This is a genomic window from Falsiroseomonas sp. (assembly GCF_051860665.1).
Classification (GTDB): domain Bacteria; phylum Pseudomonadota; class Alphaproteobacteria; order Acetobacterales; family Acetobacteraceae; genus Falsiroseomonas.
The window spans coordinates 55041-110642 of record NZ_JBHYDM010000007.1 but is presented as its reverse complement, the minus strand read 5'-3'; the positions used below and the strand labels follow the sequence as shown (position 1 = coordinate 110642).

The window sequence follows — 55602 nt, the reverse complement described above, 5'->3', positions numbered from 1 at the left end:
GACCCGGACGGAGGCGACCGGGCCGGTCGAGCTGCAGCGCAAGCTGCCCTGCGGCGATGCGAACCTGGCGCAGCCCGCGCCGGGCCGCTGGGCCATCGGCCAGCTCATGCATGTCGCCGGGCGGATCCTGGACGAGGACGGCCGGCCCGTGCGCGGCGCGATCGTCGAGCTGTGGCAGGCCAATGCGGCCGGCCGCTACTTCCACCCGATCGACCAGCGCGAGGCGCCGCTCGACCCCAACTTCGTCGGCAATGGCCGCGTGCGGACCGATGAGGAAGGCCGCTACGCCTTCCTCACCATCAAGCCCGGCGCCTATCCGGTGCCGGTGAAGGAGACCTGGTGGCGGCCGCCGCACCTGCACTTCTCGGTCATCGGCCCCTCCTCCCTGTCGCGCCTGGTGACGCAGATGTATTTCGCCGGGGATCCGCTGAACGCGCTGGACCGCATCCTGAACTCGGTGCCGGACGCCGCGGCGCGGGAGCGGCTGATCGCGAAGGACCTGCCGCCGGCGGAGGTGGGCGACCAATGGCTCGGCTTCACGCATGACATCGTGCTGCGCGGCCGCCATGCCACGCCGGCGACGCCGTGAGGAGCGCCACCGCATGAGCCGCCCCAATGCCCCGCTGGCGCCGACCTCGCAGCACACGATCGGCCCCTTCTTCCCGCGCACCTTCTTCCAGCCCGGCGACAATGACCTGACCCTGGTCGCGCATGGCGCGGCGCCGACCCGGCGCGGCGAGACCATCCTGATTCGCGGCCGCGTGACGCGCGCGGAGGGGATGCCCTGCCTCAACCAGATACTGGAGGCCTGGCAGGCCGATGCGGAGGGCCGCTTCAACCATCCGCTGGACCCCGAGCGGCACCTGGCCGATCCCGATTTCCTCGGCTGGGGACGGGCCTGGACCGATGAGGAGGGCCGGTACGAATTCCGCACCGTGATCCCGGGCGGCTATGCCGAGGCCGGCGGCCGCCGCGCCCCGCATGTGAACCTGACCGTGATGGGCGCGGGGCTGATGCGCCGGGTGGAGACCACGCTGTTCTTCCCGGACTTCCCGGCCGAGAACGCCGCCGACCCGGTGCTGGCCCAGGTGCCGGAGGCCCGGCGCGCGCGCCTGGTCGCGGTGCCGGAGGGTCTGGCCGAGGGGTTGCGCGTCTTCCGCTTCGACATCCGCCTGCGCGGCGATGCGGAGGAGGAAACGCCCTTCTTCGAGGCGTGACGCGGCGCTTCAGGCGCCGGCCAGCGTCAGCCCCTCGATCCGGATGGTCGGCGCATCCATGCCGCGGCGGAAGACCAGGTCGTTCGCCGCCGTCATATTGAGGAAGATGTCGCGCAGATTGCCGGCGATGGTGATCTCGCTCACCGCCTCCGCCAGCGCGCCGTTGCGGATCATGAAGCCGGCGGCGCCGCGGCTGTAGTCGCCGGTCACGCCATTCACGCCCATGCCGATCAGGTCGGTGACGTAGAGCCCCTCCGTGATATCGGCGATCAGTTCCACCGGCGTCAGGCTGCCCGCCTCCAGCCAGAGGTTGCTCGCCGCCGGGCCGGGCGGGCCGCCGGTGCCGCGGCTGGCATGGCCGGTGCTGGCGAGGCCGAGCTGCCGGGCGCTGCGCCAGTCCAGGATCCAGCTCGTCAGCACCCCGTCCTCGACGATGGCGCGCGGCGCGCCGGCCATCCCCTCCCCGTCGAAGGGGCGGGAGCGCAGGCCGCGCGGCCGGGTCGGGTCATCGCGGACCGTGAGGCCCTTGGCCAGCACCGGCTTGCCCATGCTCTCCGCCAGGAAGGAGGTGCCGCGCGCCACGGCGGCACCGTTGATGGCGCCGAGCAGATGGCCGAGCAGGGAGGAGGAGACGCGCGGATCAAACACGACCGGGATCCGCGCCGTCTTCGCCCGTACCGGGTTCAGCCGGGCGATCGCCTTCTCGGCCGCGCGCCGGCCGATCGCCGCGGGGTCCTCCAGATCCGCCAGGTGGACGACCGAGGAATAGTCGTAGTCCCGCTCCATCGCCGTGCCCTGCCCGGCCAGCGCGGTGCAGGACAGGCTGTGGGAGGTGCGGGCATAATGCCCGGCAAAGCCCGCGGAGGTGGCGAGCGCGATGCGGATGCGGCCCCAGCTGGCATCCGCGCCTTCGCTGTTGGTCACGCCCTTCACGGCCAGCGCCGCGTCTTCTGCCGCCGCGGCGCGGGCGATCAGGTCTTCGGCCGTCGGCTCGGTGGCATCCTCGAGGTCGAGCGGCCCGGCCTCCCGCGGACCATCGAAGCGATCGGCCAGGCCGCCGAAGGGATCCTCCGGCACCACCTTCGCCATGGCCACCGCGCGTTCCGCCAGCGCGGCGAAGCCTGCCGGGTCCGCCACGGTGGTCGAGACGATGGCCTGGCGCTGCCCGACGAAAACCCGCAGGCCGATGTCGAACCCCTCGGACCGCTCCAGCTGCTCGATCCGCCCGAGGCGGCGGGAGACGGACAGGGAGGCGTTCTGGACATGCAGCGCATCGGCACTGTCCGCGCCCGCGCGCCGCGCGGCGGCGACGAGGTCCGAGAGCAGGTCCAGCTCGCTCACGCCGCCAGCCTCTCGACGATCGCGGGCAGCCCCGGCACCTTGCCCGCCGGGCCGAGGGCCGCCAGCGTCGGCGCCCCCCGGAAGGCCATGGCGGCCGCTTCCTGCACCTCGGCCACCGTCACCGCGGCGATCTTCGCCTTGGTCTCTTCGGTCGGGATGATGCGGCCATGCACCTGCAGCTGGCGGGCCAGCTGCTCGCAGCGGCTGCCGGTGGATTCCAGGCTCATCAGCAGGCTGGCGCGCAGCTGGGCCTTGGCGCGGGCGAGTTCGTCCTCGCTCACATCGGTCTGCACCCGACGCAGCTCCTCCAGCGTCACCGGCACCAGCTCCTCCGCCTGGTCCTCGCCGGTGCCGGCATAGATGCCGAACAGCCCGCCATCCTGGAACGGCGAGGCGAAGGAATAGATGGAATAGACCAGCCCCCGCTTCTCCCGGATCTCCTGGAAGAGGCGGGAGGACATGCCCCCGCCCAGCAGCGTGGACAGCAGCTGCGTCGCCATGTGCAGCCTGTGGTTCGTGGCGACGGAGGGGAAGCCGAAGCAGAGGTGCACCTGGTCCAGGTCCCGCTCCTCGCGGAACTCGCCGCCCGTGTAGCGCGCCGGCTCCGGCACCGCGGCCACCGAGGCCGGCAGGTCCGAAAAATGGCGCTGGGCGAGCTCCAGCAGATCCTCATGCTCCAGCGCGCCGGCGGCGGCCACCACCATGCGGCTCGGGCCGTAGTGCCGGCGCATATAGCCGGTCAGCGCCTCCCGACTCATGGCGGAGACCGTCTCCTCCGTGCCCAGCACCGGACGGCCCATGGCCTGGGCGCCGTAGGCGGTGGCCTGGAAGTGGTCGAAGACGATGTCGTCCGGCGTGTCGTTCGCCTGGCCGATCTCCTGCAGGATCACGCCCCGCTCGCGCTCCAGCTCCTCCGGCACGAAGGTGCTGTGGGACAGGATGTCGCCCAGGATGTCGGCGGCGAGGCCGACATCCTCCTTCAGGATCTTGGCGTAATAGGCGGTGTTCTCGCGGGAGGTATAGGCGTTCAGGTGGCCGCCCACATTCTCGATCTCGCGGGCGATGGCCGCCGCGTCCCGGCGCTCCGTGCCCTTGAAGGCCATGTGCTCCAGGAAGTGGGAGACGCCGTTCTCCGCCGCCGCCTCATGCCGCGTGCCGGCATCCACATAGGCGCCGATCGAGACGGTCTCGACCCGCGGCATCTTCTCGGACACCACGGTCAGGCCGCTGGGCAGCCGGGTCAGGCGGATGGCGTCGTTCATGGTCATCCTTCGCCGTCGGTCAGGCGGCGTTGCGCAGGGTGTGGCGTCGCACGAAGGCCTCGACCTGGCCGAGATCGGCCGGCAGGCGGGTGAAACGCTCGGGACGCTCATATAGGTCGGCCAGGCGCGAAGGCAGGGGGGCCTCGATGCCCGTGGCCTGGCGCACCGCATCCGGGAATTTGGCGGGATGCGCCGTGGCGGCGACCACCATGGGGATGGCGGGGTCGGAAGGCGGGCTGGCCATGGCGGCGGCGGTGCCGATGGCGGTATGCGGGTCCGCCAGATAGCCCTGCCCATGCAGCCGCCGGATTTCTGCCAGTGTCCCGGCATCGTCCAGCGCGAATCCCCGAAAAACCTGGGTGGCGCTGCGCCAGGCGGCGTCCGGCACCGGCATGCGGCCCTCGGCACGGAAGCGGCGCATGGTCTCGGCCGTGGCCGCCGCATCGCGCCCCAGCAGCTCGAACAGCAGGCGCTCGAAGTTGGAAGAGACCTGGATATCCATGGAGGGGGAGAAGGAGGGCTCGACCGTCCGCATGGTCATGTCGTTGCCCGACAGGAAGCGGGCCAGGATGTCGTTGCGGTTCGATCCGATCAGCAGCTGCGCGATCGGCAGCCCCATCCGCCGCGCCGCCCAGGCCGCCAGGACATTGCCGAAATTGCCGGTGGGGACGGAGAAGGCCACCTCCCGGTCCGGCGCGCCGAGCGCCAGGGCCGAGGCGACGTAGTAGGGAATCTGCAGCGCGATCCGCGCCCAGTTGATGGAATTCACCGCCGACAGGCGCAAATCCTGGCGGAAGGGCGCGTCCGCGAACATGGCCTTCACCAGGTCCTGGCAATCGTCGAAGGACCCCTCGATGGCCAGGTTGGCCACGTTCGGCGCCAGCACCGTAGTCATCTGCCGGCGCTGCACCAGGCTGGTGCGGCCCTCCGGATGCAGGATGACGATGTCGATCGCCGCCCGGTCGCGGCAGGCCTCGATGGCGGCGGAGCCGGTGTCGCCGGAGGTGGCGCCGACGATGGTCACCCGCTCCCCCCGCCGGGCCAGCACATGGTCGAAAAGCGGGCCAAGCGCCTGCATCGCCATGTCCTTGAAGGCCAGCGTCGGGCCGTGGAACAGCTCCAGCGCAAAAACCCGGCTGTCCAGCTGGACCAGCGGCGCGACGGCCGGGTGGCCGAAGCCGGCATAGGCCCGGCGCAGCATGGGCAGCAGCGCCGCATGATCCGGCTGGCCGCCGGTGAACAGCGAGAGAATGCGGGCCGCCAGGTCCGGATAGGGCAGGCCGCGCAATTCGCGCCATTCGGCGCTGGTCAGCACCGGCCAGCTCTCGGGCACGAAAAGCCCGCCATCCTCGGCGAGGCCCGCCAGCAGGACGCCTTCGAAGTCGCGCGACGGGGCTTCGCCGCGGGTGGAGATATAGCGCATCCAACCAGGATAGCCCGCCCGGGCCCCTGCCGCGAGGGGGTGGCCGCTATTGCGCCGGGATGGTCACCGTCAGCGGCGCATGGCCCGGCCCGCTCTCGGCCAGAACCTGCAGCGCCTGGACGAAGGCGAAGGTGACCTTGGAAGGGTAGTCGTCGAAGTCGATCCAGAAGGACCGGTCGCGATAGACCACGGCGGCATAGGCATCGGCCGGGGCGCGCGCGCCCTGCCGCACCCGCACCAGCCGGTCGCCGGCGGCCTGGTCCTGCCCCAGGGTCGCGCCGCGGCGGATATCCTCCTGCGCCACCTCGATCTGGCTGCCCATCTCATAGAGGATCTGCAGCAGGGACCGGGTCAGCACCGGCACCCGACCCGGCCCGGCGGCGGTGCGGCCATAGACCAGCTCGAATTCCCCCGCCGGGCCGCGCAGGCCCAGCAGCCGGCGCAGCTCCCGCAGCGCCGGCTCCGCCCGGCCATCGCCGCCGCCCGGCAGCAGGAAGACGCGGGCGCCCTGGGGTTGCGTCTCGAAGCGCAGGCTCAGCGCCCGCGCGCCATGCGCCGCCGCCAGGGCGCGCATCAGCGCCTCGAAATCATCCGAGGCCAGGCGGGGGGCGCCGCCGCTGGCGGATCGGTTGGGCAGGCCGTTCACCGATTGCACGCCGATGCGGAACAGCAGGTCCAGCGGCGCGCCGCTCTGCGCCAGGGAGAGCAGCTGCGCCGGCTCCAGCGGCCGCAGATAGGAACGGGCGAAGCGTTCTCCCGTCACCGGCGTGAAATTGTAGGTGGGGCGGGAGGCGAATTCGAAACTGCCCGACAGCGTGGCGTAATTGCCCGGATTGGCATTGGGATAGGCGTTCAGCCCCGCCTGGCCGCCGGTCTGCAGCGTATAGCCGGAGATCAGCTGGCTCACGGTCAAGAAGGTCGGCACATCGCCATAGCGCAGCCGCACCATGTTCAGCAGCATCTGCCGCTTCACCCCCTCCCCCAGCGCATCGGCGAAGCCGATCTGGTCCAGGTCCAGCTGCTGCGGGCCGAGCCGGTGGCAGCCCGCGAGCGAAAGCAGCGCGGCGGCAAGCAGGCGGCGGCGGCCGTGGGTTTGGCGGGCGGCGGGCATGGTGCTGCATCCCGTCCCGGCCGGCGCCGGTCAACCGCGCCGCGTTGACATCCCTGTGGGGCGGCCCGGACAATCCCGGCCGCGCCGCCGAGGAGAGTCCCCGATGAAGCTGCCCAGCCATGGCCGCTACGCCCCCAGCGCCATCCCGACCCGCCCCGATTATCGCTGGCCGAATGGCGCGCGCCTCGCCGTCCTCGTCTGCAACAACATCGAGCATTTCGCCTATCGCGCCGGGATGGGCAGCGACAGCGCCCAGCCCGGCGCGCCGCAATCCTTCCGCAACTATGCCTGGCGCGACTACGGCAACCGCGTCGGCCTGTGGAACATGCTGGAGATGCTGGACGAGCTGGAGATCCCCAGCGCCCACAACGTCAACAGCGCGGCGCTGGACTATATGCCGGAGATCGCGCCGGCGCTGCTGGCGCGTGGCGACGAGTTCATCGGCCACGGCCGCAGCAATGCGGAGCGCCAGGACACGCTGTGGGAGGAGGATGAGCGCCGCCTGATCGTGGAGACGCGCGACGCCATCACCCGCCATGCCGGCACCCCGCCGCGCGGATGGCTCGGCCCCTATCTCGCGCAAAGTCACGTCACGCTCGACCTGCTGCGCGAGGAAGGGTTTGGCTACATGATGGACCTGCCGGCGGATGACCAGCCCTTCTGGATGGCGACGCGGGCCGGGCCCATCCTGTCCGTGCCCTATTCGATCGAGCTGAACGACAGCCCGGCGATGGTCTTCCGCCAGCACAGCGGCCGCGAATTCGCCGAGATGATCATCGACCAGTTCGACGAGATGCTGGCGCAGTCGAAGCGCCGACCGCTGGTCTGCAGCATCGTGCTGCATACCTTCGTGGTCGGCCAGCCCTTCCGCCTGCGGCCGCTGCGGGACGCGCTGCGCCATATCCTGCGCCACCGCGACGAGATCTGGCTGACCCGGCCGGGCACCTTGGCGGAGCATGTCGCCGGCCTGCCGCGCGGCCTGGTGCCGGGTTCGGAGATGCTGCCCGAGCCGGGCTGAGCCGCCGAATGTCCTGATAAATCAGAGCTGCGCTTCGGTGCGGATCTCGGCCTCCGCGATGAACTGGAAGCGGTCGCCGTGGAAGCGCACGAAGCCGCAGAGCACCGGCACGCCGGAGGCGAGGCGATAGACATGCTCGCTCTCCAGCAGCGGCGTGCCGCGCTTGATCATGAGCAGCCGCGCGATGCGGCTATCCGCCGGCACGCTGCGGACGATCAGCCGCATGCGCCGCGGCGCCTCCCCCATCGCCGCGCGCAGCAGCGTGTTCACCGGCTGGCGTTCCAGCATGCGCGCGGTGACGTGGCGCGCGATATGGGTGGGCATGTAGCGCAGCTCATGGCCGAAGACCTCGCCATCCAGCAGGCGCAGGCGCTCCACCAGATCCACCTCCGCGCCCGGGGCAAGGGCCAGCGCGCTCAGTACCGTGGGGGGCGCGATGATGGTGCGGCGCTCCAGCACCTGGAAGGAGATTCGCTTGCGGGCGTTGCGCGCCTCGTCCTCGAAGGCCAGGCTCAGGTCGTGGTCCAGCCGGCGCGGCGCGACGAAGGTGCCGCGGCCACGGCCGCGGGTGATCAGGCCCTGCGCGGCCAGCTGTGCCATGGCCTGACGCACGGTGGGTCGGCTGATGCCGAAATGCGCCATGCATTCGCTCTCGGTCGGCAGGGACTGGCCGACCAGCGCATCCCGCCCCTGCCCGATCAGCGCCGCGAAGCGTTCCGCCAATTGCAGATAAAGCGGCGCGGCATGCGCGGTGTTCAGGGGTGCGACGCGGTTGAGCACGAAGGCGCGCGCCGTGCCGCGTGTTCCGGCAGGCGGCGGAAGCTGCGGCGACGATGGCGTCGGCACGGCACGCATGCCCCGGCGGGCGGGAAGGGTCACGGATGTGGGCTCCTGCAGCGTCGCAAATCCACAGTAGCGGCGGCCCCATGACCGGGGAAGATGGTTGGCGCCCCGCCGGAACGACATGAAAATGTCAGGATAATTGCCTTTCAGCTGCCGTGCCGCCGCCTTTTGCGGCCCGCCGGGGCGGGCTGCGTGGTCGCGTCGCCCCGCTCATGCGGACACGATTGCAGATGCCATCTTCGCCTTTCAGGACCACACATCTTGCATGGCAGGTAGAGCCGGGCGTCGCTTCGGGCCTGCGCCGCGCCGCGCCCGTGCGGTCGTCACTGCACCGGCTGCAGACGGCCTCCGGCAGGAATTGTGCAACGTGATCGCCGGGCTGGGGTGGCCGACCGGTTCGCACCGAAATGGTTTGCCTGTATGAGCCTGAATCCACCCCCTGCCGAGGGCTGGAGGAGAGAAGGAACGGAGATGGAACCGGATTTCGAGCTCTGCCAGGTCGTCGGCGAATCGGCCGACCGGCTGGTCTCCGCCCAGGTCTTCATGTCCGGTGGTGGCGCCGACATCACCAGCCGCAATATCACCAAGGAGCTGTATGAGGCCGCCCGCGCGCTGCAGGGCGCGCCGCTCTCCTCGCTGGCCGCACGCGAGCTGGTGGAGCGGGTGCAACCGCGCGACGTGGTGCTGATCTGCGCCGGCTTCTTCGACCCGCCGGCGATGATCTCGGAAGCCGATGGCCCGGTCGGCGCCGCGCTGCTGGGCCGCGCGCTGGCCGTCGCGCTGGATGCCACGCCGGTCTTCCTGACGGAGGTGACGAATCTCGCGCGGATGGAGGCGCTGGTGCGCGCCACCGGGCTCGATGTCATCGGACTCGACATGGCGGTGACCACGCCCTTCAAGGCCGCCATCCTGCCGCTGCCGATCGGACGTTCCCGCGCGGCGGTGGAAGCGCCGCGCTGCTTCGACCGCACCGGCGCCAAGGCCATGGTCTGCATCGAGAAGCCGGCGCCCAATTTCACCGGCACCACCCATACCGGCCCGGGCCTCGATGTCACCGACGTGGTCGGCAAGGTGGAGCTCTACATCGATGAGGCGAAGCGCCGCGGCGTGCTGACCATCGGCATCGGCGATGGCGGCAACGAGGTCGGCATGGGCCGCATCCCGGAGGCGGTGCGCGAGGTGGTGCCGACCGGCAAGCTGATCGGCACCTGCGTCGAGACCGACATTTTGGTTGTCGCGACCATCGCCAATTGGGGGTCCTACGCCATCGAGGCCTGCCTCGCCGCCGCGCTGCATCTGCCGGAGGCGCTGCATTCGCGCGACGTGGAACGCCGCGTGGCGGATGCGGCCGCCCGCGCCGGCTTCATCGACCCGACCAGCGGCATGGCGCATGGCTGGGTGGACGGCACGCCGCCGATCGCCGGCGAATCCATCCTGGAGCTGTTGCGCTGCATGGTGGAGCTGCGGCTGGACCGCAAGCGCCGGCCGCATGGCATGTCCGGCTTCGGCCGACGCTGGCAGGAAACCGGCCGCGCGGAGGCCACGGTCGCGCTCTGGGCCAGGCACCTGGCGGCGGAAGAAGCGGAGTTCTTCAGCCGGGCTGAACGCGGCGGGTGAAGGCCGCGAGGTCGGCGTCGAAGCGCGCCGGCTCCTCCAGGAAAGGCGCGTGGCCGCTGGCCTCATACAGAAGAAAATCGGCGCCGGGCAGCAGGCTGGCGATGTGGCGGCCGGCGAAAGGCAGCAGCACCTGGTCCTGCGCGCCATGGATCACCAGCGCCGGCACCTTGAGTGTCGGCAGCAGGTCGTCATGGTCCACCTGCCAGCCCATCATCGCGCCGCGCACCGCGGGCGGCGCCATACCGTTGGTGAGGTCCATCAGCCGCTGCAGATCGGCCGGCAGCGGCGCCGCCGTGCAGGCGCGAATGAAGCGCAGCGTGGCCTCGGCGGCGACCGCCATCTCGGTCGAGGCCATCGCCGCCTGGATCGGCCCGGTGGTACCGCGGAAGCGCGCGGCATCGGGCACGCCGCCCTTGCTGATGGCGCCGACGAAGACCAGGCCGCCGAACCCGGCCACGCCATGCCGCCGCGCCACCGCGCCCAGCACCCGCCCACCAAAGGACCAGCCGACCAGCACCGGCCGGTGCAGCTGCAGCGCCGCGATCACCGCCGCCACGTCATCGGCCCAGAGATCCCCGCTGCGATAGGCCTCCGCCGCCTCGGGTTTTTGGGAGTGGCCATGGCCGCGCAGGTCGAAGGCGACGAGGCGAAAATGCTGCGCCAGGACGCCGGTGAATTGCCGCGTCCAGCAGAGCGCGGCCTGGGAGAAGCCGTGGATGAACAGGATGGGCGGGCCATCCGCGCGGCCACCCTCCACCACGGCCAGGCCCACGCCGCCGGCGCCCTCGATAAAGCGCGTGGTGGCGCTGCCCATCCATTCGGTCGTCATCGCAGGACAGTCCTTCATTACGCCGGGCAAGCTGCGGCAAGCCGTGCCTCCCGGCAAGGTGGCACGGGCCTTGCTGCGCGGGTCGGGCTGGCGGGCTTCCGCCTGTCCCGGTCCGGAGAGATTCCCATGGAGCGCCGCGATTTCCTCAAGGCCCTGCCCGCCGCCGCGCTGAGCCTGCCGCTCACCGCGCCCGCCGTGAAGCAGGCCGCCGCGCAGCGCGCGCCGACGCGCAACGAGACGCTGCTGCTGGTGCAGGAATACGGCCCCAATAGCCTGGACATGCAGGGGCTCGGCGCCTCCCAGCCCGTCAATGGCGTGGCGCTGAACTGCTACGACCGCTTGGTCTCCTTCAAGCGGGAGAAGGTGGACGAGGTCACCAGCAGCTTCGACATCACGAAGCTGGAGCCGGAGCTGGCCGAGAGCTGGCAGGAGGCCAGCGACGGCACCAGTGTGACGTTCAAGATCAGGGCAGATGCCCGTTTTCATAGCGGAAGGACGGTCACCGCCAAGGACGTGAAGTGGTCGCTGGACCGCGCCGTCTCCATCGGCGGCTTCGCCACCACGCAGATGCGCGCCGGCAGCCTGGAGAACCGGGAGCAGTTCGTCGCGGTGGACGACAAAACCTTCCGCGTGGATTACCTGCGGCGCGACAAGCTGACCCTTCCGAACCTCGCCGTGACGATTCCCTTCGTCTTCGACAGTGAGACGGCCATCGCCAATTCCGGCGGCGACGAATGGGCCAAGGACTATCTGAAGAACAACATCTGCGGCGGCGGCGCCTTCAAGGTGGAGGCCTGGCGGCCGGGCACCGAGACCATCTACACCCGCAACGACGACTGGAAGTCCGGCCCACTGCCCAGCCTGCGCCGCATCATCGCGCGCGACATCGCCTCCCCCTCCACCCGCCGGGCGCTGATCGAACGCGGCGATGCCGATATCAGCTACCAGATCCCGCCGAAGGATTTTGCGGATCTCGTCGCCGCGGGGCGGCTGAAGGTCTCGGCCGTGCCGGTGCCGAATGCGGTGTGGTATCTCGCGCTGAATTCGGCGCTGCCGCCCTTCAACAATGTGAAACTGCGGCAGGCGGTGGCCTGGGCGATGCCCTATGAGCAGATCATGCAGGGCTCGCTCTTCGGCCGCGGCGTGCCGATGTTCGGCGGCCCCGCCACGCCGGCGCAGCTCACCTGGCCGGTGCCCTTTCCCTATACCGCCAATACCGAGCGCGCCCGCGCGCTGATGGCGGAATCCGGCGTCGCGCCCTTCAGCACCACGCTGCTCTACGATGCCGGCGTCGCCACCATCACCGAGCCCATGGCCGTGCTGATCAAGGAGGCGCTGGCCCCGCTCGGCATCACCGTGGAGCTGAGCAAGATCCCCGGCGCCAATTTCCGCGGCGAGCTGAACAAGAAGACCGCGCCGATGGTGATCAACCGCTTCGGCGGCTGGCTGGACTGGCCGGACTACTTCTTCTTCTGGAACTACCACGGCAACAATTCGATCTTCAACATCCCGTCCTACCAGAACCCGGCGATGGACCGGCTGATCGATGCCGCGCGCTTCACCGCCGACCCCGCCGTCTATGCGCAGAATGTGCGCGGCTTCCTGGAGCTCGGCATGCAGGACGTGCCCTTCATCCCGATCGCGCAGCCCTTCCACGACGTGGCGATGCAGCGGAATATCGGCGGCTACCAGTTCTGGCCCTGCCGCGAGCCGGATTTCCGCAGCCTGACGAAGGGCTGAGCGCCGGTGCGGGGCGTGCTGTGGCGGCTGGCCGGTTCGCTCCCCGCGCTGGTCGCCGTCATCGTCGTGACCTTCATCCTGACGCGCGTGCTGCCGGGCGATACCGCGACCTATTTCGCCGGGCCGACCGCGAGCGCGGAATCGATTGCCCAGATCCGCGCCTCCCTCGGCCTCGATCGCCCATTGCCGGAGCAGTTCTGGAACTACATCCAGGCACTGGTCCGCGGTGACCTCGGCATGTCGCTCACCACCGGCCAGCCGGTGCTGACCGACCTGCTGCAGCGGCTGCCGGCCTCCGCGGAGCTGACGCTGGCCGGGCTGCTGATCGCCATGTCCATCGCCATTCCGCTCGGCGTGCTGGCGGCGGTGAAGCAGGGCTCGCTGGCGGACCATGCCTGCCGCGTCATCGTCACGGCCGGCGTCTCGCTGCCGGTGTTCTTCACCGGCCTGCTGCTGGTCTATGTCTTCTATTTCCTGCTCGGCTGGGCCCCTGCGCCGCTCGGCCGGCTCGATGCCTTCGCCAGCGCGCCGCCCACCGTCACCGGCTTCTACCTGATCGATGCGGCGCTGGTGGGCGATTGGGAGACCTGGCAGGGCGCGCTGGCGCAGATGATCCTGCCGGCGACCACGCTCGGCCTGTTCGCGCTGGCGCCGATCGCGCGCATCACGCGGGCCTCCATGCTCGCGGTGCTGGGCGCGGAGTTCATCCGCACCGCGCGCGCCTCCGGCCTCGCCACGCGCACCATTATTCTCACCTATGCACTGCGCAATGCGCTGCTGCCGGTGGTGACGACGCTGGGCATGGTGTTTTCCTTCCTGCTCGGCGCGAATGTGCTGGTGGAGAAGGTCTTCGCCTGGCCCGGCATCGGCAGCTATGCGGTGGAGGCGCTGATCGCCTCGGACGGCGCGCCGGTGCAGGGTTTTGTCCTGACCATGGCGATCCTCTACGTATTGCTGAACCTGACCATCGACATGGTGAACCGGGCGCTGGACCCGCGGGCACGGCGGGCATGAGCAGCTCCGCACTGCGCCACGCGCGGCATGTGGTTTCGGAAAATCCGGTCACGGGATTCGCGCTGGCGCTCTTCGTCTTCTTCGTGCTGGCCGCCATCCTCGGCCCGTCGCTGGCGCCCTATGATCCGCTGGCAAGCAACACCATGCGGGCGCTGCAACCGCCCTCCGCGCAGCACTGGTTCGGCACGGACCAGCTCGGCCGCGACATCTTCTCCCGCGTGCTGGTGGCCACGCGACTCGACCTCGGCATCGCCGCCGCCTCCGTCGCGCTGGTCTTTGCCGCGGGCGGTTTTGCCGGCTTGGTCTCGGGCTTCTTCGGCGGCTGGGCGGACCTGGTGATCGGGCGCATCGCCGATACCATCATGGCCTTTCCGCTCTTCGTGCTGGCCATGGCGATCGTGGCGGCACTGGGCAACACCGTGCCGAACATCGTGCTCGCCACCGCCATCATCAATTTTCCCCTCTATGTCCGCGTCGCCCGCGCGGAGACGGTGCAGCGGCGGGAGGCGGGCTTCGTCGATGCGGCACGCATCTCCGGGCACCGCGACATGGGCGTGCTGCTGATGCAGGTGGGGCCAAACATCCTGCCGATCATGGTGGTGCAGATGTCGCTCACCATGGGTTATGCGATTCTCAACGCCGCCGGCCTGTCCTTCATCGGCCTCGGCGTGCGCGCGCCGACGCCGGAATGGGGGATCATGGTGGCGGAGGGCGCCTCCTTCATCGTCTCCGGCGAGTGGTGGGTGGCGCTGTTCCCGGGTGCGACGCTGATGGTCGCGGTCTTCTGCTTCAACCTGCTGGGCGATGGCGTGCGGGATATCGTTGATCCCCGGAGGCGGACGTGAGTCCGCCGACCGCTTTGAATGGATCGGCGCACATGAGCGCGGTTCTCGACGTCCGCGACTTCTCCGTCGAATTTCGCACCCGCTCCGGCATCGTCCACGCGCTGGACCGCGTGGCCTTCACCGTGGGGCGTGGAGAGACACTCGCGCTGGTCGGCGAATCCGGCTCCGGCAAATCCGTCACCGCCTATGCGCTGCTCGGCCTGCTGGATGCCGCCGGCCGCATCACCGGCGGCAGCGCGGTGCTGGAGGGCAAGGAGCTCACCACCGCCTCCCCCGCCGAATTGTCAAAGATCCGTGGCGCGCGGGCGGCGATGATCTTCCAGAATCCGCGCGCCGCGCTGAACCCGATCCGCCCGATCGGCCGGCAGATCGCCGATGTGGTGCGTCGCCATGCCGGGCTCTCGCGCCGCGACTCCGATGCGCGCGCCATCGAGATGCTGCGCGAGGTCGGCATCCCCGACCCCGTGCGCCGCGCCAGCGCCTATCCCTTCGAGCTCTCGGGCGGCATGTGCCAGCGCGTGATGATCGCCATCGCCGTCGCCACGCGCCCTGCCCTGCTGATCGCGGACGAGCCCACCACCGGCCTCGACGTCACCACCCAGGCGGTGGTGATGGACATCATCCAGACGCTCGCCGCCGAGACCGGCATGGCCACCCTCCTCATCACCCACGACCTGGCGCTGGCGGCGGAGCGCAGCGCGCGCATCGCGGTGATGCATGCCGGGCACATCGTGGAGGATGCGCCCACCGCGCAGCTGCTCGCGCATCCGCGCCACCCCTATACCGCGCGGCTTCTGGCGGCGACGCCGACCGCGGCGGGCGACCTTTCGGACCTGCGCTCCATCCCAGGCAACCTGCCCGACCTGCGCCGCGCCGACCTGCCGCCCTGCCGCTTCGCCGAACGCTGCCCGCAGCGCCTGCCCGGCTGCGAGGCGCGGCTGGTCTGGCGCGACCTGGCGCCGGCGCATCGCGTCGCCTGCTGGAATCCCGCATGAGCCAGGCCATCGGTAACGCCCCCACCACCGGCCAGAACCTGCTGGAGGTGACGGAGCTCTCGAAGCGCTTCCCGCTGGGACGGCGCAGCTTTTTCGGCGGCGCCAGGCCTTCCGCCGTGCATGCGGTGGACGACGTCTCCTTCACTTTGGCACGCGGCGAGACGCTCGGCCTGGTCGGCGAATCCGGCTGCGGCAAGTCCACGCTGGTGCGGCTGATCACGCGACTGACGGACCCCACCACCGGCTCCATCCGCTTCGGCACGCGGGAGCTGGCGGATCTGCCCGCCCAAAACTTCGCGCGCGACGTGGATCGCGGCCGCATCCAGATCGTCTTCCAGGATGCGGGCGAAAGCATCAATCCGCGCTTCACCGCGGCGGACGCCATTGCCGATCCGCTGCGCAAGCTGCGCGGCCTGAGTGGCGTGGCGCTGCGCGACAAGGTGGAGGAAGCGGCGACCTTGTGCGGCCTGCCGCTGGCGCTGCTCGACCGCTTTCCGCACCAGCTCTCGGGCGGGCAGCGCGCCCGCGTCGGCATCGCGCGCGCCATCGGGCCGCGGCCGGATCTGCTGGTGCTGGACGAACCGACCGCGGCGCTCGATGTCTCCGTGCAGGTCACGATCCTGCAGCTGCTGGTGACGCTGCGCGAGACGCTCGGCATCTCCTACGTCTTCGTCAGCCACGACCTCAACGTGGTGCGGCTGCTCTGTGACCGCGTGGTGGTGATGTATCTCGGCCGCATCGTGGAGGTCGGGCCGGCGCGCGCCGTCTTCGACAACCCGCTGCACCCCTATACGCGCGGCCTGGTCGCCGCCGTGCCGCGGCTGGATGGTGTGCGCGACAATGCGCTGCGCCTGGCCGGCGACCCCCGCAGCCCGATCGACCCGGACCCGAATGCCTGCCGCTTCCACGGCCGCTGCCCCATCGGCACGGATCTCTGCGGCACGGCGATGCCGGCGCTACGGCGCTTCGCCGGCGGTCGCGAAGCCGCCTGCCACTTTGCCACGGAGCCCGCATGACCCCGCCCCCCTTCGACGCCGAGACCTATGCGCGCCAGGCCGCCGCGCTGATCGCCCTGCCGATCGCGCCGGCGCATCTGCCGGGCGTCGTCGCCAACCTCCAGACCGCGGCCGCCATGGCCGCGCTGGTGCAGGACTGGCCGCTCGGCGTCGCCGATGAACCCGCGCCGGTTTTTGTTGCCAAGTGACCGCCGCCAGCACCGCCGCCGCCATCCGCGCCGGCCAGCTTCGCGCCGTGGAGGTGACGGAGGCCGCCCTCGCCGATATCGCCGCGCGCAACCCCCGCACCAATGCCTTCACCGAGGTCACCGCCGCCCGCGCCCGCGCCGAGGCCGCGGCAGTGGATGCCGCCTATGCCGCCGGCCGTGATCCCGGCCCGCTCGCCGGCGTGCCCTATGCCGTGAAGAACCTCTTCGACCTCGAAGGCGTCACCACCCTCGCCGGCGCCAAGATCGAACGCGGCAAGCCGGCGGCGGCTTGCGACGCCTTCCTGGTGCAGCGGATGCAGGCGGCCGGCGCGGTGTGCCTCGGCGCGCTGAACATGGATGAATACGCCTATGGCTTCACGACCGAGAACGCGCATGACGGCGACTGCCGCAATCCGCATGATCTGTCGCGCGTCGCCGGCGGGTCCTCCGGCGGCTCCGCGGCCGCGGTGGCGGATGGGCTGGTGCCGCTGACGCTCGGCAGCGATACCAATGGCTCGATCCGCGTGCCCTCCTCGCTCTGCGGCATCTTTGGGCTGAAGCCGACCTATGGGCGGCTGTCGCGGCAGGGCAGCTATCCCTTCGTCACCTCGCTCGATCACCTCGGCCCCTTCGCGCGAGACGTGACGGATCTCGCTTTGGCCTACGACGCCTTGCAGGGCTTTGACCCGCAGGACCCGGCGCAGCAGCGGCGGCAGGTGGAGCCGGTCGCGAACCAGCTCGGCGCCGGGCTGGACGGGCTGCGCATCGCCGTGGCGGATGACCATTTTTCCCGGAATGGCCATCCGGAGGCGCTGGCCGCTGTGGCGGTGCTGGCCCGCGCCTTGGGCACCACGCGCCGCGTCACCATTCCCGAAGCCGCCCGCGCGCGCGCCGCCGCCTTCCTCATCACCATGGCGGAGGGCGGCAATCTGCACCTGCCGAACCTGCGCGAGCGCGCCGAGGATTTCGACCCCGGCACGCGGGACCGCTTCCTCGCCGGCGCCCTGCTGCCCGCCACCTGGCTGCTGCAGGCGCAACGCCTGCGTGCCGCCTATCGCGCCGCGGTGCTGGCGGTGTTCGAGACGGTGGACGTGATCCTCGCCCCCGCCACGCCCTTCGTGGCGCCGCCGATCGGCCAGGCGATGACGGAGATCGATGGCCGCATCCTGCCGATCCGCCCCAATCTCGGCGTCTATACCCAGCCGATCTCCTGCATCGGCCTGCCGGTGCTGGCGGTGCCGCTGGCCGACCCCGGCGCCGCCGGCACGCCGCACAACCTGCCGATCGGCGTGCAGCTCATCGCCGCGCCGTGGCGGGAGGATGTGCTGTTCCGCGTCGCCACCGCGCTGGAACGCGCCGGCATCTGCGGCGCGCCCCCGGTGCGGGCCTATTCGGCGGAGAGATTGGCGACGCGCACGATCTCCGCATAGGTCACGGTGTCGCGCCGGATGCGCTCCGCCAGCACATCCGGCCCCTGCGCCAGCACGTCGAGGCCGATCGCCGCCAGCCGCTCACGCGCCGCCGGGCGGCCGATGGATTCGCGGAAGGCGGCCGACAGCGTGGCCTTCACGGGCTCCGATGCGCCATCGGGCAGCACCACGCCGTACCAGGTATCCGACAGCAGCTGGGGAAAACCGAGCTCGCCAAAAGTGGCGACATCCGGCAGCAGCGCGTGCCGCTGGCCGGAGACGATGCCGAGCGGCACCAGCTTGCCGTCGCGGATATTGGGCAACAGGTCGGAGAGGTTGCCGATGGTGTAGTCGACGCGGCCGGTCAGCAGGTCCGTCAGCATCGGCGCGACGCCGCGATAGGGCACGTGTTCCGCATTCATGCCGGCCAGCATCTTCAGATGCTCCATGCCCATGTGCTGGCTGGTGCCCTGGCCGTTGCTGCCGAAGGACAGGCCACGCCCGGGCTGCCGCGCCTTGGCCAGGAAGCCGGCGAAATCCGTGGCAACGGAAGGATGGCAGGCCAGCACATGCGGCGTGCCGACCAGCAGTGCGAGGGGGTCGAAATCCGCCGAGGCGCTATAGGGCTGCGGCTTGTGCAGCGACTGGTTCACCGTGAAGCTGTTCGCCACCATCAGCACCACCTGGCCATCGGCCTGCATGGCCTTCACCGCCTGCACCGCCACCAGCGTGCCGGCGCCGGGCCGGTTCTCCACCACCACGGGCTGGCCGAGGATCGGCGCCGCACCCTCCGCCACGATGCGGCCGACCATGTCGAAGCTGGAACCGGGCGGAAAGGGCACGACGTAGCGCAGCGGCGCGCTGGGCTTCCAGCTGGGCTGGGCAAGAGCGGGCGTGGCGAACAGGGCCGGCAAGGCGAGCAGGGTACGGCGGCGCATGGCAGTCTCCGGTGCGAGCGCCGGGCGAAGGATGGCCCGGCATTGCTGCGACGCAGCAAATGCCGTGCCAGCCCGCCTATTCCGCCGGCGCGGCGCCGATCGGCGGGGCGGCGCGCGCCTCGCTGCGGGCACAGACGAACAGCCCGGCGGCGACCAGCGCATAGGCCAGGGCGATGGCAGGCGAGACGCCAAAGCCCACCGCTTCGCCATGCATGAAGCCGAAGAAGCTCAGCGCCGCGCCGGCCAAAGCGAAGGCCGCGGCGCGGAGGAAATCGCGCTCCACCACGAAGACGGCGATGGCGGCGAGGATGAGCCCCACCAGGATAGCGCCGCCGCCCAGCACCTCGAGCCCGTGATACAGCACGCCCATGCCGGCCATCTTGTCGAACCCCACGGCGGCGGCATTGGTGCCGGCGGCGCCGAGTGCGCCATCGATCAGCGTCTTCGCCCAGGCCGCCAGGTGCGGCGTGAAGGCCAGCACGATGGCGGGCGCGTGCTTGTGCGGCGTCTCCTGGAAGGCCTGCGCGCCGATCAGCATGCCGATGTAGAGCAGGATGGGGGAGATCGCGACGACGGGGATCAGGTCCAGCAGCACGGAGGTGATGCCGAGCCAGGTCAGCACCAGCACGGCAAGCCCGGTCGCCGCCGAATAGCCGATGCGCCCGCCCATCGCCTTCCAGCCGGGATGGCCGATATAGACCGCGTTGATGAAGGGGTTGCCCATCAGGCAGCCGATCATGCTGACCACGCCATCCGCCGTCAGCACCCGCGTGGTGGGATAGGCATCGCCCGCCACCTCCGCGCTCTCGACATTGTCCATCGCCTCGACCAGGTCGTAGATGCCGAAGGGGATGGCGGTGACGAGGATGATGCCGAGGAACTCGAAGCCCGAGAAGACATGCCCCACCGCCGGAATCGGCACGGAGAAGCCGAGATTGCCGAAGGCCGCGAAGAGCCGGTCCAGCGACATGCCGGCGATGGACACACCGAGCGCGGCGGAGCCCCAGGCGATCAGGCTGCCGAGGCCGATCGCCACCAGCCCCGCCGGGATGCCGTGCCGGTAGCGCACGCCGCCAAACCAGCTCAGCAGGATCACCGCGAAGCACAGCAGCCCGATCATCGGGTTCATGAACATCTCCAGCGCCGGCCGCATGGAGATGAAGGTGACGGAGACGCCGGCCAGCGTGCCGAGCAGCGCGGCGCGCGGCGTGATGCGGCGGATCACCGGCGCGACGAAGCCGCCCACCATCAGGATGATGGACTGGATGAAGACCCAGGTGAGCCCGGCCTCCCAGGCTTTCACGGGATCCCCGGTGCGGCCGAGGATCGGCAGCATGATGACCAGCACGACGATGAACATGTGCGGGACGGAAACGCCGGAGGGCAGTGCGCAGACATCGTCGCGCCCGGTCTCCTTCGCCAGCTTCCAGCCGAGCCAGGCGTAGTAGGCGGTGGAGAGGAACAGCATCAGCCCCAGTGCCGGCAGGATGCGGCCGAAGACCAGCTCGTCCGGCATGCGCAGCACGAAGCGCAGCAACCCCGTCAGCACGATCAGATTGACCAGGATATTGGTGCCGAAGCCGAAGAAGGCGTTCCAGTCGCCCGGGACCCAAAGGGCGGGTGTCGTCGCGCGTCGCGTTGTCATGTCGCCTCTCCCAGCGCCTGCGTGATGGCGGCCTCGGTCGTGACCCAGCCGAAGATCCCGCCACCCGGCCCGCCTTGGGCGGCGATCATCTCGAGCGCGACGGCGTGGAATCGAGGGAAATAGGAGCCGCAGCAATCACCGGGGACGATGCAGCGCAGGCCGCGGTCATTCGCCTCCCGCACCGTGGTGTGGACGCACACCTCGGTGGTGACGCCGGCGACCAGCAGTGTGTCGATGCCGCGGTTGCGCAGCACCAGCTCGAGGTCGGTCTGGTAGAAGGCGCCCTTGCCGGGCTTGTCGATCACCGGCTCGCGGGGGGCGGGCGCCAGTGCGGCGATGATGTCGTGGCCCGCCTCGCCGCGCACCAGGATGCGGCCCATCGGCCCGGCATCGCCGATGCGCATCCCCGGCGGCGCGCGCAGCAGCTTGGCGGGCGGCGCATCGGCGAGGTCCGGGCGATGCCCCTCCCGCGTATGCAGCACGGTGAGGCCGGCGCGGCGCGCGGTGGCGAGCAGCCGCTGGCAGGGCGGCACCGCGCTAGCGAGCAGCGACACGTCATTGCCCAGCGCGGCGCCGAAGCCGCCGGGCTCCAGGAAATCCCGCTGCATGTCGATCACCAGCAGCGCCAGGCGGCGCGGATCGACCTCGATCGGGGCGGGCTCGGCGGCGATGACGGGCAGGGTCGGACCCTCCGGAGCGTGATGTCTCCGTAACGGTTCCGAGCAAGTTTTGTGCCGCGGATTCGGCCGGATTCAGGGGCGGCGCCGCTCGCGGCCTGGGCAGGCACCGTCCCGGGCGGCCCACGAAAAAGGCATGACAGCCATCCGCCTTTTCCGCCGCCGCCCAGATACCAGCGGTTTCAGCGGGCTGCCGGCCGTCCTGCGCGCGGCGTTCCAGCCGGCGCCCGGAAGCGGGGTTTTGCGCGTCCCTGTTGTTCTTGATTTGTTCGGATACCTCCGCCATCGTCCGCCCGATGCAGCCCGCCGAGCCCCTTCTCCCCCCGCCGGATTCGGCCCCCCTGGACCAAGGCACGGTCCTGGCGGCCCTGCGTGCCCGGGTGGCGCGGCTGGAGGGGGTGGGCCGCGCCCGGCATGGCACGGACCCGATTCCGGTGGCGGATGGCATCCCCCTGCCCGGCGGCGGCCTGGCGCGGGCGGCGATGCATGAGGTGGCGGCCGTCTCCCCCGGCGCGGCGGCCGCCTTCTGCGCCGTGCTGCTGGCGCGCAGCGGCGGCACCGTGCTGTGGATCGCGGGTGGCGGGTCCGAGGGGTTGCAGGCCTGGCCGCCCGGCCTCGCCCGCTGTGGCCTGGCGCCGGCCAACCTGGTGCTGGTACGGGCGGAACGCTGGGCGGATGCGCTCTGGGCGATGGAGGAGGCGCTGCGCTGCCCCGCCGTCACCGGCGCGCTGCTGGTGGCGGAGGACAGCGCCCGGCTGGACCTGACCGCGACGCGCCGCCTGCAGCTGGCGGCCGAGACCGGCGGCGCGCTCGGCCTGGTGCTGCGGCCGGATGCGCCGAATCCGGATCCCAGCGCGGCGGCCAGCCATTGGCGCGTCGGGCCCCTGCCCTCCGGCGGCGGCGGGCATGGGCTGTCGGATCCGCGCTGGCAGCTCGAACTGCTGCGCGCCCGCGGCGGAAGGCCCGGCGGCCCCTGGGCGGTGACCTGGCGGGCGGCCTCCGGCACGCTGGACCTGGAGGAGGCGGAGGCGCCCGTCGTGGAGACGCGGCGCGCCCGACGCGGCCGATGAGCCGGCGTTTTTTGGCGCTGCACCTGCCGGACCTCGCCACGGCGCGACTCCGCCGGGCGGAGCCCGATCTGCCGGCAGGGCCGCTCGCGACCTGGGAGGCCAGCGGCAGCCGGCGCCTGCTGGTGGCGGTGGATGCGGCGGCCGCGGCGATCGGGCTCGCGCCCGGCCAGGCCCTGGCCGATGCCCAGGCCATCGCGCCGGACCTGCTGCTGCGCCCGGCGGACCCGCTGGGCGATGCCCGGGCACTGCACGGCCTGGCACTCTGGGCCCGGCGCTACACGCCGCTGGCGGCCACGGACCCGCCCGAGGGGCTGATCCTCGACATCACCGGCTGCGACCATCTTTTGGGCGGCGAGGCCGCCTTGCTGGGCGATGCGCTGGACCGGCTGCAGCACAATGGGCTGGCCGTGCAGGGCGCCATTGCCGGCGCGGCGGCCACCGCGGCGGCGCTGGCGCGGGCGCGGGCCGATGCGCCCATCGCCGTCTCCGGCATCGAGGCCGCGCTGGCCGCGCCGCTGCCGCTCGGCCCGGCGCTGCGGCTGGATGCGGCGATGACGGAAGCGCTGGCCCGGCTCGGCCTGCGCCGGGTGGGGGATCTGCTGGACCAGCCGCGCGGTCCGCTGGCACGGCGTTTCGGCAAGGCGCTGCTGGACCGCCTGGACGCCGTCACCGGCCGCCGCCCACAGGCCATCCAGCCGGTGCAGCCGCCGCCCGAATTATCCGAAATGCTCGACCTGCTGGAGCCGCTGATCACCCGCCCCGCCATCGAGGCCGCGCTGGACCGGCTGCTGGCCGGGCTTTGTGCAAAACTGCGCCTGGCGGGGCTGGGGGCGCGGCGGCTGGCGCTGCTGGCCTGGCGGGTGGATGGCGCGGTGCAGGAGGTGGCGATCGGCACTGGCCAGCCGAATCGTACGCCCGCGCATCTGAAGCGGCTGTTTGCCGAGGGGCTCGGCCGGCTGGAGCCCGATCTCGGCTTCGAGCGCATGGCGCTGGAGGCCCGCGCCACGGATCGGATGGAGACCGGCGCGCAATCCAGCCTGGGACTGGGCGTGCTTCAGGACCGGGCGGCGCTGGCGGAATTGCTGGACCGGCTCGGCCAGCGGGCGCGGGTGCAGCGCGTTGCGCCGGTGGCGAGCCATTGGCCGGAGCGCAGCGTCGCGGCGCTGGACCCGCAGGCGGTGCCGCCGCCGCCGCCGCCCGGCTGGTCGCATCCGGGGCAGCCTGTGCTGCGCCTGCGCCGCCCGAAACTGCTGGAGGTGGTGGCCCTGCTGCCGGATGCACCACCCGCCAGCCTGCGCTGGCAGGGCAGGTCGCAACGCGTTCTGGCCGCGGAGGGGCCGTTGCGGCTGGAGCCGGAATGGTGGCGGGCGCGCGCCACCGCCGAGCGGCGCGACGCCTATCGGGTGGAGCTGCCCTGCGGCACGCGGCTGCTGGTCTGTCGCGGCGGCGCCTCCGGCTGGCGGCTGCATGGCCATCTGCCGTGAGCACCTATGCGGAGCTGGCGGCCCGGTCACACTTCTCCTTCCTCGACGGCGCCTCCCACCCCGCGGAGCTGGCGGCCACGGCCGCGCGGCTGGGGCTGGCGGGGCTGGGGCTGTGCGACACCAACAGCCTGGCCGGCGTGGTGCGCGGCCATGTCGCGGCGAAGCAGGAAGGGCTGCGCTTCGTGGTGGGCTGCCGGCTGATGCTGACCGATGGCAGCGCCTGGCATGCCTGGCCCACCGACCGCGCCAGCTACGGCCGGCTGACGAAGCTGCTGTCCCAGGGCCGCATGCCGGCGCCGAAGGGCGAATGCTGGCTGACCCGCGAAGACCTTTTTGCCGCCGCCGAGGGATTCGTGCTCGCCACGATTCCACCCGCGGATTTCGATGGCCGGCAGTGGCGTGCCGATGCGGCGCGGCTGCGCGACCGGCTGGCCATGCCGCTGCTGCTCGCCGCCGCCTGCCCCTATCTCGGCCGCGACCAGCAGCGGCTGGATGACCTTGCGGCGATTGCAGGGGAGTCGCTGCTGGCCACCGGCGATATCCGCTACCACCACCCCGATCGTCGCCGCCTGGCCGATGTGCTCAGCGCCATTCGCCTGCGCACCACCGTCGATGCGCTGGGCCATGATGCGGAGCCGAATGGCGAGCGGCACATCAAGCCGCCCGCCGAGATGGCGCGGCTTTTCGAACGCCACCCGCAGGCGCTGGCCAATACGCTGCGCGTGCTGGAGGCCACCGCCGGCTTCTCGCTCGACCAGCTGCGCTACGAATATCCGGAGGAGGTGCTGGAGCCCGGCCGCACGGCGCAGCAGACGCTGGAGGCGCGCGTGGCGGAGGCGCTGGCGGCGCTGCCCTTCGGCGCCTCTGCCAATCTGCGCGACCGCGTGGCGCATGAGCTGGAGCTGATCGGCCGGCTCGGCTACGCGCCCTATTTCCTCACGGTGCACGAGATCGTCGCCTTCGCGCGCGGCCGGGGCATTCTGTGCCAGGGTCGCGGCTCGGCGGCGAATTCCAGCGTCTGCTACGTGCTCGGCATCACCGCGGTCGATCCCGACAAGCACGACCTGCTCTTCGAGCGATTCGTCTCCGCCAGCCGCGGCGAGCCGCCCGATATCGACATCGATTTCGAGCATGAGCGGCGGGAGGATGTGATCCAGCACCTGTACCACCGCTACGGCCGCCACCGCGCCGCCATCTGCGCCACCATCATCCGCTACCGCGCCCGCAGCGCGATCCGCGAGGTGGGCCGCGCCATGGGGTTGACGGAGGATGTCACCGCGCGCCTGGCGAAAGCCAGCTGGGGGCCGGGGCGGGAGATCGGGCTGGCGCAGCTGGCGGAAAGCGAGGGGCTGGACGTCAGCGATCCGCGGCTGGCCATGACGCTGGAGCTGGCGGAGGAATTGCAGGATGTGCCGCGCCATGCGGCCACCCATGTCGGCGGCTTCGTCATCACCCGCGGCCCGCTGACGGAACTCGCCGTCGTCACCAACGCGGCGATGGAAGACCGCACGGTGCTGGAATGGGACAAGGACGATATCGAGGCGCTGGGCATCCTGAAGGTCGATGTGCTGGGCCTCGGCATGCTGTCCTGCATTCGCCGCGCCTTCGGCCTGATGCAGCAGCATCTGCGGCGGGACTACACGCTGGCCTCGCTGCCACGCGAATGCGACCAAACCTATGCCATGCTGCGCCGCGCGGATTCGGTGGGCGTCTTCCAGGTGGAAAGCCGCGCGCAGATGAACATGTTGCCGCGGCTGAAACCCGAGAAATTCTACGACCTGGTGGTGCAGGTGGCGATCGTGCGGCCGGGGCCGATCCAGGGCGACATGGTGCATCCCTACCTCCGCCGCCGCCAGGGCATCGAGAAGCCGGAATACCCCTCACCCGGCCCGGATCATCCGCAGGATGAGTTGAAGAAAGTCCTGGAAAAGACGCTGGGCGTGCCGCTGTTCCAGGAACAGGCGATGAAGCTCGCCATCGTCGCCGCCGGCTTTTCGGCCGATGAGGCCGACCTGCTGCGGCGCTCCATGGCGACCTTCAAGATGACCGGCGGCGTTTCGAAATATCGCGACCGCTTGGTCTCCGGCATGGTCGCGCGCGGCTACAAGCAGGAATTCGCCGAGCGCGTCTTCAGCCAGATCGAGGGATTCGGCAGCTACGGTTTTCCCGAAAGCCACGCGGCGAGCTTCGCGCAGCTCGTCTATGCCTCCTCCTGGATCAAGTGCCACCACCCCGGCGTCTTCGCCTGCGCCCTGCTGAACAGCCAGCCCATGGGCTTCTACGCGCCGGCGCAGATCGTGCGCGATGCGCGGGAGCATGGGGTGGAAGTGCGGCCCGTCGATGTGAATGCCAGCGACTGGGATTGCACGCTGGAACCCGCCACGGCCGGGCCGGATGGGCTGGCGCTGCGGCTCGGCCTGCGGCTGGTGACGGGGCTGGCGGAGGAGGAGGCACAGGCGATCGTCGCGGCGCGGGAGGCCCGCAACGGCGCGCCCTTCACCTCGGTCGAGGACCTCGCCTGGCGCAGCGGCGCCGGCAAGCGCGCGCTGGATGCGCTGGCGGCGGCCAATGCCTTCGCCCAGGCCGGCACCGGCCTCGCGCGGCGCGAGGCGGCCTGGGATGCGCGCGGCGTCCCCTCCGGCCCGCGCGACCTGCCGCTGTTTGCCATCGCGCAGGACCAGGTGGCCGCCGCGCTGACGGATGAGGCGCCGATGCTGGCAGAGGCCACCCCTTCGCTACCGCCGCTGACGGAAGGCGAGGCGGTGGTGGGCGACTACCTCGCCACCGGCCTCACCCTGCGCCGGCATCCGCTGGCGCTGCTGCGGCCGCAGCTCGCGGCGCAAGGCTGCGACGATACACAGCGCCTGGCCACCGCGCGGGCGGGCACGCGGCTGCGCCTGCCGGGCCTGGTGCTGATGCGCCAGCGCCCCGGCTCGGCCAAGGGCGTGGTCTTCCTGACCATCGAGGACGAGCACGGCAACGCCAATATCGTGGTCTTCCAGGATGTCTCCACCCGCGACCGCGCCGCCCTGGTGGCCGGCCGCCTGCTGCTGGTGGAAGGCGTGCTGGAGCGCGAGGACACGCATGCCGAAATCCCCATCCTGCATGTCATCGCCCGCCGGCTGGTCGACTGGTCCGCGCTGCTGGACAGCCTGCCGCAGGCGCAGGGCAGTTCCGCCTGGGCGGAGCGGGCGCTCGGCCGCGCCGATGAGGTGCGGCGGCCGGAGCCCGGCGCGCGTGCGCCGAAGCGCAGCGCCCTGCCGCCCAGCCGCGATTTTCGCTGAGCCCGCCGGCCGCTGGCGGCCTTGCGGCCCGGCCGCGCCCGGCGCGATGATGGCGCACGCGGTCCGCGAGAGGCCAGCATCGGGAGACACAACGCCATGAACCGCCGCACCATCCTCCAGGCCGCCGCCGCCGCGCCGCTGCTGGCCACGCCGGGCCTGCTGCGCGCCCAGGACTTCACCCAGCCGCTGCGCCTGGTGGTGCCCTTCGCCCCGGGCGGCACCAGCGATATCCTGGCCCGCCTGGTCGCGCCCTCGCTCAGCCAGCGCCTCGGACAGTCCGTGGTGGTGGAGAACCGCGCCGGCGCCGGCGGCAATATCGGCGCCGATCTCGTCGCCAAGTCGCGGCCGGATGGCCATAGCATGGTGCTGCTGGACATCTCGGTCCTCGCCACCAATCCGCATCTGTTCCCGCGCCTGCCCTTCGACAGCCTGCGCGACCTGGCGCCGGTGCAGATGGTGGTCTACGCGCCCTATATCCTCGCCGTGAACAACCAGCTTCCGGTGCAGAACGCGCAGGAACTGGCCGCCTATGCCAAGGCCAATCCGGGCAAGCTGAATGCCGGCAATTCCGGCACTGGCACGCTCTCCCACCTGGTCGCGGCCTCGCTCTCCAATGCCTGGGGCGGGGCGGTGACGCATGTGCCCTATCGCGGCGGCGCGCCGGCGCTGACGGCGCTGGTGACGAACGAGGCGAATTTCACCGTGGCCGGTGCCACGCAGTCGCAGAACTTCGTGGTGAACAACCAGATGCGCGGCATTGCCGTGACCGGCACCAAGCGCCTCGCCGCCCTGCCCAACCTGCCGACTTTTCACGAGCTGGGCTGGCCCGAGCCGGATTCAGGCACCTGGCAGGGCATCCTGACCCAGGGCAATACGCCCGCCCCCACCATCGCGCGGCTGGAGCGGGAGATTGCCCAGGTGCTGACGGAGCCGAATATCGTCCAGCGCATCGGCGAGATCGGCGGCGAGGTCCGTGCCGAGGGCGCCGCCACCTTCCGCCGCATCCTGGCCGAACAGACCGAGAGCTACGGCCGCATCATCCGGGCGAACGATATCCGGCTGGAATAGCGCCCGCCGCCTGCAGCACCGCGGCCACGATGCCGTCATAGCCGGTGCAGCGGCACAGCTGCCCGGCGAGGCCGGCGCGGACCTCGGCCGCGGAGGTCGCGCGCCCGCGCAGGATCAGGTCCCGCGCGGCGATCAGCATGCCGGCGGTGCAATAGCCGCATTGCAACGCGTGCTGCGCGGTGAAGCTTTCCCGCAGTCGGATCATCACCGTGTCGTCGCGCAGGCCTTCCAGGGTGGTGACGGACTGGCCCTCCGCCATGGCCGCCGGCACCAGGCAGCCGCGCACCGGCACGCCCTCCAGCAGCAGATTGCAGGCGCCGCAGGACCCGTGCTGGCAGCCGATACGCGTGGCGGTCAGGCCGAGCCTTTCGCGCAGCACGCCGGCCAGGCTTTCGCGATCCTCACAGACGACGTCGTGGGTTTCGCCATTGACGCAGAGCCGGGTCATGCGCCGGCCCGCCGGATGGCCACCGCGCGGAGCCGCGCCAGATGCGGGTCGTCGTGCGGCGGCGCCTCCGGCATGAGCCGGGCGCCGGCAGGACTCGCCACGGCGATGCGCGGCGCGGCGCCGGGCGTGTGCAGCACGCCGGCCAGGGCTTCCGCAAAGGCACCGGGCGCGGGGGCCAACTTGCACCAGCCGAAGCGCGCGCCGGGGGCGGGGATGGGGATGGTCACGGCCTCGATCACCTCGCCCGGATGCAGCGCCGTGGCGAAGGCGCCGGTCAGGAACTGCGCCATCGGCAGCACGCGTCGCGCATCGCCTTGCCGCAGAACGGCGCTGGCGCCCAGCGCCAGCAGCGCCACCGGCCAATCCGCTGCCGGGTCGTGCAGCGCGAGGCTGCCGCCGATGGTGCCGAGGTTGCGCACGGGGCGGTAGGCGATGCCCGACGCCACCAGCGAGAGCCAGTCGCGCAGCGGTGTTGCGCCGATGCCATCCTCGATCCGCGCATGGGTCACGCCGGCGCCGATCCAAAGGGCTCCGTCGCGCTCGGCAATTTCGGAAAGGCCTGGAAGGTCGCGCAGTGCCACCAGCGCGGCCGGTTCCGCCAGGCGCAGCGCCAGCAGCGGCATCAGCGACTGGCCGCCGCCGAGCGGCAGCGCGTCTTCCAGCAGCGCGGGCAGCGCCGCCCAATCTGCGGCGCGGCGCAGGGTGAAGGGCGCGGGGATCATGGCAGCAGGCCCAGCACGCGGCGCGGCGTCACCGGGGTCTGCGTCACCACCATGCCGAGGCCGAGCGCCTGTTCCACGGCGGAGGCGATGGCCGCCGGCGGGGCGATGGCGCCACCCTCACCCACCCCCTTCGCGCCATGCACGGTGCTGCGCGCCGGCGTCACCAGGTGCAGCACGCGGATCTCAGGCAGGCTGGGCGCATCCGGCAGCCGGTAGTCGGCAAAAGTGGTCGACAGCGGCTGGGCCTCGGCATCGAAGCGCAGTTCTTCCGTCAGCGCAGTGCCGATGCCCTGCACCACGCCGCCTTTCACCTGGCCGTCGACGACCATGGGGTTGATCATGGTGCCGCAATCCTCGGCCACGCAGTAATCCTCCAACGCCACCGCGCCCGTCTCCGCATCCACCCGCACCACGGCGGCATGCACGCCGTAGGAGAAGACGCCGGCATCCTCGGGTGGGCTGTAGTCGGCCGTCGCCTCAAGCCCCGGCGGCTCGCCGGGCGGCAGGCGTTCCTGGCGCATCGTGGCGGCATGGGCGAGGTCGACCAGCGGGAGGGAGGCCGCGCCGGCCCAGGCGCGCCCCTCCCGCAATTCCACCAGCGCCAGATCCGCCTGCAGGAAATGCGCGGCGATGCGCCGCAACTTGGCGCCCAGCATCTCGGCCGCCGCCTTCGCCGCGCCCCCCGCAAAAACCAGGGAACGAGACGCAAAGGTGCCGAAGCCGAAGGGCGAAAGGCCGGTATCGCCGTGCCGCACGGCGATGGCGTCAGGATGCAGGCCGAGTTCCTCCGCCACGATCTGGGCCAGGGTCGTCTCCAGCCCCTGGCCGTGATTGTGGATGGCGGTCAGCAAGGTGAGGCTGCCATCGGGATGCATGCGCAAGGTCGCCGTCTCATGCCCCGGCACCACGCGCGCCTTTCGCCCCGCCCATTCCGCGGTGCCGTGGCCCGACTGCTCGGTGTAGATGGCGAAGCCGACGCCGAGATTTTCCCCCGCCGCGCGCCGCGCTTCCAGCGCCGGCAGGTCCAGCATGCCGGCGCAGGCCTCGAGCGCCGCCGGGTAGTCGCCAGTATCCAGCGTCATCCCCGCCGCGGTCGTGTGCGGCAGCCGCGCGATCAGGTTGCGGCGGCGGATCTCCAGGCGCGAGACCCCGACCTCATCGGCCAGCGCATCCATCAGCCGCTCGATCGCGAAGCAGGCCCCGGTGCGGCCGACACCGCGATAGGGCCCCATCGGCGGCTTGGTGGTGGCCACCGTGTGATGCCGCACATCCAGATGCGCGATGCCATAGGGCCCGCCGAGATTGCGCGCCGCCATGCCGGCCTCGGCAAAGGCGCCCGTGGGCCAGAGCGCATAGGCGCCGGCATCGACCCACAGATCACCTTCGATCCCCAGCGCGATGCCGTCGCGCGTCGCATGCAGGGTCAGGTCGTAGAGATGCTCGCGGGCCTGGGCGCCGGCCATCAGATGCTCGCGGCGATCCTCCACCCAGCGGATCGGGCGGTCGAGCTGCAAGGCGAGCGCGCAGGCCACCACCTCCTCCGGCATCAGGCGGTTCTTGGCACCGAAACCGCCGCCGACATCGGGCGCCACCACGCGCAGCCGCGATTCCGGCAGGCCGAGCATCGCCGCCAGCGCATGCCGCAGCACATGCGGGCCCTGGGAGGAGATGTGCAGCACCAGCTCCCCGGTCCGCCGGTCCGGCACGGCGATCAGCGCGCGCGGCTCCATCGGGGCCGCCGATTGCCGCCCCAGCCCGAGTTTCCGTTGGATGCGGATGGGCGCCCCCAGCCCCGCCACATCGCCCGCCTTCACATGGCCGCTGCCATAGCGGTTATCCGCCCAGCCCGGATGCAGCGGCACCGCCCCCGGCGCCAAGGCCGCCGGCACATCGGCGAAAGCCGGCAGCGGTTCGATCGCCACCTCGCAGCGCGCACACAGATCCTCCGCCGCGCCGCGGGTGGCGGCCAGCGCCGCCAGCACCGGCTGGCCCACGAAGCGCACCACCCCCTCCGCCAGCGGCGGATAGGGCGCCTGGCGAAACCCCGGCATATCCGGCCCGGCCGGCAGCAGCGTCACCGGCCCGATCTCGCCGGCGGCAAAAACCCCCGCCGGCCGCGTTACCGCGCCGATCCGCCCATGCGCCACCGGACTGCGCCAGAAGGCCAGCTCCAGCATCCCCGGCGCCGTCACATCCGCCGCAAACACCCCCTGGCCGAGCAGATGCCGCGCATCCTCCCGCCGCGGCACCGAGGCGCCGATCCATCCCTTGGTCTCCATGGCCACCATCTTGCATCCCACCTGCGCCCGGGCCTACCTGCCAGCACGACCGGAGTTGCCGATGACCGACGCCGCCACACCCCTTCTGCTCACGCCTTACGCATTGCGTGGCGTCACCCTGCGCAATCGCATCGTCGTTTCGCCCATGTCGCAATACCGCTCCGACCCCGGCGGCATCCCCGGCGACTGGCACCTGGTCCATCTCGGCAAATTCGCCCTCGGCGGCGCCGGCCTGGTCTTCTGCGAGGAAACCAGCGTCTCCGAACGCTCCCGCAAAACCTATGACTGCCCCGGCATCTATACCGACGAACAGGCCCGCGCCTGGCGCCGCATCACCGATTTTCTCCGCGCCAACGGCAGCGCCAGCGCCATGCAGATCGGCCATGCCGGCCGCAAGGTCGCCACCCGCGCCCCCTGGGACGGTTTTTCTCCCCTCACCGAGGAAGACGCCGCGAAGGGCCGGCCGCCCTGGTCCGGCCTCGCGCCCAGCCCCATCCCCTTCAAGCCCGGCGCCATGATCCCGAAGGAAATGGACGCGGACGACATCCGCCACGTCATCCAGCTCCACGCCGACGCCGCCCGCCGCGCCGACGACGCCGGCTTCGACATCCTCGAAATCCACGCCGCGCACGGCTACATCATCCAGCAATTCCTCTCACCCATCACCAATCACCGCACCGATTCCTACGGCGGCGACCGGCAGGGACGCATGCGCTTCGGCCTGGAACTGGTGGAAGCCGTCCGCGCCGCCTGGCCAGCCGAAAAGCCCCTGCTGATCCGCCTGTCCTGCGTCGACGGCCGCGGCGGCGGCTGGCACATGGACGACACCATCGCCCTCTGCCACGAACTCAAACCCCGCGGCATCGACCTGATCGACTGCTCCTCCGGCGGCATCGAAGGCCCCCTCACCCTCGCCGTCGTCCCCCGCACCCCCGGCTACCACGTGCCCTTCGCCGCCGAAATCCTGCGCGAAACCGGCCTGCCCACCATGGCCGTCGGCCTCATCACCGACCCCCACCAGGCCGAATCCTACCTGCAGGACGGCTCCTGCCACCTCATCGCCCTCGCCCGCGAAATGATGTGGAACCCCAACTGGCCCACCCACGCCGCCCAAGCCCTCGGCCAAAACCCCCTCCCCCTCCTCCCCCCCTCCTACGCCTGGTGGCTCGAACGCCGCGACGAAGTCCGCCGCCGCTTCCCGACCGGGCAGGAGACGGCTGCGGAGTAAGGGCTGGGTCAGCGCTGGCTGATTGCAAGGAGGGCTCCGCCCTCCCTGCACCCTCCCGCCAGGAGGCAGTGGCCTCCTGGACCTCAGGACCTTGAACAGAAATGGAGAGGGGCCGGAGGAGCCGCATGTTCGGCGGTCCTGCTGGCCCCTCTCCATTTCTGTTCATGAATCAAAGGGTTCCAAGGGGCCACTGCCCCTTGGCAGGGGGTGCAGGGGGACAGCGTCCCCCTGCAAGCCACCAGCGCCGTCCCAGACCCCTACCCCCGCAGACGGCGCTCATCCGCGCTCGGCAGGAAGCGGCCATCGTAGATTTCGGTGTTGGGGGGGGTGTTGGGCAGGCCGAAGCCGTCTTTCACCAGGGCGATGGTTTCGGTGAGGCGGGCTTCGCTGAGGGTGCCGAGGCCGTCGGCTTGGGTGCGTGGGGTGATCATCAGGCGGTCGCGCAGGTAGATGATGCGTTCGGCTTCGATGGCTTCTTCCAGCAGGGGGAATTGGCGCTTGAGTTCGGCTGCGGCTTTGGCGGGGTCGGCCATGACGTCGTGCCAGCAGCGGGTGGAGGCGGAGAGGAAGCGGCGCAGGGCCTCGGGTTTTTCGGCGATGAAGCTGCGGCTGGCGAGCATGGCGTTGCCGGGGAAGTCCATGCCGTAGTCGGCGTAGCGAAGGGTGTGGATGTCCTCGGGCTTGGCGCCGTTCGCCTTGAGATTGAAGAAGACGGTGTAGTCGAAGCCGGTGACGGCATCGACCTGGCGGGTCATCAGCATCTGGTCGCGGAGTGCGGGGGTGACTTGTTGCAGCCGCATCCGGTCCATCGGGATGTTGTTGATGCGGCAGAAGGCCGGGAACATGCGGGAGGCGCCGTCGGCGGGGCCTTGGCCGATGGTGCGGCCGGCGAGGTCCTCGGGTTTCAGGATGCGGGTGCCGCCGAGGCTCATGATGGCCTGGGGCGAGCTATCGTGCAGGGACATGACCACCTTGGGGGAGGCGGTGGGGTTACGGGCCTGGAATTCGATGAGGGTGGCGATATCGCCGCTGCCCATCTGGTAGTTGCCGGAGGCGACGCGGGTGATGGCGTCGCCGGAGCCGGAGGATCCGTCGATGGTCACTTCCAGGCCGGCTTCGCGGTAGTAGCCGCGGGAGAGGGCGAGCAGGTAGCCGGCGGTGCCGCCGTCGGGGCGGAAGTTCAGCACGAAGCGGATGCGCTCCGGTGCCTGGGCGAGGGCGGGTGCGGCGAGCATGCCGGCGGTGGCGCCGAACAGGGTGCGGCGGGCCAGGGTCATGCGAATCCTCCGATGGGTGCAGGCAAGGTCCTGACAATCGGAAGCAAGAGCGGTGCCACTGGGATCCTACCCGATGAGGGAGGCGGCGTGGCGGCGGTCAGGCGGCGGGTGCCGTTTTTTTGTCCAAGGTTCAGGTCGCGGCAAGATATGGGCGGCCTTGGCTGCGGCTGGTGCAGTTTCGCCGCCTCCAAGCGCGGGAGGGGATGAAAAATTCCACGCGCCTGACGCCAGAACCTGCCGTTTCCTGCGGCAGAGTGCGCCTGCATGGCGATGCCGTGACCAGATCTTCCCCAGCTTTCGGTGGTTCATTGCGCTTCCTACATTGAAGCACGCGGCGGGTGACCTATACTGACGGCCAGGCCGATGCGGGCCACGCAACCTCCCCGGGCTCGAATCCACGAGACGGCGGGGTCGGACGTGTCCGCGGCCGAACAGGCGAGTCCAGAGATGACCAACACGCACGACTGGCGGCGAGACCGCAAAGCCCGCAGCAAGCGAGGCTTCGACGATGACATGCCCCAGGAGGGCGGCTGGGCACCGCCCCCCACCCCCAGCTATGCGCCTTCCGCCCCGCCGCGCCGGTCTTCGGCGCCGATGGCTTCGGGTCCCGAGGTCGGCGCGGTGGTGAAGCGCTTCGATCCGGAGCGGGGCTTCGGCTTCGTGGCGGTCGAGGGTGGCGGCGGCGATGCCTTCCTGCATATCAGCGTGCTGCAGCGCGCCGGCGCCGATACCGTGGCGCCCGGCACCAAGCTGCGCGTGCGCACCGGCCAGGGCGAGCGTGGCCCGCAGGTGACCGAGGTGCTCGAGGTCGGGCCGGTCGGTGAGATCCCCCCCTCCCCGCCGCGTGGCGCCATGGGCGGGCCGCGGCCCGCGAGTGGCGGCTTCCGCGCCCCGCCCCCGCCGGGTGCGGGTGAGGAGGTGCAGGGCACCGTGAAGTGGTACAGCGCCGAGAAGGGCTTTGGCTTCGTGACGCCGAGCGATGGCGGCAAGGATGTCTTCGTCCATGCCACGGCGCTGGAGCGCAGCGGGCTGCGCCCGCTGACCGAGGGCCAGGCCGTGACGCTGCGCGTGGTGCAGGGCAAGAAGGGGCCGGAAGCGGCCTCCGTCACCACCGCCTGATCCTTCGGGTCAGAAAGATCTGAAGGGGCGGCCTCCGCAGGGGGGCCGCCCTTTTTGCTGGGTCAGGCCTCGGCCCGCAGGGCGTCGCGGATGGTCTGGGCGATGCGGTCGATCTCCGCAGGGGCCAGGATCAGCGGCGGGGAGAGCACCAGCATGTCGCCGGCCGCGCGCACCAGCACCCCGGCCGCGAAGCAGCGATCGGCCACCGCCGGGCCGCGGGTGCCGCCGCGGGGGGCCAGCTCGATGGCCCCCAGAATGCCGATGGTGCGGATATCCACCACATGCGGCGCGTCGCGCAGCGCGTGGATCGCGGCGGCGAAGGGCTGCGCCATGGCGGCGGCATTCGCGAAAATGCCGTCCTGCTCATAGGTCTCCAGCGCCGCCAGGCCGGCGGCGCAGGCCAGCGGGTGGCCGGAATAGGTATAGCCGTGGAACAGCTGCACCGCTTCCGGCGGGCCGGCCATGAAGGCCTCGTAGATACCGGCGGAGACCAAGGTGGCGCCCATCGGCACGGCGCCATTGGTCAGCCCCTTGGCGCAGGCGATGAGGTCGGGGGTGACCCCAAAAGCCTGGCTGGCGAAGCAGGTGCCGAGGCGGCCGAAGCCGGTGATGACCTCGTCGAAGATCAGCAGGATGCCATTCTTCGTGCAGATCTCCCGCAGCCGTTCCAGGTAGCCGAGCGGGGGCGGGTAGACGCCGCCCGAGCCAGTGACGGGCTCGACGATCACCGCCGCGACGGTGGAGGGATCCTGCACCGCCAGCAGCGCCTCCAGGCTTTCGGCATACTCCGCGCCCACCGCGGGACGGCCGTCCGGAAAACCCATGCGCGAAGAATCGTAGGGCAGCGGCAGGTGGTACACGTCGGGCAGCAGCGGCCCAAAATCCCGCTTGTGGCGGCCGATGCCGCCGACCGAGAGGCCGCCGAAGCCGACGCCGTGATAGGACTTGGCCCGGCCGATCAGCTTGGTGCGGCCGCCCTCCCCACGCACCCGATGATAGGCGCGGGCGATCTTCAGCGCGCTGTCCACCGCCTCGCTGCCGGAATTGCTGAAGAAGACATGGTCCAGCCCCTCCGGCGCCGCGGCGGTCAGGCGCTCGGCGAAGGCGAAGGCGCCGGGATGGCCCATGCGGAAGGAGGAGACGAAGTCGAGCTGCCCCGCCGCCGTGCGGATCGCCTCCGTGATGCGCGGATGGCCATGGCCGGCATTGACGCACCAGAGGCCGGCCATGCCGTCCAGCACCCGGCGCCCGCCGGATTCGAGGTAGTGCATGCCCTCCGCCCCCACGAAGAGCATCGGCGCCTCCCGGAAGGCGCGGGCGGCGGTGAAGGGCATCCAGTAGGATTCGGACAGCGCATTGGGGCGCGGATGGACGGTCATGCGGGGCTCCGGGGTGTGGACCGCTCCAGCCGGTCCCGCAGGCGGAACCAGACGCTGCCGGCGGCGGCATAGATTTTCTTCAACTGGTGCAGCGGGATGGGGCGGAGGGGCTCGACGGGCGGCAGGGCCAGGCTTTCGCCGCCCATCAGCACCGTGGCGAGCTCCGGCCCCGTGGCGGTGCACCAGGCGATGCCCTTGCCGTTGCAGCCGATGGTGGCGAAGACGCCGTCATCCAGGGCGAAAAGCCGCGGCAGCCGGTCCAGCGTGATCGCCACCTGCCCGCCCCAGCCGAAATCGAGCGGCGCCTCGGCCAGCCGGGGATAGAGCCGAGCCAGCATGTGGCGCTGGGTGGCGAAGTCGCCCAGGTCGCGCGGCGCCCGCAGCCGGCCCTTGCCGCCCACCACCAGCCGCCCGTCGCGGTCCGCCCGGAAGTAGCGCAGCACGCGGCGGGTGTCGGAGACCACGGGCATCCGCGCCGGCACCGCGCCGGGCTGGGTTGCGACCTGGAAGCTCCAGACCGGAATCAGGGTATCCGCGAGCCCCGGCCAGAGGTCGCCGGCCAGCGCATTGGTGGCGATCAGCACGCGCCGGGCGCGCAGATGCCCCGTCGAAGTCTCCATCCGCCAATCCGCGCCCTCGCGCCGGATGGCAGTGGCGCGGGCGGGGGCGTGGATCACGGCACCGGCCGCCATGGCCGCGCGGGCCAGGCCGCGGGCATAGGACAGCGGCTGCACCCCGCCGCCCCCGGCATGGAACCAGCCGCCGAGATAGGCCTCCGTCCCCGTCAGCATCGCCGCCTCGGCGCGGGACAGCCAGTGGACGGGCGCGCCCTGGCGGCGCCATTCGGCCAGCCGCGCGGCCATCGCCTCCAGCGCCGCCGGCGTATCGCCGAGCTGCGCCCAGCCGTTCTGCGCCGCATCGCAATCGATGCCGTGGCGGGCGATCAGCGCGAAGGTCTCGGTGGCCGCGCGGGCGCCCAGCGCATGCATCGCCGCGCCGCGGGCCGGCCCATAGACCGCGACGGCATCGGCCACGTCATGCTTGAAACCGGGGATCACCTGCCCGCCATTGCGGCCGGAGGCGCCGGCGCCGGGGGCCTCCGCCTCCAGCACCGTCACCGCCACGCCGCGCTCGGCCAAAGCGAGGGCGGTGGAGAGGCCGGAATAGCCGGCGCCGATGATGGCGACCGTGGTCTCCGCCGGGCCGCGCAATGGCGCGAGGATGGGCGCCGGCGCGGCGGTTGCCTCCCAAAGGGACTTCACGGCTTGCCTCGCAGCCGCACCAGTTCCGCCGTCAGCGCCAGGGCACAGGACAGATGCTCGGCCAGCAGGCGGGAGGCGCGCGGGCGGTCATCCGCCTCCAGCGCATCGAGGATCGCCAGGTGCTCCGTCGCATTCTGCCGCACGCGGCCGGGGCCGAGCACCCAGCCGTAATTGGTCAGGCGGCGCAGCTGGTTGTGCTGTTCCGTCGCCGCCTGGAAGAAGCGGTTGCCGGAGGCTGCGACGATGCCGAGGTGGAAGGCGGCATTCAGCTCGAAGAATTCGACCGCGCGGGAATCCTGCCACGCCTCCTCCAGGAACAGCTGGTGCCCCTCCCGCATCTCCTTCGCGAAGCCCCTGGGCAGGGCATAGCCGGGTTCCAGCAGGGCGGCGGGTTCCATGACGATGCGGAAGCGATAGGCGGCATCGCGCTCGGCAGGGGTGGCGAGGTCAGGCGCAAAACGCCAGCCATGGCCGCGGTTGCGGCTGACGATGCCCAGCTCCTCCAGCCGCCGCAGGGCGCGGCCGAGATCGCCGCGGGCGGCGCGCGTGTGGCGCTGCAGCTCCGCCTCCGTCATCGAATCCGGCAGGCGGCCGGCGGCGCGGTCGCGGGCGATGCCGACCATCAGCGCCGCCACCGGATCCTCCGCCTGCGGCTGCGGGATCGGCGCCTGGGCATCGCGCAGCACCAGCGTGCGACCGCGCTGTTCCACGCTGCCGGCCGCGGCCAGCACCGCCAGCGCGCCGCGGATCGGGGTGCGGGAGACGCCGAGCTTGGCCGCCAGCGCATCCTGCCGCAGCGGCGTACCGGGCTGCGCGCCTTCCTGCGCCAGCAGGTCCAGCACGGCGCGGGCCAGGTCGTGATGCAGGGTCGGGGTCGGTTCCAGGGGGCGCTCTTTTCGCTTGCGGGGCGTAATCTGCCGCCCTACCGTATTTTCCGCAACCAAAAACCAAATGGAGTGCCCGGGCTTGGCCACACCCGCCCCGCTGATCGAGGTTTCCGGCCCGCCGCGCGAACGTGGCCGGCAATACGGGGCGCAGGCTTCCGCCCGGATCCGCCTCGGCATCGCGCATTATTCCGAGCAGCTCGGCGCCACCGGCCTGGATACCGCCGGCATCCGCGAGATCGCCCTGTCCTTCGAGCCGCAGATCGCCCGCTTCGACGCCGATATGGCGGAGGAGATGCGCGGCATCGCCGAGGGGGCCGGCCTGCACCCCGCGGATATCCTGCTGCTGAACGCCCGCACCGAAATCCTGAAGCTGGCCAAGCGGAGAAAGGATCCGGACCCCGATGGCTGCACCGGCGTGGTGGCGCTGCCGGGCATCACCGCGGATGGCAAGCTGATCCATGCCCAGAACTGGGACTGGAAGCTGGAATGCGCCGAGACCGCGGTGGTGCTGAAGATCCGCCGCGAGGACGGGCCGGATGTGCTGACCTTCACCGAGGCCGGCGGCCTGGCGCGCTCCGGCATGAATGCCGCCGGCATCGTGGTGACGGCCAACTACCTGGAAAGCGACCGTGACTATCGCAGCGCCGGCGTGCCGCTGGCGCTGATCCGCCGCAAGGCGCTGATGGCGGGCCAGCTCGCGGTGGCCATGCATGCCGTCTACACCACGGCGAAATCGGCCTCGAACAACATGATCGTCAGCCATGCCGGCGGCATCGCGATCGATTTCGAATGCGCCCCGGATGAGAGTTTTCAGGTGCATCCGGACAACGGGCTGTTGGTGCACGCCAATCACTGGGTCTCGCCGGTGGCGCTGTCGAAGCTCCGCGACACCGGCATCCTGGCGACGCCGGACAGCCTCTACCGGGATCTCCGCGTGCGCGACCTGCTGGCCCCCCTGCGCGGCCGCATCACGGTGGAGGACGTGAAGGCCGCGCTCTTCGACGACTACCAGAGCCCCTGGTCCGTCTGCCGCCCGCCGCGCCCGAATCTGTCCAACAACCTCTCCGCCACCGTCGCCCAGGTCGTGATGGTGCCGGCGGAGGGGGTGATGGAGGTGGCGATGCTGCCGGCGCTCGATCGCCGCTTCACCACCTATCGCCTGGAACCCCAGCCCCTGAGGAGCGCCGCATGAAGTTCTTGGCACTCGGCCTCGCCGCGCTTCTGGCGGCGACGCCCGTGGCCGCGCAGGAAACGCTGCTGCGCGCGCGGCTGAATTCGGACATCCGCTCCACCGACCCCGGCACCAATCGCGACGCCAATACCGATGCGGTGGTGCTGCATGTGGTGGAAGGCCTCGTCGCCTACCGGGAAAACACTTCGATCGGCCCGCTGCTGGCGGAGCGCATCGACATCGCCGATGACGGCCTCAGCTATACCTTCACCCTTCGCGACGGCGTGCGCTTCCACAATGGCGCGGTGCTGACCTCGGCCGATGTGAAATTCGCCTGGGACCGCTATCTGCGGCGCGAGACCAACTGGCGCTGCCTGCCGGAGTTCGATGGCCGCGGTGCCACGAAGATCACGGGCATCGAGACGCCGGATGCGCGCACCGTCATCTTCCGCCTGGAACGGCCGAGCGCGCTGTTCCTGGCGAATATGGCGCGCGCCGATTGCGGCGGATCCGGCATCTGGCACCGCGATTCGCTGAATGCCGATGGCAGCTGGAACACGCCCATCGGCACCGGCCCCTTCCGCATGGGCGAATGGCGCCGCAACCAGTTCGTGGAGGTGACCCGCTTTCCCGACTACAGCGCGCGGCCAGGCGAGGTGGATGGCTATACCGGCAACAAGACCGCCCATGTGGACCGCGTCCGCTGGCTGGTGATCCCCGACGCCTCCGCCGCCAAGGCCGCGCTGCTCTCTGGCGCCATCGACATCAACCCCGATATCGCCAACCAGGATCTGGAGGAGCTGCGCGCGCGGCCGGATATCCGCATCTCGGCCACCACCACCATGGGCATGATGGCGCTGCTGATGCAGACGCGCGATCCGCTGCTACAGGATGTGCGCATCCGCCGCGCCATCGCGCTGACGCTGGACTATCCGGAGCTGGTGCGCGCGCTGTCGGACGGGCAATCCACCTACAACCCCTCCGTCATCCCAACCGCCAGCGGCGCGCATGGCGCCGTGCAACAGCAGGGGTTCTCGCGCAACCTGGATGAGGCGCGGCGGCTGCTGCGCGCCGCGGGCTATCGCGGCCAGACCATCCGCATGCTGACCACGCGGCGCTACAATTCCCTGCTGGAAATGGCGACGCTGACCCAGGCCATGGCGCAGGAAGCCGGCCTCAATATCGAGTTCGAGGTGCTGGACTGGGCGACGCAGCTGGATCGCTACACCCGCGGCGACTACCAGATGATGGCCTTCACCTATTCGGCACGTCTCGATCCGTCCCTGTCCTTCGAGATGGTCTCCGGCCCCAAGGCGACGCAGCCCCGCAAGGTCTGGGACAATGCGGAGGCACTGGCGCTGCTGCAGCAGAGCATGGAGGTGACGGACCCCGCCCGGCGCCAGGCCCTGTTCGATGAGCTGCATCGCCGCTTCCTCGCGGAAGTCCCGATGATCGTGCTCTACAACGACGCGAATATCGCCGCCCATCGCGTCGGCCTGACCGGCTACCGGTCCTGGGCCACCGGCCAGCCGCGCTTCTGGGGCGTCCGGCTCCCGTGATCGGCTATGCCGCGCGGCGGTCGCTCGCCGCGATCCCGACCCTGCTGCTGGTCGCGATCGCGGTCTTCCTGCTGATGCGCCTGATCCCGGGCGATCCCGCGCAGCTCATGCTGGGCGATGCCGCCTCGGCCGAGGAGGTGCAGGCGCTGCGGCGGAGCATGGGGCTGGAGGCGCCGCTGCCGCTGCAATTCCTGCATTGGGCGGGCGCGGCACTCGGCGGCAATCTCGGCCGCTCCATCACGAATGGGGAGGCGGTGCTGCCGCTGATCCTATCCCGCTTCGGCGTCACCGCCGCCATCGTGCTGCTGGCGGTGGCCCTCGCCACGTTCATCGCGGTGCCCATGGGCATGCTTGCGGCCTGGAAGCAGAACCGCGCCACCGACCTCGCGGTCGTCGCCTTCGCCACGCTGATGCTCTCCATCCCCTCCTTCTGGTTGGGGCTGATCCTGCTGCTGGTCTTCGGCGTGAAGCTGGGCTGGCTGCCTGTCGTGGGTTTTGTCAATTTCACCGAGGATTTCGGGGCCGCGCTTGCCTATATCGTGCTGCCGGTGGCCACCCTGGTTCTGATCGAGCTCGGCGGCATGACGCGCATGGCGCGAGCCGCCACCATCGACGTGCTGCGGCTGGATTACATCAGCCACGCCCGCGCCAAGGGTCTTTCGGAATTCACGGTCATGCGCCGCCACGCGCTGCCCAATGCCTTCGCGCCGACGCTCACGCTGATCGGCCTCGTGCTCGGCAATCTGCTCGGTGGCATCGCGGTGATCGAGACGGTCTTCACCCTGCCCGGCCTGGGTCGCCTGCTGGTGGAGGCGATCTTCCAGCGCGACTATCCCGTGGTGCAGGGCGTGATGCTCTTCGTCGCGGGCATCTATGTGGTGGTGAATCTGCTGGTGGACCTCGCCTATCCCATCTTCGATCCGCGCGTGACCGCCGAATGAAACTTCGTGCCAACCTGGTCGTCGGCAGCCTGCTGCTCGCGCTCGTCACCGCCATCGCCGTCACCGCCGCCTTCTGGACGCCCTATGGTCCCCGCACGGTCAATCTGCGCCGCCGGCTGAACCCGCCCTCCGATCTGCACTGGCTCGGCACGGATGAATTCGGCCGCGACGTTCTCTCCCGCCTCATGGTCGGCGCCGAGACCAGCCTGACGGTCGCCGCCGTCACCGTGCTCGTCGCCATGGCCATCGGCGTCACCATCGGCCTGCTCGCCGGCTTCTTCCGCGGCTGGGTGGATCGCGCGCTGATGGCGCTGAACGATGCGCTGCTGGCCTTCCCCGGCATCCTGCTGGCGCTCGGCCTGCTGACCGTCATCGGCCCCTCCAAATGGGGCATCGTGCTGGCGTTGGGCCTGGCCTATGCGCCCGCCGTGGCGCGCGTCGTGCGCGGCTCGGTGCTGTCGCTGCGGGAGCGCGAATTCATCGAGGCCTCCCGCGCGCTCGGCAATTCAGAGCTCTATACGCTCTGGCGGCATGTGCTGCCGAATTGCGTCTCGCCGCTCACCGTGCTCGCCACCTCCATGTTCGGCTGGGTGATCCTGTCCGAAAGCGCGCTGTCCTTCCTCGGCCTCGGCGTGCCGCCGCCGGCGCCGAGCTGGGGGAACATGCTCTCCACCGCGCGACCCTTTCTCGAATCCGCCACCTGGCTCTCCATCGCACCGGGGGTGATGATCGCGCTCTGCCTGCTCGGCACCAATCTGCTCGGCGATGCGCTGCGCGACCTGCTGGACCCGCGGACATGACCGAGCTTTTGCGGATCGACCGGCTGCGGATCGGCGCAAAGCCCGATTTCACCGCGGTGCAGGACGTGTCCTTCACCGTGGCGCCGGGCGAGATCCTGGCGCTGGTCGGCGAATCCGGCTCCGGCAAGACCGCCACCGCGCGCGCCGTCATCGGCCTGTTGCCGCCGGGCCTCACGGTCACCGGCGGCAGCATCACCTTCGACGGCAAGCCGCTGGATGCAGCCAGGATGCGCCCGCTGCGCGGCCCCGGCATCGGCATGGTCTTCCAGGAGCCGATGACCTCGCTGAACCCGGCGCTGCCGATCGGGCTGCAGATGTCCGAAGGCCTGGCGCTGCACACGAAGCTGCGCGGCGCCGAGATCACCAGGGCCTGCGAGGCGATGCTCGCCCGCGTCGGCATCGCCGACCCCGCCGCCTGCCTGCGCGCCTATCCGCACGAATTCTCGGGCGGCATGCGCCAGCGCATCATGCTCGCCTCCGTCATGCTGCTGCGGCCCAAGCTGCTGATCGCGGATGAGCCGACCACGGCGCTGGATACGCTGACGCAGGCGGAGGTGCTGGACCTCATGGTCGCGCTGACGCGGGAACAGGGCAGCGCCGTGCTGCTCATCACCCACAACCTCGGCCTCGTGGCGCGCTACGCCGACCGCGCGCTGGTGATGCGCCGTGGCCGCATCATCGAACAGGGCGCCGCCCGCGCGCTGCTCGCCGCGCCGCAGGAAAGCTATACCCGCGCCCTGGTGGATGCCCTGCCCCGCCGCGGCCCACCGCCGCCCTTGCGCGCGCCCTCCGAACCGCTGTTGCAGGCGCAGGCACTGACCGTGGATTTCGCCGGCCGCCGCCGCTTCTTCACCCGCGGCCGCGCCGTGCAGGCGGTGCGCGGCGTCGATCTCGCCATCCATGCCGGGGAGGCGGTGGCGCTGGTCGGCGGCTCCGGCTCCGGCAAGACCACGCTGGGCCGCGCGCTGCTGCGGCTGGTGGACCCCAGCGGCGGCCGCATCCTGTTCCGTGGCCAGGACATCTCCCGCCTGAAGGGCGCGGCGCTGCTGCCCTTCCGCATGGCTTGCCAGATCGTCTTCCAGGACCCCTATTCCTCGCTCGATCCGCGCATGCGCGTGGCGCAGATCGTGGCGGAGCCGCTGCGCCACCTGCCGCGGCTGAGCCCCGCCGAGCGCGACCGCCGCGTCGCCGCGATGTTGGACCAGGTGGGCCTGGCCGGCTTCGGCGCGCGGCATCCGCATGCGCTCTCGGGCGGCCAGCGCCAGCGCGTCGCCATCGCGCGCGCCCTGGTGCGGGACCCGGATTTCGTCATGGCGGATGAGCCGGTCTCGGCGCTGGACATGACCATCCAGAAGCAGATCCTGACCCTGTTGCGGGAGCTGCAGCAGGCGCGCCGCTTCGCCTGCCTCTTCATCTCCCACGACCTGGCCGCGGTGGGGGAAATCGCGGACCGCGTGGTGGTGATGCAGAACGGGCTGGTGGTGGAGGAAGGCGACCGCGACGCGGTCTTCGATGCCCCCCGCCATGCCTATACCCGCGCCCTGCTGGAGGCGGCGCCGCGACTCGAAGCCCTGGTCTGATTGCCGGCACGGGCCGCAGGCGATAAGGCGAAGCGACGAGGTGGCCGCACGAGCCGCCCGCATGGGGAATCGCCAAGATGATGCTGCACCGCCGCGGCCTGCTGGCTGCCGCCCTCGCCAGCGGGCTCACCGCGCCCGCGCTGGGACAGACCTGGCCCGACCGGCCGCTGCGCCTCATCGTGCCCTTCCCGCCCGGCGGGTCGAATGACATCATCGCGCGCCAGCTGGCGGAGGCGCTGCGCGAGCGGCTGGGCCAGCCCGTGCTGGTGGAGAACCGCGCCGGCGCCGGCGGCAATGTCGGCGCCGATTCGGTGGCCAAGGCCGCGCCGGATGGGCTGACCCTTCTGCTGACGGCGCCCGGCCCGCTCGCCATCAACGAACACCTGTTCCGCAGCATCCCCTTCAACCCGCAGCGCGACTTCGCCCCGGTGGCGCTGGTCGCCAGCGTGCCGATCGTGCTGATGGTGACGAATGGCCTCGCCGCGCGCTCGGTGGCGGATCTGGTGGCGCTGGCGAAGCGGGAGCCGGGGAAGCTCGCCTTCGGCTCCTCCGGCAATGGCAGCACCAACCACCTGGCGGGGGAGCTGTTCAAGTCCATGGCGGGCATCGAGATCGTGCACGTGCCCTATCGCGGCGCAGCGCCGGCAATGACGGATCTGGTCGGCGGCCAGATCCAGATGATGTTCGACAATATGCCCGCCGCCCTGCCGCAGCTGCGCGGCGGCCAGGTGCGCGGCCTGGCGGTGGCCGGCGCGCAGCGGGCGGAGGCGGCGCCGGACCTGCCGACGGTGGCCGAATCCGGCCTGCCGGGCTTCGAGGCGGAAGCCTGGTTCGGCCTGGTGGCCCCGGCCGCGACGCCGGAGGCGGTGCTGCAGCGTCTGCAGGCGGTCTGCGGCGAGGCCCTGGCCGATGCCGCGCTGCGCGCCCGCTTCGCGCAGGGCGGCGCGGTGCCCGGCGCCCGGCTCGGCGCGGCCTTCGCCACCTTCCTGGCGGAGGAGCGCGCCAAGTGGGGCCGCGTGGTTGCGGCTTCCGGCGCACAGGCCAACTGACTTCCGCATGGGAGGCCGGATCTCCGGCACCAGGGCGCTTGTGCCGACACGGCATCACGTCCTAGTTACATGAGCATGACGACCAGCGGGCGCGCCCTCCTGATCGTGGTCGTGGTCGGTGCCGGCCTCGCCACTTTTGTTGCCAGCCGGTTCGTCCGCCACGAGCCGATGCAGGATGCCGCGACGCGCCCGGCGGCCGCGCCGAGCGCCCCGGCCGCCGCGCCGGCGCCCGTGGCCGCGCCGGCGCCGGTCGCGCCGCCCGTCGCCGCGGCCACCACTCCCGCCACACCGCCGGCCGCGCCCACTCCCGCGCCGGAGCCGCCGCGCTTCGATGTCGTGCGGGTCGGCGCGCGCGGTGGCGTGGTCGTCGCCGGCCGCGCCGCGCCGGGGGCGGAGGTGATCCTCCTCGAGGATGGGCGGGAGATCGGCCGCGCCCGCGCCGATGCGCGCGGCGAATGGGTGATCCTGCCGAACGACCCGCTGCGGCCCGGGCCGCACCAATTCTCCCTGCTCGCCCGCATCGGCGGCACGGAGCTCGCCGGCCCCGATATGGTGGTGGTGGTGGTGCCCGAGCCCACCGCCGTGGCTGAGGCCCCGCGCCCCGATCCGGCCGAGGCTCAAGCTCAGGCGCAAGCGCAGGCCGAAGCCGCGCGACTGGCGGCGGCGGAAGCGGCGGCGCGGGCAGAGCAGGCGGCGCAGCGCGAGGCCGCCGCCGCGGCGGAGGCCACCGCCCGCGAGGCCGCGCGCCAGGCGGAGACGGCGGCCCAGGCCGAAGCCGCCGCCCGGACGGAGGCCGCTTCCCGCGCCGAGGCGGCGCTGCGGGCCGAGCGCCTGGCCCAGGCCGAGCAGCTGGCCCAGGGGGAGCGCGCGCAGCGCGAGGCCGCCGCCGCCCAGGCCGAAGCCGCCGCGCGCGAGGCGGCCCGCCGGGCCGAGGAGGCCGCGCGCGCCGAGGCCCTCGCCCAGGCCGAGGCCGCGCGTCGCCAGGCGATGGCGGAACAGGCGGCGCGCGATGCCGCCCGCGCCGCGGAAGCCACCGCCCAGGCGGAGGCCGAGACCCGCCGGCAGGCCCAACTCCAGGCCCGGATCCAGGCGCAACCCCCGGCACCGGCCGCGCCCGAGGCGCCGCCGGCGAGGCCCCTGGTGGTGCTGCTGCCGCCAGCCGATTCAGCGCCCGCCCGCGTGCTGCAGGGCCCGGCCGCGCCCTCGGGCCATGCGCTGGGGCTGGAGGTGGTGGACTACACGGATGCCGGCGCCATCCGCTTCGCCGGAACCGCGACGCCGGGCACCGCCATCCGCGTCTATGTGAACGATCGCCATGCCGGCGATGCCCAGGCCGATGCGGAAGGCCGCTGGTCCATGGCGCCGGAGGAGAATGTGACGATCGGCCGCCACCGGCTGCGGGTGGACCAGCTGGCCGCCAATGGCGCCGTCTCCGCCCGCATCGAGCTGCCCTTCCAGCGCGACCAGCTGCCGGAAGGCAGCGTGCAGGAAGGGCGCGTGGTGGTGCAGCCGGGGAACAACCTGTGGCGGCTGGCGCGCGCCGCCTATGGGCGCGGCATCCGCTACACCGTCATCTTCGAGGCCAACCGGGACCAGATCCGCAATCCGAACCTGATCTTCCCGGGTCAGGTCTTCACGCTGCCGGTGCCTTCGGCGCCGCTTGCCATCCCGGCCGATTCCAGCCGGTCCAGATAGGGGTCCAGCGCCAGGGCGAAGCCCACCATGGCGCTGACCAGGGTGGTGGCGGTGATGGCGCCATGCAGGTCCACCGCCGCCTCCAGCCGCACCTTGTGATCCGGCATCAGCCGCAGCCGCCAGCCCTGCGGCAGCTCGCCCGGCATCTCCTCCAGCGCCGCGAAGGCGCCGGACCGCGCCTCCGGCCGTTCCGCCGTATAGGGCACCCAGCCCGCCTGTGCCGCGAGGTTGATCTGCCCATCCACCAGTGAGGCCTCGCAGCCGCGGCCGCGCCAGGCGAAGCGCAGGGCATGGTCCTTGATGGCCGAAAGCGAGCCGTCGAGCGCGACCAGGAAGGGTCCGTGCGGAAGGTGGTCCATGGATGCATGTTGTCCGGGAAGGATGAACATACCATAACCGGGCGCATGAGCCTGATCTCCAGCGTCCGCCTCGTCGTCGCCAAGCCGCATCCGGCCGGGCGCCCCTTCATCTATGGCGGCCTTGCCGTCGCCGTGATCGGCGGCCTGCTGCTCGGCGGCTGGCTGTTCTGGCCCGGCGTGATCTTCACGCTGTTCTGCCTTTACTTCTTCCGCGACCCGGAACGGGTGCCGCCGGCCCGCGGCCAGGTGGTGCTGGCCCCGGCGGATGGCCGGGTGGTGCTGGCTGGCATGGCGGTGCCGCCGGAGGAGCTGGGCCTCGGCCCCGCCGCGCGCTACCGGATCTGCATCTTCCTCTCCGTGCTGGACGTGCATGTGAACCGCATGCCGGTGGATGGCGCGGTCACCCGCATCGCCTATCGCGCCGGCGCCTTCCTGAATGCCAGCCTGGACAAGGCCAGCGTGGACAATGAGCGCAATGCGCTGGCCATCCGCATGCCGGATGGCCGCGACGTGGCGGTGGTGCAGATCGCCGGCCTGATCGCGCGCCGCATCCTCTGCCATGTGCGGGAAGGCGACCAGGTGCAGGCGGGCGACCGCTTCGGCATCATCCGCTTCGGCAGCCGCACCGATGTCTACCTGCCGGAGGGCAGCCGCCCCCTGGCGCAGATCGGCCAGCTGATGATCGGCGGCGAGACGGTGGTGGCGGAGCTGCTGCCCATGTCGGCCTCCACCCCCTCGGCACCGCCGGCATGAGCGGGGAGCAGGGCCTGCCCCCGGAGACGCCGCGCATCGGGCGGCTGCGTCGCTTCCGCCCGCGCAGCCGGCCGCGCTTCGAGGGCCTGTCCTTCAACCGGCTGATCCCGAATATCCTGACCATGCTCGGCCTCTGCGCCGGGCTGGTGGCGATCCGCGCCGCCATCGAGGACCGCTTCGCGCTGGCCGCCGCGCTGATCGTGGTGGCGGCGGTGATCGACGGGCTGGACGGCCGCCTGGCGCGGCTGCTGAAGGCCACCTCCCGCTTCGGCGCCGAATTCGACAGCCTGGCGGATTTCCTGTCCTTCGGCGTGGCGCCGGCCATGGTGCTGTACCTGTGGTCGATGCATACGGTGGGGCCGCTGGGCTTCGTGCCCTGCCTGCTGTTTGCCGTCTGCTCCGCCCTGCGGCTGGCGCGCTTCAATGCCTCGCTGGATATCGGCCCGGCGCCGAAGCCGGCCTATGCCTACAACTTCTTCACCGGCGTGCCGGCCCCGGCGGGCGCCGGCTGCGCCCTGTTCCCGCTGTTCGGGGCACTGGCCTTTTCCGAATGGGGCTGGCTGAACACCGGCGCCGCGATCCGCCACCCGATCCTGGTGGGCACGGTGCTGGTGGTGGTGGGCGTGCTGATGGTGAGCACCCTGCCGACCTGGTCCTTCAAGAATTTCCGCGTGCCGCGCTTCATGGTGCTGCCGCTGCTGCTCGGCGTCGGGCTCTATGTCGCGCTGCTGGTGGCGGAACCCTGGGCGGCCCTGGCGGCGGGCGGGTTGATCTATCTCGGCATGCTGCCCTTCTCCATGCGCTCCTATATCCGGCTGAAGCAGGACGCCGAGTCCGACAGCACGGCGGAGGCCCCCGCCACACCTTGACGCCGCCGCGGCCCGGGACATGTCCCCGGGGTAGCCGGCAGAGGGGTTCGGACATGGCGCGCGCGATCTGGAACGGCACGGTGGTCGCGGAAAGCGACCGCTACGAGGTGGTCGAGGGCAATGTCTATTTCCCGCCCGCTTCGGTGCGGCCCGACCTGCTCCGCCCTTCCTCGAAAACCACGGTCTGCGGCTGGAAGGGCCTGGCGCGCTACCATGACGTGGTGGTGGACGGGCAGGTGAACCCGGCGGCCGCCTGGTATTACCCCGAGCCGAAGGCCGCGGCGGCCGGCATCAAGGACCATATCGCCTTCTGGCAGGGCGTGCGCATCGAACGCTGAGCGGTCCCCTCACGCAATCGTTCAGGCCGCCGTGGCGCCTCGCGCGGTTCTTGGGGCAGGCGAGACGCGCCCGGCCGCTTGCCGCTGCCCTGCCACTGGGGCAGGTTTTGCACCGGGATCGTATCATCCGGGGGAAGTTGTTCATGCGTGTCTCGCTGCGCGCCGCCGCCGCTGCGGTTGGCCTGCTGGCTTGCGGCCTGGGGCCGGCGCTGGCGCAGGATGCGGCGCTGCTGGAGCGTGGCCGCCACCTGGTGGAAGTCACCGGGGCCTGCGGCAATTGCCACACGCCCATGGGCCCCCAGGGGCCGATCCCCGGCAAGACCCTGGCCGGCGGCTCGGTCTTCGACGAGCCGCCCTTTCGCGCCGTCGCCCCCAATATCACCCCGGACCCGGAGACAGGCATCGGCCGCTGGACCGATGCGCAGCTGGCGCGCGCGATCCGGGAGGGCATCCGCCCGGATGGCCGGCTGATCGGCCCGCCCATGCCGATGACGCTGTATCGAGGCCTTTCGGATCGCGACGTGGCGGCGATGGTCGCCTGGCTCCGCACCGTGCCGCCGGTGGAGAACCGGGTGGAGCGCAGCGTCTATCGCATCACCCTGCCGCCGGCCTATGGCCCGCCCATCGCCAGCGTGCCGGAGCCCGCGGACAATCCGGTGGCCCGCGGCGAATACCTCGCCAATGCCGTCGCCCACTGCATGGAATGCCACACGCCGATGCTGCCCACCGGGCAGAACGACCGCACGCGGCTCGGCGCCGGGGGCATGGAATTCCGCGGGCCCTGGGGCATCTCCGTGGCGCCGAACCTGACGCCGCATGCCAATGGCCTCGGCGGCTGGACCGATGCGCAGATCATCCGGGCGGTGACGCAGGGCATTTCGGCCAGCGACCGGCCGCTGTCGCCGCCGATGGCTTTCTGGGCCTATCGCAACATGACGCAGCAGGAGCTTTCGGACCTCATCGCCTATCTGCGCAGCCTGCCGCCCCAACCCTGAGCCGGATCGTGACGGTGCGCGGGCGGCTGCCGCTGGTGGTGGCCGGGCGAGAGGTGACCATCACCGGCGGGCCTTTCGACTCCATCCCGGACGGCGCCTTCGGCGTCTGCCTGGAGATGGACGCGCAAAAAGCCTGGCTGGCCGATGTGAAGCTGCCCACCGCCGATTTCGGCCTGCCGGACCCCACCGCGCTGCGCCAGGCGGTGGGCGAGGTGCTGCGGCAGCTGGAGGCGGAGCCGGAGCGCCCGGTGCATATCGGCTGCCGCGCCGGCGTCGGCCGCACCGGTCTGTTCATGGGCTGCCTGGCCAAGGCGGCGGGCGTGCCGGGCGATGCGCTGGCGCATGTCCGCGCGCATTACCTGCCGCATGCGGCGGAGACCGCGGCGCAGGAAGCCTTCGTGCGGGATTTCCGCTGGCCCTGAGGGATCAGGCGTAGAGGTCGAGCAGCCGCTGCGGCACACCCGCGGCGGCGGCGGCGGCCACCCAGGCGGGTTCCGGCTTCGGCGCCGCGCCCTGTTCGGGCTTGGCGGGATCGATGTTCTTCTTCGCGCGCGCCACATCGGTGCAGTCGCGGCAGGGATAGCCGTTGACGATCTCCATGCGCGCGATGCTCGCAGGCCAGGCCTCAACCGGGGGTGAAGACCCGGCGCAGGAGCCGCCCGTCGATCGCCAGCAGGCCGAGGCCGATCACGGCCATGCCGGCCAGGTGCCGCGGCGCCAGCGCCTCATCCAGCACCAACCAGCCCAGGAGCAGAGCGGTGACCGGCACCAGCAGCGTCACCAGCATGGTGTTCGTCGCGCCGGCGCCGGCCAGGATGGCGTAGAACAGCGCATAGGCCAGCGCGGTGGCCAGCAGCCCCAGCGCGAGCAGCGCAGCCACGGCCTCCATGGGCGGGGTGGGCAGGGCCCAGGGCCGGTCGAAGCCGAGCGCCAGGGGCAGCATGAGGAGGCTGGAGGCCAGGCACTGTCCCGCCGCCGCCGGCAGCGGCGCCAGTCCGGCGCGCTTCACCCGGCGCGACCAGACACCCGAAATTCCATAGGAAAGGCAGGCGCCGAGGCAGAGCGCGATGCCCAGCGCCTCCCCCGCCGCGCCACGGCCGAAGCTGGCCGGCCCGGCCAGGATCGCAACCCCCGCCAGGCCGAGCAGGGTGCCGAGCAGCCGGTTCGGCTTCAGCTTCTCGTCCGCGGTCAGCCAATGTGCGGCCAGCACCGCGAAGACCGGGGTCGCCGCATTCACCACCGCCGCGAGGCCGGAGGGGATGTGCTGCTGGCCCAGCACGATCAGGGTGAAGGGAATGGCATTGTTCAGCAGCCCCATCCCGGCGCAGGCGATCCAGGCCTGCCGGGTGGCGGGCAGCCGCAGGCCGAGGATGCGGCAGGCCAGCGCCAGGGTGATGGCGGCCAGCGCCACGCGCGCCAGCACGATGGTGAAGGGCGGAAAGCCGCGCAGCGCGACCGCCATGAAGAAGAAGGACCCGCCCCAGATGATGGAAAGCGCCAGCAGCAGGGCCCAGAGGCGGGCGGTCATCGGGCCGATCGGGGGGGCGGACATGGCGGCTGGATAGGCCGCGGCGCAGGGGTGGCGCCATCCGGCTATTGCGCGGGTCTGCCGCGCGCCCCCCTCACCCCGACGGCGCACCGCGCCGGCCCTCTCCCCCCGGCTGGGGGGAGAGGGCTTTTGCATCAGGCGAAGCCGAAGCGCTCGGTCGCGGCCGTCTGGCGGGCGATGGCCTCGGCCGTCTGCTGGCGGATCGCCTCGGGGCCGGCGGAGAGGTCGGCCACCAATTGGTAAAGCCGGCGTTCCGCGGGGGCGCCGCGATGCACGCCGGGGGTGACGTAGAAGGGCGCCGCCTCCGTCACCTGGGCGATCTCGGCGGCGGTCAGCGAGGCATCGGCCGGGGCCCGCTTCACATACCACTGCCGCAGCAGCACCGGGGTGCCGTCCAGCAACGCCAGGGCCCCCTGGTTGCCGTGATCGAGGCGCCAGCGGTCGGAGGTCACCTCCTCCAAGCAGATGTTCATGTCGAGCCCGGCCACCTTGGCCTGCCACAGCGTGCAGCCGGCCTTGCGGCCGGTGGCCGCCGGGCGCAGCCGCGGCTTGGCGCGGGCGGGGATGGACTTGTCGTCGAAGGCGGCGGCCCAGAGGGCGAGCAGCCGCTCGATCTCGGCCGGCTGCTCGATGGCGCGCAGGCTGCGCGGCGGTTCTGCTCTCGTCGTGCTCATGTCCGGCGTGCCGCCACAACAATTCCCTTCGCTTTCAACGCATCCACCTCCTCCGCCGCGAAACCGTGGCGGGCGAGGATCTCATCGCCATGTTCATTGAAGCGGGGCGGGGCGGCGCGGGTGCCGCCGGGCGTCCGGCTCATCTTGATCGGCGTGCCGAGGCCCCGGTAGCTGCCAAGCTCCGTGACCATCTGGCGATGTGCGGTATGGGGCGCATTCATCGCCTCGTCCACATGCATCACGGGCCCGGCGGGCACGCCGGCCTTCAGCAGGCGGTCGCAGAGCGCATGCCCATCCTCCGCCGCCAGCCGCGCTTCCAGTATTTCCGTCAGGGTATCGCGGTGGGTGAGGCGGTCGCCATTGGTCTTGAAGCGTGGATCGTCCGGCAGGCTGTCCAGCGACAGGAAGTTGCAGACTTTTCTGAATGTCGGATCGTTGCCGACGGCCAGGAAGATCTCGCAGGTCTTGGTACGGTACTTCGAATAGGGCGAGATGTTCGGGTGCGGATTGCCCGTGGCCTTCGGGCGCTTGTCGTTCAGGAAGTAATTGGCGGCCTGGGGGTGCAGCAGGGCCATGCCGCAGTCATGCAGGGACATGTCCAGGAACTGGCCCTGGCCGCTTTTCGTGCGTTCCTGCAGCGCCATCAGGATGGCGATGGCGGAGTAGAGCCCGGTGGCCAGGTCGACGATCGGCGTGCCCATGCGCAGCGGGCCGGTGGTCTCATTGCCGTTGATGGACATGAGGCCGACCATGGCCTGGATCACCGCGTCATAGCCCGGCAGGGCGCCGAGCGGCCCATCCGGGCCGAAGCCGGAGACGCGGCAATGCACCAGCTTCGGAAACCGCTTGGACAGGACATCGGCATAGCCCATGCCCCATTTCTCCATGGCGCCGGGCTTGTAGTTCTCGATCAGCACATCGGCGCCATCGAGCAGGCGCATCAGCACCTCCCGCCCCTCGGGCTTGCCGAGGTCGAGCGCGAGGGACTTCTTGTTGCGGTTCACGCCGATAAAATAGCTGGCGGAGCCCTCCACGAAGGGGGGGCCCCAGTCGCGCACCTCGTCGCCCTGCGGCGGCTCGATCTTCACCACCTCCGCCCCGTGGTCGGAGAGGATCATGGTGCAATAGGGGCCACCGAGGACGCGGGTGAGGTCGATGACCTTGAGGCCGGCGAGCGCGCCGGGGGAGAGGGCCAGGCCCTTGCCCTGGGTCACGGGAAGCGCATCGGTCATGCCGCCAATTTCCTGTCGAACACGCGGGCACAGAACTCCGGATAGGTTTCCAGCATCTCGTCGCAGATCGGGCCGCGCAGCAGCGCCAACTCGGCCTCCGTCGGATCGGGGGTCTGCGGCACGTCGTCGGCCGCGTCGAAGTCGAAGCCGGTGGCGGCGCGGATGCTGTCGACCGTCTCGCCCGGATGGAGGCTGGCGAGCGAGAAGCGGGCGCGCTCCGGGTGGAACGCAAAGACGCATTTGCCGGTGACCAGCGCCTGCGCCGTGCCGCGCCGGAAAACGCCGGGCTCGGAGACGCCGGGGGCCGAGATATTGTCCACCTGCGGCACCAGCACGCGGGGCGAGTGTTCCTCCCGGAACAGGATGGTGCGCGGCGTCATGAAATACATGAAGGCGCTGCCGAAGCTGCCGGGGAAGCGCACGCCCCCTTGGGGAGATCCTCCCGGCCACTCGCCGGTGCCCACTAGGTTCAGGTTCGCCTTCCCGTCGATCTGCCCGCCGCCCAGGAAGAACAGGTCGATCCGCCCCTGCCCGGTCAGGTCGAACAGTTCGCGGGAGCCTTCGGAGAAGGGATTGCCCGTGCGCTTGTGCAGCAGGGAGAGGCGCACCGGGTGGCCCTGCTTCTTCACCAGCCAGCAGGCGGCCGCGGGGATCGGGCTGGCCGCGCCCACCGCGATATGCCGGGCCGGCGGCGCCGCCGGGTCCAGGATCAGCCGCGCGAGCGTGGCGGCGAGGCGTTCTTCGAGCTTGATGGTCATTCGGCAGCCGCCTGCGCCCGGGTGTTGAAGACGTAGCGGTCCAGGTATTCGGCGAAGCCGGCCTCGGTCTTGGCCAGGCGGGCGTATTCGGCGACGTGGGCGGCGTCGAAGGCGTATTCGTCCAGCAGCGCCACCGGCCAGGCGCCACGCTCGGCGACCGCCACCGCCTCGATATAGGTGCCGCTGATGACGCCGGGGGCCAGGCGCTCATCCTCCAGCATGTCGCCCGCGACCTGCCGCTCCACCGTGGCCAGCACGCGCTGGCTGGCATGGGCGAGCGTCGCGCATTCGCGGCGGCGGCCGACCCAGACATTGCCCGCCTCATCCGCCATCACGCCATGGATCAGCGCCACATCCGGGGAGAGCGCGGGCAGCAGCACGATGGGGTCGGACACGCCATCGCCCATCGGGTTCGGCACCACCTTCCAATCGGGGCGGTTTCGCAGAATGTCGCTGCCGATGATGCCGCGCAGCGGCATGAAGGGAATGCCCTTCTCCGCCGCCTGCAGCATGGAATGGATGGCCGGGCAGGTGGCGTCGCGCACCGTGATCTGGCCCGCCTTCAGCGCCGCCGTGAAGCGCGGCGCGAAGCCGGCCTCGCCGAGGGAGACGGCGCTGGTCTGCACCTCCGCCACGCAGCCGGCG

52 protein-coding genes (2 of these 52 running past the window's edge) are annotated in these 55602 nt (G+C 71.3%); 29 read left to right on the top strand and 23 right to left on the bottom strand.

What is annotated here, in order from left to right:
• Positions 1–589, top strand: the 3' portion of a protein-coding gene (locus ACTIF1_RS09925) for a protocatechuate 3,4-dioxygenase subunit beta (RefSeq protein WP_439596244.1). 128 nt of this gene lie to the left of the window's left edge; the window shows 589 of its 717 coding nt (coding positions 129–717); the start codon falls outside the window, past its left edge; its stop codon occupies positions 587–589.
• 13 nt (positions 590–602) lie between these two features.
• Positions 603–1217: a protocatechuate 3,4-dioxygenase subunit alpha gene (pcaG, locus tag ACTIF1_RS09920; protein WP_439596243.1), complete on the top strand. Its 615-nt coding sequence runs from the start codon at positions 603–605 to the stop codon at positions 1215–1217.
• A gap of 9 nt (positions 1218–1226) precedes the next feature.
• Here the strand turns inward: pcaG and ACTIF1_RS09915 are convergent, their stop codons facing one another.
• The 4 genes from ACTIF1_RS09915 to ACTIF1_RS09900 are packed head-to-tail and all read right to left on the bottom strand — an operon-like array spanning position 1227 to position 6354.
• Positions 1227–2558, bottom strand: a complete 1332-nt coding sequence (locus tag ACTIF1_RS09915; RefSeq protein ID WP_439596242.1) for a TldD/PmbA family protein — start codon at positions 2556–2558, stop codon at positions 1227–1229.
• Entirely contained in the window at positions 2555–3820 is a 1266-nt protein-coding gene (locus ACTIF1_RS09910; RefSeq protein ID WP_439596241.1) for a M16 family metallopeptidase, read from the bottom strand. Before ACTIF1_RS09910 ends, ACTIF1_RS09915 begins: the two co-directional genes overlap by 4 nt.
• Positions 3821–3839: 19 nt before the next feature.
• Positions 3840–5243, bottom strand: coding sequence for a threonine synthase (thrC, locus tag ACTIF1_RS09905; RefSeq protein WP_439596240.1), 1404 nt, complete (start codon positions 5241–5243; stop codon positions 3840–3842).
• 46 nt (positions 5244–5289) lie between these two features.
• Positions 5290–6354, bottom strand: coding sequence for a hypothetical protein (locus ACTIF1_RS09900; RefSeq protein WP_439596239.1), 1065 nt, complete (start codon positions 6352–6354; stop codon positions 5290–5292).
• A 103-nt stretch (positions 6355–6457) separates the two neighbouring features.
• On the opposite strand from ACTIF1_RS09900, the gene ACTIF1_RS09895 reads away from it, so the two are divergent.
• Positions 6458–7372: a polysaccharide deacetylase family protein gene (locus ACTIF1_RS09895; RefSeq protein ID WP_439596238.1), complete on the top strand. Its 915-nt coding sequence runs from the start codon at positions 6458–6460 to the stop codon at positions 7370–7372.
• 21 nt (positions 7373–7393) lie between these two features.
• Here ACTIF1_RS09895 and ACTIF1_RS09890 read toward each other — a convergent pair whose 3' ends face one another.
• The gene (locus tag ACTIF1_RS09890; protein WP_439596237.1) at positions 7394–8251 is read right to left on the bottom strand and encodes a GntR family transcriptional regulator; all 858 of its coding nucleotides are present in this window, start codon (positions 8249–8251) and stop codon (positions 7394–7396) included.
• 435 nt (positions 8252–8686) lie between these two features.
• Between ACTIF1_RS09890 and ACTIF1_RS09885 the strand changes: the two genes are divergently transcribed.
• A complete protein-coding gene (locus ACTIF1_RS09885; protein WP_439596236.1) occupies positions 8687–9832 on the top strand; it encodes a glutamate cyclase domain-containing protein in 1146 nt (381 codons plus the stop codon).
• On the opposite strand, the gene ACTIF1_RS09880 is transcribed toward ACTIF1_RS09885, so the two are convergent.
• Complete coding sequence (locus tag ACTIF1_RS09880; protein WP_439596235.1) at positions 9807–10661, bottom strand: alpha/beta fold hydrolase; 855 nt, start codon at positions 10659–10661, stop codon at positions 9807–9809. The genes ACTIF1_RS09885 and ACTIF1_RS09880 overlap by 26 nt on opposite strands.
• A gap of 126 nt (positions 10662–10787) precedes the next feature.
• Here ACTIF1_RS09880 and ACTIF1_RS09875 point away from each other — a divergent pair, with 126 nt between their 5' ends.
• From ACTIF1_RS09875 to ACTIF1_RS09845, 7 genes are read left to right on the top strand one after another with little or no spacing between them, the layout of a single operon-like run.
• Positions 10788–12401, top strand: coding sequence for an ABC transporter substrate-binding protein (locus ACTIF1_RS09875; RefSeq protein ID WP_439596234.1), 1614 nt, complete (start codon positions 10788–10790; stop codon positions 12399–12401).
• 6 nt (positions 12402–12407) lie between these two features.
• Entirely contained in the window at positions 12408–13415 is a 1008-nt protein-coding gene (locus ACTIF1_RS09870; RefSeq protein WP_439596233.1) for an ABC transporter permease, read from the top strand.
• Positions 13412–14260 carry an ABC transporter permease gene (locus ACTIF1_RS09865; protein WP_439596232.1) on the top strand — a complete coding sequence of 283 codons (849 nt, stop codon included), beginning with the start codon at positions 13412–13414 and terminating at the stop codon, positions 14258–14260. Before ACTIF1_RS09870 ends, ACTIF1_RS09865 begins: the two co-directional genes overlap by 4 nt.
• A gap of 32 nt (positions 14261–14292) precedes the next feature.
• Positions 14293–15255 carry an ABC transporter ATP-binding protein gene (locus ACTIF1_RS09860; RefSeq protein WP_439596231.1) on the top strand — a complete coding sequence of 321 codons (963 nt, stop codon included), beginning with the start codon at positions 14293–14295 and terminating at the stop codon, positions 15253–15255.
• Complete coding sequence (locus ACTIF1_RS09855; protein WP_439596230.1) at positions 15252–16271, top strand: oligopeptide/dipeptide ABC transporter ATP-binding protein; 1020 nt, start codon at positions 15252–15254, stop codon at positions 16269–16271. The genes ACTIF1_RS09860 and ACTIF1_RS09855 overlap by 4 nt, the downstream gene beginning before the upstream one ends.
• A complete protein-coding gene (locus ACTIF1_RS09850; RefSeq protein WP_439596229.1) occupies positions 16268–16459 on the top strand; it encodes a DUF4089 domain-containing protein in 192 nt (63 codons plus the stop codon). The genes ACTIF1_RS09855 and ACTIF1_RS09850 overlap by 4 nt, the downstream gene beginning before the upstream one ends.
• Positions 16456–17889 carry an AtzE family amidohydrolase gene (locus ACTIF1_RS09845; RefSeq protein WP_439596228.1) on the top strand — a complete coding sequence of 478 codons (1434 nt, stop codon included), beginning with the start codon at positions 16456–16458 and terminating at the stop codon, positions 17887–17889. Before ACTIF1_RS09850 ends, ACTIF1_RS09845 begins: the two co-directional genes overlap by 4 nt.
• Here the strand turns inward: ACTIF1_RS09845 and ACTIF1_RS09840 are convergent.
• The 3 genes from ACTIF1_RS09840 to ACTIF1_RS09830 form a co-directional block, all read right to left on the bottom strand.
• Positions 17847–18806: a Bug family tripartite tricarboxylate transporter substrate binding protein gene (locus ACTIF1_RS09840; RefSeq protein ID WP_439596227.1), complete on the bottom strand. Its 960-nt coding sequence runs from the start codon at positions 18804–18806 to the stop codon at positions 17847–17849. The genes ACTIF1_RS09845 and ACTIF1_RS09840 overlap by 43 nt on opposite strands.
• A 76-nt stretch (positions 18807–18882) precedes the next feature.
• Complete coding sequence (locus ACTIF1_RS09835) at positions 18883–20451, bottom strand: hypothetical protein (RefSeq protein WP_439596226.1); 1569 nt, start codon at positions 20449–20451, stop codon at positions 18883–18885.
• A complete protein-coding gene (locus ACTIF1_RS09830) occupies positions 20448–21068 on the bottom strand; it encodes a cysteine hydrolase family protein (protein ID WP_439596225.1) in 621 nt (206 codons plus the stop codon). Before ACTIF1_RS09830 ends, ACTIF1_RS09835 begins: the two co-directional genes overlap by 4 nt.
• A 356-nt stretch (positions 21069–21424) precedes the next feature.
• Between ACTIF1_RS09830 and ACTIF1_RS09825 the strand changes: the two genes are divergently transcribed.
• The 4 genes from ACTIF1_RS09825 to ACTIF1_RS09810 all read left to right on the top strand — a co-directional run bounded on the left by ACTIF1_RS09825 (position 21425) and on the right by ACTIF1_RS09810 (position 28034).
• The gene (locus ACTIF1_RS09825) at positions 21425–22198 is read left to right on the top strand and encodes an ImuA family protein (RefSeq protein ID WP_439596224.1); all 774 of its coding nucleotides are present in this window, start codon (positions 21425–21427) and stop codon (positions 22196–22198) included.
• Positions 22195–23682 (top strand): Y-family DNA polymerase, encoded by a 1488-nt coding sequence (locus tag ACTIF1_RS09820; RefSeq protein ID WP_439596223.1) that lies wholly within the window; start codon positions 22195–22197, stop codon positions 23680–23682. Before ACTIF1_RS09825 ends, ACTIF1_RS09820 begins: the two co-directional genes overlap by 4 nt.
• Positions 23679–26966 carry an error-prone DNA polymerase gene (locus tag ACTIF1_RS09815; RefSeq protein ID WP_439596222.1) on the top strand — a complete coding sequence of 1096 codons (3288 nt, stop codon included), beginning with the start codon at positions 23679–23681 and terminating at the stop codon, positions 26964–26966. The genes ACTIF1_RS09820 and ACTIF1_RS09815 overlap by 4 nt, the downstream gene beginning before the upstream one ends.
• A gap of 96 nt (positions 26967–27062) precedes the next feature.
• A complete protein-coding gene (locus ACTIF1_RS09810; protein WP_439596221.1) occupies positions 27063–28034 on the top strand; it encodes a Bug family tripartite tricarboxylate transporter substrate binding protein in 972 nt (323 codons plus the stop codon).
• On the opposite strand, the gene ACTIF1_RS09805 is transcribed toward ACTIF1_RS09810, so the two are convergent.
• Genes ACTIF1_RS09805 through ACTIF1_RS09795 form a run of 3 tightly spaced genes read right to left on the bottom strand, consistent with a single transcriptional unit; the run spans position 28003 to position 31483 of the window.
• Positions 28003–28482 (bottom strand): (2Fe-2S)-binding protein, encoded by a 480-nt coding sequence (locus tag ACTIF1_RS09805; protein ID WP_439596220.1) that lies wholly within the window; start codon positions 28480–28482, stop codon positions 28003–28005. The genes ACTIF1_RS09810 and ACTIF1_RS09805 overlap by 32 nt on opposite strands.
• A complete protein-coding gene (locus ACTIF1_RS09800; RefSeq protein WP_439596219.1) occupies positions 28479–29204 on the bottom strand; it encodes an FAD binding domain-containing protein in 726 nt (241 codons plus the stop codon). Before ACTIF1_RS09800 ends, ACTIF1_RS09805 begins: the two co-directional genes overlap by 4 nt.
• Complete coding sequence (locus ACTIF1_RS09795; RefSeq protein ID WP_439596218.1) at positions 29201–31483, bottom strand: xanthine dehydrogenase family protein molybdopterin-binding subunit; 2283 nt, start codon at positions 31481–31483, stop codon at positions 29201–29203. The genes ACTIF1_RS09800 and ACTIF1_RS09795 overlap by 4 nt, the downstream gene beginning before the upstream one ends.
• 61 nt (positions 31484–31544) lie before the next feature.
• Between ACTIF1_RS09795 and ACTIF1_RS09790 the strand changes: the two genes are divergently transcribed.
• Entirely contained in the window at positions 31545–32711 is a 1167-nt protein-coding gene (locus tag ACTIF1_RS09790; RefSeq protein ID WP_439596217.1) for an NADH:flavin oxidoreductase/NADH oxidase, read from the top strand.
• Between the two features lie 257 nt (positions 32712–32968).
• Here ACTIF1_RS09790 and ACTIF1_RS09785 read toward each other — a convergent pair whose 3' ends face one another.
• A complete protein-coding gene (locus tag ACTIF1_RS09785; RefSeq protein WP_439596216.1) occupies positions 32969–33988 on the bottom strand; it encodes an ABC transporter substrate-binding protein in 1020 nt (339 codons plus the stop codon).
• Positions 33989–34582: 594 nt separating this feature from the next.
• Between ACTIF1_RS09785 and ACTIF1_RS09780 the strand changes: the two genes are divergently transcribed.
• Entirely contained in the window at positions 34583–35107 is a 525-nt protein-coding gene (locus tag ACTIF1_RS09780) for a cold-shock protein (protein WP_439596215.1), read from the top strand.
• 62 nt (positions 35108–35169) lie between these two features.
• On the opposite strand, the gene ACTIF1_RS09775 is transcribed toward ACTIF1_RS09780, so the two are convergent.
• The 3 genes from ACTIF1_RS09775 to ACTIF1_RS09765 are packed head-to-tail and all read right to left on the bottom strand — an operon-like array spanning position 35170 to position 38590.
• Complete coding sequence (locus ACTIF1_RS09775; RefSeq protein ID WP_439596214.1) at positions 35170–36486, bottom strand: aminotransferase class III-fold pyridoxal phosphate-dependent enzyme; 1317 nt, start codon at positions 36484–36486, stop codon at positions 35170–35172.
• Positions 36483–37748, bottom strand: a complete 1266-nt coding sequence (locus tag ACTIF1_RS09770; RefSeq protein ID WP_439596213.1) for an NAD(P)/FAD-dependent oxidoreductase — start codon at positions 37746–37748, stop codon at positions 36483–36485. Before ACTIF1_RS09770 ends, ACTIF1_RS09775 begins: the two co-directional genes overlap by 4 nt.
• Positions 37745–38590, bottom strand: coding sequence for a GntR family transcriptional regulator (locus ACTIF1_RS09765; protein ID WP_439596212.1), 846 nt, complete (start codon positions 38588–38590; stop codon positions 37745–37747). Before ACTIF1_RS09765 ends, ACTIF1_RS09770 begins: the two co-directional genes overlap by 4 nt.
• Positions 38591–38714: 124 nt before the next feature.
• On the opposite strand from ACTIF1_RS09765, the gene ACTIF1_RS09760 reads away from it, so the two are divergent.
• The 7 genes from ACTIF1_RS09760 to ACTIF1_RS09730 all read left to right on the top strand — a co-directional run bounded on the left by ACTIF1_RS09760 (position 38715) and on the right by ACTIF1_RS09730 (position 47430).
• A complete protein-coding gene (locus ACTIF1_RS09760; RefSeq protein ID WP_439596211.1) occupies positions 38715–39827 on the top strand; it encodes a C45 family autoproteolytic acyltransferase/hydolase in 1113 nt (370 codons plus the stop codon).
• Positions 39824–41365, top strand: a complete 1542-nt coding sequence (locus tag ACTIF1_RS09755; RefSeq protein WP_439596210.1) for an ABC transporter substrate-binding protein — start codon at positions 39824–39826, stop codon at positions 41363–41365. The genes ACTIF1_RS09760 and ACTIF1_RS09755 overlap by 4 nt, the downstream gene beginning before the upstream one ends.
• Entirely contained in the window at positions 41362–42306 is a 945-nt protein-coding gene (locus ACTIF1_RS09750) for an ABC transporter permease (RefSeq protein WP_439596209.1), read from the top strand. Before ACTIF1_RS09755 ends, ACTIF1_RS09750 begins: the two co-directional genes overlap by 4 nt.
• Entirely contained in the window at positions 42303–43106 is an 804-nt protein-coding gene (locus tag ACTIF1_RS09745) for an ABC transporter permease (RefSeq protein WP_439596208.1), read from the top strand. The genes ACTIF1_RS09750 and ACTIF1_RS09745 overlap by 4 nt, the downstream gene beginning before the upstream one ends.
• The gene (locus tag ACTIF1_RS09740; RefSeq protein WP_439596207.1) at positions 43103–44686 is read left to right on the top strand and encodes a dipeptide ABC transporter ATP-binding protein; all 1584 of its coding nucleotides are present in this window, start codon (positions 43103–43105) and stop codon (positions 44684–44686) included. The genes ACTIF1_RS09745 and ACTIF1_RS09740 overlap by 4 nt, the downstream gene beginning before the upstream one ends.
• 77 nt (positions 44687–44763) lie before the next feature.
• Entirely contained in the window at positions 44764–45735 is a 972-nt protein-coding gene (locus ACTIF1_RS09735; protein WP_439596206.1) for a Bug family tripartite tricarboxylate transporter substrate binding protein, read from the top strand.
• Positions 45736–45804: 69 nt separating this feature from the next.
• Complete coding sequence (locus ACTIF1_RS09730) at positions 45805–47430, top strand: LysM peptidoglycan-binding domain-containing protein (protein WP_439596205.1); 1626 nt, start codon at positions 45805–45807, stop codon at positions 47428–47430.
• Here ACTIF1_RS09730 and ACTIF1_RS09725 read toward each other — a convergent pair.
• A complete protein-coding gene (locus tag ACTIF1_RS09725; protein ID WP_439596204.1) occupies positions 47361–47789 on the bottom strand; it encodes a hypothetical protein in 429 nt (142 codons plus the stop codon). The two genes, ACTIF1_RS09730 and ACTIF1_RS09725, sit on opposite strands and share 70 nt — an antisense overlap.
• 45 nt (positions 47790–47834) lie before the next feature.
• Between ACTIF1_RS09725 and ACTIF1_RS09720 the strand changes: the two genes are divergently transcribed.
• The 5 genes from ACTIF1_RS09720 to ACTIF1_RS09700 all read left to right on the top strand — a co-directional run bounded on the left by ACTIF1_RS09720 (position 47835) and on the right by ACTIF1_RS09700 (position 51166).
• Positions 47835–48542 carry a phosphatidylserine decarboxylase gene (locus tag ACTIF1_RS09720; RefSeq protein ID WP_439596203.1) on the top strand — a complete coding sequence of 236 codons (708 nt, stop codon included), beginning with the start codon at positions 47835–47837 and terminating at the stop codon, positions 48540–48542.
• Positions 48539–49411, top strand: coding sequence for a CDP-alcohol phosphatidyltransferase family protein (locus ACTIF1_RS09715; protein WP_439596202.1), 873 nt, complete (start codon positions 48539–48541; stop codon positions 49409–49411). The genes ACTIF1_RS09720 and ACTIF1_RS09715 overlap by 4 nt, the downstream gene beginning before the upstream one ends.
• 53 nt (positions 49412–49464) lie before the next feature.
• Entirely contained in the window at positions 49465–49749 is a 285-nt protein-coding gene (locus ACTIF1_RS09710) for a DUF427 domain-containing protein (RefSeq protein WP_439596201.1), read from the top strand.
• Between the two features lie 143 nt (positions 49750–49892).
• Positions 49893–50744, top strand: coding sequence for a c-type cytochrome (locus ACTIF1_RS09705; protein ID WP_439596200.1), 852 nt, complete (start codon positions 49893–49895; stop codon positions 50742–50744).
• Positions 50745–50752: 8 nt separating this feature from the next.
• Positions 50753–51166 (top strand): protein-tyrosine phosphatase family protein, encoded by a 414-nt coding sequence (locus ACTIF1_RS09700; protein ID WP_439596199.1) that lies wholly within the window; start codon positions 50753–50755, stop codon positions 51164–51166.
• A 4-nt stretch (positions 51167–51170) separates the two neighbouring features.
• Here ACTIF1_RS09700 and ACTIF1_RS09695 read toward each other — a convergent pair whose 3' ends face one another.
• The 6 genes from ACTIF1_RS09695 to ACTIF1_RS09670 all read right to left on the bottom strand — a co-directional run.
• Positions 51171–51344, bottom strand: coding sequence for a hypothetical protein (locus ACTIF1_RS09695; protein ID WP_439596198.1), 174 nt, complete (start codon positions 51342–51344; stop codon positions 51171–51173).
• A gap of 25 nt (positions 51345–51369) precedes the next feature.
• Positions 51370–52296, bottom strand: coding sequence for a DMT family transporter (locus tag ACTIF1_RS09690; RefSeq protein WP_439596197.1), 927 nt, complete (start codon positions 52294–52296; stop codon positions 51370–51372).
• Between the two features lie 131 nt (positions 52297–52427).
• Positions 52428–52967: a hypothetical protein gene (locus tag ACTIF1_RS09685; RefSeq protein ID WP_439596196.1), complete on the bottom strand. Its 540-nt coding sequence runs from the start codon at positions 52965–52967 to the stop codon at positions 52428–52430.
• The gene (locus ACTIF1_RS09680; RefSeq protein ID WP_439596195.1) at positions 52964–54199 is read right to left on the bottom strand and encodes a CaiB/BaiF CoA transferase family protein; all 1236 of its coding nucleotides are present in this window, start codon (positions 54197–54199) and stop codon (positions 52964–52966) included. The genes ACTIF1_RS09685 and ACTIF1_RS09680 overlap by 4 nt, the downstream gene beginning before the upstream one ends.
• Positions 54196–54957, bottom strand: coding sequence for a CoA-transferase (locus tag ACTIF1_RS09675; RefSeq protein WP_439596194.1), 762 nt, complete (start codon positions 54955–54957; stop codon positions 54196–54198). Before ACTIF1_RS09675 ends, ACTIF1_RS09680 begins: the two co-directional genes overlap by 4 nt.
• A protein-coding gene (locus ACTIF1_RS09670) for a CoA transferase subunit A (protein ID WP_439596193.1) crosses the window boundary here: on the bottom strand, positions 54954–55602 show its 3' portion. It continues 182 nt past the right edge of the window; the window shows 649 of its 831 coding nt (coding positions 183–831); the start codon falls outside the window, past its right edge; it ends in the stop codon at positions 54954–54956. The genes ACTIF1_RS09675 and ACTIF1_RS09670 overlap by 4 nt, the downstream gene beginning before the upstream one ends.

Coding starts and splice junctions, on each gene's coding strand:
- pcaG (WP_439596243.1), top strand. CDS start 603: ATGAGCCGCCCCAATGCCCCGCTGGCGCCGACCTCGCAGCACACGATC.
- ACTIF1_RS09910 (WP_439596241.1), bottom strand. CDS start 3,820: ATGAACGACGCCATCCGCCTGACCCGGCTGCCCAGCGGCCTGACCGTG.
- thrC (WP_439596240.1), bottom strand. CDS start 5,243: ATGCGCTATATCTCCACCCGCGGCGAAGCCCCGTCGCGCGACTTCGAA.
- ACTIF1_RS09900 (WP_439596239.1), bottom strand. CDS start 6,354: ATGCCCGCCGCCCGCCAAACCCACGGCCGCCGCCGCCTGCTTGCCGCC.
- ACTIF1_RS09895 (WP_439596238.1), top strand. CDS start 6,458: ATGAAGCTGCCCAGCCATGGCCGCTACGCCCCCAGCGCCATCCCGACC.
- ACTIF1_RS09885 (WP_439596236.1), top strand. CDS start 8,687: ATGGAACCGGATTTCGAGCTCTGCCAGGTCGTCGGCGAATCGGCCGAC.
- ACTIF1_RS09880 (WP_439596235.1), bottom strand. CDS start 10,661: ATGACGACCGAATGGATGGGCAGCGCCACCACGCGCTTTATCGAGGGC.
- ACTIF1_RS09875 (WP_439596234.1), top strand. CDS start 10,788: ATGGAGCGCCGCGATTTCCTCAAGGCCCTGCCCGCCGCCGCGCTGAGC.
- ACTIF1_RS09865 (WP_439596232.1), top strand. CDS start 13,412: ATGAGCAGCTCCGCACTGCGCCACGCGCGGCATGTGGTTTCGGAAAAT.
- ACTIF1_RS09860 (WP_439596231.1), top strand. CDS start 14,293: ATGAGCGCGGTTCTCGACGTCCGCGACTTCTCCGTCGAATTTCGCACC.
- ACTIF1_RS09855 (WP_439596230.1), top strand. CDS start 15,252: ATGAGCCAGGCCATCGGTAACGCCCCCACCACCGGCCAGAACCTGCTG.
- ACTIF1_RS09850 (WP_439596229.1), top strand. CDS start 16,268: ATGACCCCGCCCCCCTTCGACGCCGAGACCTATGCGCGCCAGGCCGCC.
- ACTIF1_RS09840 (WP_439596227.1), bottom strand. CDS start 18,806: ATGCGCCGCCGTACCCTGCTCGCCTTGCCGGCCCTGTTCGCCACGCCC.
- ACTIF1_RS09835 (WP_439596226.1), bottom strand. CDS start 20,451: ATGACAACGCGACGCGCGACGACACCCGCCCTTTGGGTCCCGGGCGAC.
- ACTIF1_RS09825 (WP_439596224.1), top strand. CDS start 21,425: ATGCAGCCCGCCGAGCCCCTTCTCCCCCCGCCGGATTCGGCCCCCCTG.
- ACTIF1_RS09820 (WP_439596223.1), top strand. CDS start 22,195: ATGAGCCGGCGTTTTTTGGCGCTGCACCTGCCGGACCTCGCCACGGCG.
- ACTIF1_RS09810 (WP_439596221.1), top strand. CDS start 27,063: ATGAACCGCCGCACCATCCTCCAGGCCGCCGCCGCCGCGCCGCTGCTG.
- ACTIF1_RS09805 (WP_439596220.1), bottom strand. CDS start 28,482: ATGACCCGGCTCTGCGTCAATGGCGAAACCCACGACGTCGTCTGTGAG.
- ACTIF1_RS09800 (WP_439596219.1), bottom strand. CDS start 29,204: ATGATCCCCGCGCCCTTCACCCTGCGCCGCGCCGCAGATTGGGCGGCG.
- ACTIF1_RS09795 (WP_439596218.1), bottom strand. CDS start 31,483: ATGGAGACCAAGGGATGGATCGGCGCCTCGGTGCCGCGGCGGGAGGAT.
- ACTIF1_RS09790 (WP_439596217.1), top strand. CDS start 31,545: ATGACCGACGCCGCCACACCCCTTCTGCTCACGCCTTACGCATTGCGT.
- ACTIF1_RS09785 (WP_439596216.1), bottom strand. CDS start 33,988: ATGACCCTGGCCCGCCGCACCCTGTTCGGCGCCACCGCCGGCATGCTC.
- ACTIF1_RS09780 (WP_439596215.1), top strand. CDS start 34,583: ATGGCTTCGGGTCCCGAGGTCGGCGCGGTGGTGAAGCGCTTCGATCCG.
- ACTIF1_RS09775 (WP_439596214.1), bottom strand. CDS start 36,486: ATGACCGTCCATCCGCGCCCCAATGCGCTGTCCGAATCCTACTGGATG.
- ACTIF1_RS09755 (WP_439596210.1), top strand. CDS start 39,824: ATGAAGTTCTTGGCACTCGGCCTCGCCGCGCTTCTGGCGGCGACGCCC.
- ACTIF1_RS09745 (WP_439596208.1), top strand. CDS start 42,303: ATGAAACTTCGTGCCAACCTGGTCGTCGGCAGCCTGCTGCTCGCGCTC.
- ACTIF1_RS09740 (WP_439596207.1), top strand. CDS start 43,103: ATGACCGAGCTTTTGCGGATCGACCGGCTGCGGATCGGCGCAAAGCCC.
- ACTIF1_RS09735 (WP_439596206.1), top strand. CDS start 44,764: ATGATGCTGCACCGCCGCGGCCTGCTGGCTGCCGCCCTCGCCAGCGGG.
- ACTIF1_RS09730 (WP_439596205.1), top strand. CDS start 45,805: ATGAGCATGACGACCAGCGGGCGCGCCCTCCTGATCGTGGTCGTGGTC.
- ACTIF1_RS09725 (WP_439596204.1), bottom strand. CDS start 47,789: ATGGACCACCTTCCGCACGGACCCTTCCTGGTCGCGCTCGACGGCTCG.
- ACTIF1_RS09720 (WP_439596203.1), top strand. CDS start 47,835: ATGAGCCTGATCTCCAGCGTCCGCCTCGTCGTCGCCAAGCCGCATCCG.
- ACTIF1_RS09715 (WP_439596202.1), top strand. CDS start 48,539: ATGAGCGGGGAGCAGGGCCTGCCCCCGGAGACGCCGCGCATCGGGCGG.
- ACTIF1_RS09710 (WP_439596201.1), top strand. CDS start 49,465: ATGGCGCGCGCGATCTGGAACGGCACGGTGGTCGCGGAAAGCGACCGC.
- ACTIF1_RS09705 (WP_439596200.1), top strand. CDS start 49,893: ATGCGTGTCTCGCTGCGCGCCGCCGCCGCTGCGGTTGGCCTGCTGGCT.
- ACTIF1_RS09695 (WP_439596198.1), bottom strand. CDS start 51,344: ATGGAGATCGTCAACGGCTATCCCTGCCGCGACTGCACCGATGTGGCG.
- ACTIF1_RS09690 (WP_439596197.1), bottom strand. CDS start 52,296: ATGTCCGCCCCCCCGATCGGCCCGATGACCGCCCGCCTCTGGGCCCTG.
- ACTIF1_RS09685 (WP_439596196.1), bottom strand. CDS start 52,967: ATGAGCACGACGAGAGCAGAACCGCCGCGCAGCCTGCGCGCCATCGAG.
- ACTIF1_RS09680 (WP_439596195.1), bottom strand. CDS start 54,199: ATGACCGATGCGCTTCCCGTGACCCAGGGCAAGGGCCTGGCCCTCTCC.
- ACTIF1_RS09675 (WP_439596194.1), bottom strand. CDS start 54,957: ATGACCATCAAGCTCGAAGAACGCCTCGCCGCCACGCTCGCGCGGCTG.